At 60.9% G+C, this 54971-nt stretch carries 60 protein-coding genes, 1 tRNA gene and 1 riboswitch (1 of these 62 cut by a window edge); of the genes, 22 read left to right on the top strand and 39 right to left on the bottom strand.

The genetic code is table 11. The features are described 5' to 3' along the window. A protein-coding gene (gene cobU / locus HAD_RS15910) for a bifunctional adenosylcobinamide kinase/adenosylcobinamide-phosphate guanylyltransferase (protein WP_035573423.1) crosses the window boundary here: on the top strand, positions 1-207 show its 3' portion. Its footprint begins 303 nt before the window's first position; the window shows 207 of its 510 coding nt (coding positions 304-510); its start codon lies off the left edge, out of view; its stop codon occupies positions 205-207. Here cobU and cobD read toward each other — a convergent pair. The 14 genes from cobD to HAD_RS15840 form a co-directional block, all read right to left on the bottom strand. Further along, positions 197-1189, bottom strand: a complete 993-nt coding sequence (gene cobD / locus HAD_RS15905; protein WP_051596382.1) for a threonine-phosphate decarboxylase CobD — start codon at positions 1187-1189, stop codon at positions 197-199. The genes cobU and cobD overlap by 11 nt on opposite strands. After that, a complete protein-coding gene (cbiB, locus tag HAD_RS15900) occupies positions 1186-2136 on the bottom strand; it encodes an adenosylcobinamide-phosphate synthase CbiB (protein ID WP_035573422.1) in 951 nt (316 codons plus the stop codon). The genes cobD and cbiB overlap by 4 nt, the downstream gene beginning before the upstream one ends. Beyond that, positions 2133-3620, bottom strand: coding sequence for a cobyric acid synthase (locus HAD_RS15895; RefSeq protein WP_035573421.1), 1488 nt, complete (start codon positions 3618-3620; stop codon positions 2133-2135). Before HAD_RS15895 ends, cbiB begins: the two co-directional genes overlap by 4 nt. Next, positions 3617-4378: an ABC transporter ATP-binding protein gene (locus HAD_RS15890; RefSeq protein ID WP_035573420.1), complete on the bottom strand. Its 762-nt coding sequence runs from the start codon at positions 4376-4378 to the stop codon at positions 3617-3619. Before HAD_RS15890 ends, HAD_RS15895 begins: the two co-directional genes overlap by 4 nt. Next, positions 4371-5360, bottom strand: a complete 990-nt coding sequence (locus HAD_RS15885; protein ID WP_035573419.1) for a FecCD family ABC transporter permease — start codon at positions 5358-5360, stop codon at positions 4371-4373. The genes HAD_RS15890 and HAD_RS15885 overlap by 8 nt, the downstream gene beginning before the upstream one ends. Beyond that, entirely contained in the window at positions 5357-6205 is an 849-nt protein-coding gene (locus HAD_RS15880) for an ABC transporter substrate-binding protein (protein WP_035573417.1), read from the bottom strand. The genes HAD_RS15885 and HAD_RS15880 overlap by 4 nt, the downstream gene beginning before the upstream one ends. Positions 6206-6213: 8 nt before the next feature. Beyond that, positions 6214-8061 (bottom strand): TonB-dependent receptor plug domain-containing protein, encoded by a 1848-nt coding sequence (locus HAD_RS15875; RefSeq protein WP_035573416.1) that lies wholly within the window; start codon positions 8059-8061, stop codon positions 6214-6216. 166 nt (positions 8062-8227) lie between these two features. Then, a riboswitch (cobalamin riboswitch) is annotated at positions 8228-8414 on the bottom strand. Positions 8415-8469: 55 nt separating this feature from the next. Next, positions 8470-9072, bottom strand: a complete 603-nt coding sequence (cobO, locus tag HAD_RS15870) for a cob(I)yrinic acid a,c-diamide adenosyltransferase (protein ID WP_035573415.1) — start codon at positions 9070-9072, stop codon at positions 8470-8472. Between the two features lie 13 nt (positions 9073-9085). Then, entirely contained in the window at positions 9086-9604 is a 519-nt protein-coding gene (cobC, locus tag HAD_RS15865; protein ID WP_084332015.1) for an alpha-ribazole phosphatase, read from the bottom strand. Then, entirely contained in the window at positions 9595-10353 is a 759-nt protein-coding gene (gene cobS, locus HAD_RS15860) for an adenosylcobinamide-GDP ribazoletransferase (protein ID WP_035573414.1), read from the bottom strand. The genes cobC and cobS overlap by 10 nt, the downstream gene beginning before the upstream one ends. Continuing rightward, positions 10350-11363 (bottom strand): nicotinate-nucleotide--dimethylbenzimidazole phosphoribosyltransferase, encoded by a 1014-nt coding sequence (cobT, locus tag HAD_RS15855; RefSeq protein ID WP_035573413.1) that lies wholly within the window; start codon positions 11361-11363, stop codon positions 10350-10352. Before cobT ends, cobS begins: the two co-directional genes overlap by 4 nt. A 187-nt stretch (positions 11364-11550) precedes the next feature. Then, a tRNA-Met gene (locus HAD_RS15850) sits at positions 11551-11627 on the bottom strand. Positions 11628-11871: 244 nt separating this feature from the next. Continuing rightward, positions 11872-12840: a thioredoxin-disulfide reductase gene (gene trxB / locus HAD_RS15845; RefSeq protein ID WP_199285855.1), complete on the bottom strand. Its 969-nt coding sequence runs from the start codon at positions 12838-12840 to the stop codon at positions 11872-11874. A 107-nt stretch (positions 12841-12947) separates the two neighbouring features. Continuing rightward, positions 12948-13799 (bottom strand): cation diffusion facilitator family transporter, encoded by an 852-nt coding sequence (locus tag HAD_RS15840; protein WP_084332028.1) that lies wholly within the window; start codon positions 13797-13799, stop codon positions 12948-12950. Positions 13800-14039: 240 nt separating this feature from the next. Here HAD_RS15840 and HAD_RS18210 point away from each other — a divergent pair, with 240 nt between their 5' ends. Next, on the top strand, positions 14040-14759 hold the full coding sequence (locus HAD_RS18210) for a VOC family protein (RefSeq protein WP_051596378.1): 720 nt from the start codon (positions 14040-14042) through the stop codon (positions 14757-14759). On the opposite strand, the gene HAD_RS15830 is transcribed toward HAD_RS18210, so the two are convergent. Next, the gene (locus HAD_RS15830) at positions 14756-16666 is read right to left on the bottom strand and encodes a gamma-glutamyltransferase family protein (protein ID WP_084332014.1); all 1911 of its coding nucleotides are present in this window, start codon (positions 16664-16666) and stop codon (positions 14756-14758) included. The two genes, HAD_RS18210 and HAD_RS15830, sit on opposite strands and share 4 nt — an antisense overlap. Positions 16667-16800: 134 nt before the next feature. After that, a complete protein-coding gene (locus tag HAD_RS15825; RefSeq protein ID WP_035573409.1) occupies positions 16801-17184 on the bottom strand; it encodes a VOC family protein in 384 nt (127 codons plus the stop codon). 101 nt (positions 17185-17285) lie between these two features. On the opposite strand from HAD_RS15825, the gene soxR reads away from it, so the two are divergent. Together soxR and HAD_RS15815 are read left to right on the top strand one after the other, a co-directional pair. Continuing rightward, positions 17286-17735: a redox-sensitive transcriptional activator SoxR gene (gene soxR / locus HAD_RS15820; protein WP_035573407.1), complete on the top strand. Its 450-nt coding sequence runs from the start codon at positions 17286-17288 to the stop codon at positions 17733-17735. After that, positions 17732-18190 (top strand): GIY-YIG nuclease family protein, encoded by a 459-nt coding sequence (locus tag HAD_RS15815; RefSeq protein WP_084332013.1) that lies wholly within the window; start codon positions 17732-17734, stop codon positions 18188-18190. The genes soxR and HAD_RS15815 overlap by 4 nt, the downstream gene beginning before the upstream one ends. Positions 18191-18205: 15 nt before the next feature. Here the strand turns inward: HAD_RS15815 and HAD_RS18700 are convergent, their stop codons facing one another. After that, the gene (locus HAD_RS18700; protein ID WP_162177528.1) at positions 18206-18703 is read right to left on the bottom strand and encodes a TIGR02301 family protein; all 498 of its coding nucleotides are present in this window, start codon (positions 18701-18703) and stop codon (positions 18206-18208) included. Here HAD_RS18700 and HAD_RS15805 point away from each other — a divergent pair. Then, on the top strand, positions 18677-19579 hold the full coding sequence (locus tag HAD_RS15805; RefSeq protein WP_162177527.1) for a D-2-hydroxyacid dehydrogenase: 903 nt from the start codon (positions 18677-18679) through the stop codon (positions 19577-19579). The genes HAD_RS18700 and HAD_RS15805 overlap by 27 nt on opposite strands. Positions 19580-19596: 17 nt before the next feature. Here HAD_RS15805 and HAD_RS15800 read toward each other — a convergent pair whose 3' ends face one another. After that, positions 19597-20580: an NAD(P)H-dependent flavin oxidoreductase gene (locus HAD_RS15800; protein ID WP_035573405.1), complete on the bottom strand. Its 984-nt coding sequence runs from the start codon at positions 20578-20580 to the stop codon at positions 19597-19599. Positions 20581-20994: 414 nt separating this feature from the next. On the opposite strand from HAD_RS15800, the gene HAD_RS15795 reads away from it, so the two are divergent. Beyond that, positions 20995-21309, top strand: a complete 315-nt coding sequence (locus HAD_RS15795; protein WP_035573404.1) for a hypothetical protein — start codon at positions 20995-20997, stop codon at positions 21307-21309. Positions 21310-21387: 78 nt separating this feature from the next. Here the strand turns inward: HAD_RS15795 and HAD_RS15790 are convergent, their stop codons facing one another. From HAD_RS15790 to HAD_RS15780, 3 genes are all read right to left on the bottom strand, one after another. Beyond that, positions 21388-22173, bottom strand: coding sequence for an SDR family NAD(P)-dependent oxidoreductase (locus HAD_RS15790; RefSeq protein ID WP_035573403.1), 786 nt, complete (start codon positions 22171-22173; stop codon positions 21388-21390). A gap of 67 nt (positions 22174-22240) precedes the next feature. Next, positions 22241-22681 (bottom strand): NUDIX hydrolase, encoded by a 441-nt coding sequence (locus HAD_RS15785; RefSeq protein ID WP_035573401.1) that lies wholly within the window; start codon positions 22679-22681, stop codon positions 22241-22243. Continuing rightward, positions 22678-23949, bottom strand: coding sequence for a class I SAM-dependent RNA methyltransferase (locus tag HAD_RS15780; RefSeq protein WP_035573399.1), 1272 nt, complete (start codon positions 23947-23949; stop codon positions 22678-22680). Before HAD_RS15780 ends, HAD_RS15785 begins: the two co-directional genes overlap by 4 nt. A 73-nt stretch (positions 23950-24022) precedes the next feature. On the opposite strand from HAD_RS15780, the gene HAD_RS15775 reads away from it, so the two are divergent. Further along, complete coding sequence (locus HAD_RS15775; RefSeq protein WP_035573396.1) at positions 24023-25027, top strand: patatin-like phospholipase family protein; 1005 nt, start codon at positions 24023-24025, stop codon at positions 25025-25027. Here the strand turns inward: HAD_RS15775 and rsmD are convergent. Continuing rightward, positions 25024-25584: a 16S rRNA (guanine(966)-N(2))-methyltransferase RsmD gene (rsmD, locus tag HAD_RS15770; protein WP_035573395.1), complete on the bottom strand. Its 561-nt coding sequence runs from the start codon at positions 25582-25584 to the stop codon at positions 25024-25026. The two genes, HAD_RS15775 and rsmD, sit on opposite strands and share 4 nt — an antisense overlap. A gap of 51 nt (positions 25585-25635) precedes the next feature. On the opposite strand from rsmD, the gene HAD_RS15765 reads away from it, so the two are divergent. Both HAD_RS15765 and HAD_RS15760 read left to right on the top strand, forming a co-directional pair. Next, on the top strand, positions 25636-26097 hold the full coding sequence (locus tag HAD_RS15765) for a nucleoside deaminase (RefSeq protein WP_035573394.1): 462 nt from the start codon (positions 25636-25638) through the stop codon (positions 26095-26097). 101 nt (positions 26098-26198) lie between these two features. Further along, positions 26199-26876 (top strand): crotonase/enoyl-CoA hydratase family protein, encoded by a 678-nt coding sequence (locus HAD_RS15760; RefSeq protein ID WP_035573751.1) that lies wholly within the window; start codon positions 26199-26201, stop codon positions 26874-26876. Here HAD_RS15760 and HAD_RS15755 read toward each other — a convergent pair. Beyond that, the gene (locus HAD_RS15755) at positions 26873-27805 is read right to left on the bottom strand and encodes a LysR family transcriptional regulator (RefSeq protein ID WP_035573750.1); all 933 of its coding nucleotides are present in this window, start codon (positions 27803-27805) and stop codon (positions 26873-26875) included. The two genes, HAD_RS15760 and HAD_RS15755, sit on opposite strands and share 4 nt — an antisense overlap. 119 nt (positions 27806-27924) lie before the next feature. Then, the gene (locus HAD_RS15750; protein ID WP_035573392.1) at positions 27925-28671 is read right to left on the bottom strand and encodes a sulfite exporter TauE/SafE family protein; all 747 of its coding nucleotides are present in this window, start codon (positions 28669-28671) and stop codon (positions 27925-27927) included. A gap of 151 nt (positions 28672-28822) precedes the next feature. Between HAD_RS15750 and HAD_RS15745 the strand changes: the two genes are divergently transcribed. Then, entirely contained in the window at positions 28823-30124 is a 1302-nt protein-coding gene (locus tag HAD_RS15745) for an acyl-CoA dehydrogenase family protein (protein ID WP_156942310.1), read from the top strand. A 52-nt stretch (positions 30125-30176) separates the two neighbouring features. Here HAD_RS15745 and HAD_RS15740 read toward each other — a convergent pair whose 3' ends face one another. The 4 genes from HAD_RS15740 to HAD_RS18695 all read right to left on the bottom strand — a co-directional run bounded on the left by HAD_RS15740 (position 30177) and on the right by HAD_RS18695 (position 34926). After that, the gene (locus HAD_RS15740) at positions 30177-30782 is read right to left on the bottom strand and encodes a 2-hydroxychromene-2-carboxylate isomerase (protein ID WP_035573391.1); all 606 of its coding nucleotides are present in this window, start codon (positions 30780-30782) and stop codon (positions 30177-30179) included. Positions 30783-30842: 60 nt separating this feature from the next. Next, complete coding sequence (locus HAD_RS15735) at positions 30843-33032, bottom strand: carbohydrate binding family 9 domain-containing protein (protein WP_162177526.1); 2190 nt, start codon at positions 33030-33032, stop codon at positions 30843-30845. 263 nt (positions 33033-33295) lie between these two features. Next, positions 33296-34525 carry a Na+/H+ antiporter NhaA gene (gene nhaA / locus HAD_RS15730; protein WP_422119985.1) on the bottom strand — a complete coding sequence of 410 codons (1230 nt, stop codon included), beginning with the start codon at positions 34523-34525 and terminating at the stop codon, positions 33296-33298. 191 nt (positions 34526-34716) lie between these two features. After that, positions 34717-34926, bottom strand: a complete 210-nt coding sequence (locus tag HAD_RS18695; RefSeq protein WP_035573386.1) for a hypothetical protein — start codon at positions 34924-34926, stop codon at positions 34717-34719. Between the two features lie 319 nt (positions 34927-35245). On the opposite strand from HAD_RS18695, the gene HAD_RS18690 reads away from it, so the two are divergent. Next, a complete protein-coding gene (locus HAD_RS18690) occupies positions 35246-36178 on the top strand; it encodes a LysR substrate-binding domain-containing protein (RefSeq protein ID WP_035573385.1) in 933 nt (310 codons plus the stop codon). A 494-nt stretch (positions 36179-36672) separates the two neighbouring features. On the opposite strand, the gene HAD_RS15715 is transcribed toward HAD_RS18690, so the two are convergent. Both HAD_RS15715 and HAD_RS15710 read right to left on the bottom strand, forming a co-directional pair. Next, the gene (locus HAD_RS15715; protein ID WP_035573384.1) at positions 36673-37677 is read right to left on the bottom strand and encodes a hypothetical protein; all 1005 of its coding nucleotides are present in this window, start codon (positions 37675-37677) and stop codon (positions 36673-36675) included. 87 nt (positions 37678-37764) lie between these two features. Then, positions 37765-38121 (bottom strand): VOC family protein, encoded by a 357-nt coding sequence (locus HAD_RS15710; protein ID WP_035573383.1) that lies wholly within the window; start codon positions 38119-38121, stop codon positions 37765-37767. Between the two features lie 138 nt (positions 38122-38259). Between HAD_RS15710 and HAD_RS15705 the strand changes: the two genes are divergently transcribed. Continuing rightward, positions 38260-38958 (top strand): helix-turn-helix transcriptional regulator, encoded by a 699-nt coding sequence (locus tag HAD_RS15705; protein WP_035573382.1) that lies wholly within the window; start codon positions 38260-38262, stop codon positions 38956-38958. 114 nt (positions 38959-39072) lie between these two features. Here the strand turns inward: HAD_RS15705 and HAD_RS15700 are convergent, their stop codons facing one another. Together HAD_RS15700 and ttcA are read right to left on the bottom strand one after the other, a co-directional pair. Then, a complete protein-coding gene (locus HAD_RS15700; protein WP_206741291.1) occupies positions 39073-39834 on the bottom strand; it encodes a hypothetical protein in 762 nt (253 codons plus the stop codon). Between the two features lie 157 nt (positions 39835-39991). Then, positions 39992-40903, bottom strand: a complete 912-nt coding sequence (gene ttcA, locus HAD_RS15695; RefSeq protein ID WP_241765390.1) for a tRNA 2-thiocytidine(32) synthetase TtcA — start codon at positions 40901-40903, stop codon at positions 39992-39994. Between the two features lie 95 nt (positions 40904-40998). On the opposite strand from ttcA, the gene HAD_RS15690 reads away from it, so the two are divergent. Continuing rightward, positions 40999-41781, top strand: coding sequence for a transglutaminase-like domain-containing protein (locus HAD_RS15690; protein WP_035573379.1), 783 nt, complete (start codon positions 40999-41001; stop codon positions 41779-41781). On the opposite strand, the gene HAD_RS15685 is transcribed toward HAD_RS15690, so the two are convergent. The 4 genes from HAD_RS15685 to rnhB all read right to left on the bottom strand — a co-directional run bounded on the left by HAD_RS15685 (position 41778) and on the right by rnhB (position 44544). After that, positions 41778-42200 (bottom strand): GIY-YIG nuclease family protein, encoded by a 423-nt coding sequence (locus HAD_RS15685; protein WP_051596373.1) that lies wholly within the window; start codon positions 42198-42200, stop codon positions 41778-41780. The two genes, HAD_RS15690 and HAD_RS15685, sit on opposite strands and share 4 nt — an antisense overlap. 53 nt (positions 42201-42253) lie before the next feature. Further along, positions 42254-42616 carry a nuclear transport factor 2 family protein gene (locus tag HAD_RS15680; protein WP_035573378.1) on the bottom strand — a complete coding sequence of 121 codons (363 nt, stop codon included), beginning with the start codon at positions 42614-42616 and terminating at the stop codon, positions 42254-42256. Further along, on the bottom strand, positions 42613-43860 hold the full coding sequence (locus tag HAD_RS15675; RefSeq protein ID WP_035573377.1) for an FAD-dependent oxidoreductase: 1248 nt from the start codon (positions 43858-43860) through the stop codon (positions 42613-42615). The genes HAD_RS15680 and HAD_RS15675 overlap by 4 nt, the downstream gene beginning before the upstream one ends. Positions 43861-43959: 99 nt before the next feature. Then, positions 43960-44544, bottom strand: a complete 585-nt coding sequence (gene rnhB, locus HAD_RS15670; protein ID WP_035573374.1) for a ribonuclease HII — start codon at positions 44542-44544, stop codon at positions 43960-43962. Positions 44545-44634: 90 nt separating this feature from the next. Between rnhB and HAD_RS15665 the strand changes: the two genes are divergently transcribed. Both HAD_RS15665 and HAD_RS15660 read left to right on the top strand, forming a co-directional pair. Continuing rightward, complete coding sequence (locus HAD_RS15665) at positions 44635-45411, top strand: TerC family protein (RefSeq protein ID WP_035573373.1); 777 nt, start codon at positions 44635-44637, stop codon at positions 45409-45411. A gap of 1 nt (position 45412) precedes the next feature. Continuing rightward, complete coding sequence (locus HAD_RS15660; protein ID WP_035573372.1) at positions 45413-46384, top strand: quinone oxidoreductase family protein; 972 nt, start codon at positions 45413-45415, stop codon at positions 46382-46384. 2 nt (positions 46385-46386) lie between these two features. Here HAD_RS15660 and HAD_RS15655 read toward each other — a convergent pair whose 3' ends face one another. Beyond that, a complete protein-coding gene (locus tag HAD_RS15655) occupies positions 46387-47193 on the bottom strand; it encodes a hypothetical protein (RefSeq protein WP_051596372.1) in 807 nt (268 codons plus the stop codon). 167 nt (positions 47194-47360) lie between these two features. On the opposite strand from HAD_RS15655, the gene HAD_RS15650 reads away from it, so the two are divergent. Next, positions 47361-48719: an amidase family protein gene (locus HAD_RS15650; RefSeq protein ID WP_035573371.1), complete on the top strand. Its 1359-nt coding sequence runs from the start codon at positions 47361-47363 to the stop codon at positions 48717-48719. On the opposite strand, the gene HAD_RS18205 is transcribed toward HAD_RS15650, so the two are convergent. Continuing rightward, complete coding sequence (locus tag HAD_RS18205; RefSeq protein WP_051596371.1) at positions 48716-49618, bottom strand: M23 family metallopeptidase; 903 nt, start codon at positions 49616-49618, stop codon at positions 48716-48718. The two genes, HAD_RS15650 and HAD_RS18205, sit on opposite strands and share 4 nt — an antisense overlap. 7 nt (positions 49619-49625) lie before the next feature. Continuing rightward, complete coding sequence (locus HAD_RS15640; RefSeq protein WP_035573739.1) at positions 49626-49838, bottom strand: DUF2093 domain-containing protein; 213 nt, start codon at positions 49836-49838, stop codon at positions 49626-49628. 250 nt (positions 49839-50088) lie between these two features. Between HAD_RS15640 and HAD_RS15635 the strand changes: the two genes are divergently transcribed. The 6 genes from HAD_RS15635 (at position 50089) to recA (ending at position 54808) form a co-directional block, all read left to right on the top strand. Further along, complete coding sequence (locus HAD_RS15635) at positions 50089-50328, top strand: RNA-binding protein (RefSeq protein WP_035573369.1); 240 nt, start codon at positions 50089-50091, stop codon at positions 50326-50328. Positions 50329-50401: 73 nt separating this feature from the next. Beyond that, a complete protein-coding gene (locus tag HAD_RS15630) occupies positions 50402-50947 on the top strand; it encodes a hypothetical protein (RefSeq protein ID WP_035573366.1) in 546 nt (181 codons plus the stop codon). 44 nt (positions 50948-50991) lie between these two features. After that, positions 50992-52053, top strand: coding sequence for an ImmA/IrrE family metallo-endopeptidase (locus HAD_RS18200; RefSeq protein ID WP_162177525.1), 1062 nt, complete (start codon positions 50992-50994; stop codon positions 52051-52053). 44 nt (positions 52054-52097) lie between these two features. Next, positions 52098-52976, top strand: a complete 879-nt coding sequence (locus tag HAD_RS15620; protein WP_035573365.1) for a transposase — start codon at positions 52098-52100, stop codon at positions 52974-52976. Between the two features lie 188 nt (positions 52977-53164). Next, the gene (locus tag HAD_RS18635; protein WP_156942309.1) at positions 53165-53437 is read left to right on the top strand and encodes a hypothetical protein; all 273 of its coding nucleotides are present in this window, start codon (positions 53165-53167) and stop codon (positions 53435-53437) included. A 273-nt stretch (positions 53438-53710) separates the two neighbouring features. Continuing rightward, complete coding sequence (recA, locus tag HAD_RS15610; protein WP_035573363.1) at positions 53711-54808, top strand: recombinase RecA; 1098 nt, start codon at positions 53711-53713, stop codon at positions 54806-54808. Positions 54809-54971 lie beyond the last annotated feature (163 nt).

The following is a 54971-nucleotide window of genomic DNA, read 5'->3' as shown; positions in this document are numbered from 1 at the left end:
GAAACCGCCAGGCTTTGCGAGTGCCTTCAGCGGCTGGATCAGGACGTCATACTTGTCTCGAATGAAGTTGGATTAGGGCTGGTGCCCGAAACACCCCTCGGCCGTCGGTTCCGTGATGCGCAGGGACGACTGAACCAGCGAATGGCTGAAGCGAGTGATATTGTCGAGTTTGTTGCGGCGGGCCTTCCCATCCGGCTCAAGGGGTAAGGGCGTCTGCAAGACGCTGTTCGCTTTCCGGATCTGCTGGCAGACCGATGCGAAGCATGTGATCTGACCACTCAAACCGGCGAACGTAGATGCCCTTTTGTGCCAGCCGCCGCCAAAGCGACGCAGCATCTTGGGTTTGCACAATTCGGAAAAGATCGCACCCTCCGACGACGCGAAGGCCCGCAGCTCTCAGTGTATCATCCAGATGTGCGCGTGCCTCCTTGAGCCTGTCGCGCGTTTTTTCCTGCCAGGACCGATCACGATAGGCGCGTGCCCCGATCGCCAGCGCAGGCCCGGATACGGGCCACACACCGAGCTGTTCCGACAGCGATGTGAGGATCGGAGGCGGCGCGATCAAGGCGCCGAGGCGGACACCCGCAAGGCCGAAGAACTTCCCGAAGGAGCGTAGAATGATCAGATTACTCCGGCCGCCATGAGCCGCGACACTCAGTTCCGGATAAAGATCTGCATACGCCTCATCGACAATCAGCCAACCGCCGCGAGCGGCGAGTTTCTCCGCCGCCGTCATCAGCCTGTCCGGATCAAAACGCCTGCCGTCGGGATTGTTTGGATTGCACAGGACGACGGCGTCCGCCGTGCCTGCCATGTCCAGAGGCGCGTCCGTTTCAACAATTTCACAGCCGGCGGACTTCCACGCGCGGGCATGATCGCCATAGGTCGGTGACAGGATCGCCACGCGCTCAGGCGAGATGACGCCCGGCAACAAACGGATGAGCAACTCGCTTCCTGGAGACAGCAGCAAGCTTTCGAGGGGCGCGCCGAAGGCCTGGGACATCGCCGTTCGGCATCGCTCGTATGCGGCCTGCGTCGGCAAGTGATGATACGCCGCTTCCGGAATTGCGCCTACTGGGTACGGCCAGGGATTGATCCCGGTCGAAAGGTCGATCCAAGGGGTCGGTGCATCCGGAAACGCTTCACGCATCCGGTCCAGCGCGCCACCATGAAGGAGATCGAGAGTCATGTTGCCACCTGCAGCAGAACTACGACGAACAATAGTAGGCCGCATATCGCCATCGCTTTGAGGTATAGGCTCAGCGCCCGGCGAATGTCCTGTGCAGAAGGGTCGGATGCTCCGGAATTGAGCCAGGGGTCGTCTGTTTGCTGCTTGCCATAGACCCGCGGACCGGAGAGACGTATGCCAAGCGCTGCGGCCATCGCGGCCTCCGGCCAGCCGGCATTGGGCGAACGGTGTCGGCCCGCATCCCGTACCATTATGCCAAAAGCGGAAAGGCGTGTTGAGGCGCACGCGAAGACGAGGCCGGTGAGGCGGGCCGGGATCAAGTTCGCAACGTCGTCCAGCCGGGCTGCAAATCCGCCGAACGCGGCATAGCTTGTATTCCGATGGCCGATCATGGAATCCAGCGTGTTGATGGCCTTGTAGGCAACAAGGCCGGGCAGGCCGAGAAGCGTGCCCCAGAAGAGTGGTGCGATGACGCCGTCGGACGTGTTCTCAGCAAGGCTCTCGATTGAAGCACGCGCTATCCCGGCTTCGTCCAGTTGTGCCGGGTCCCTTCCGACAATCAGGGAGACAGACTGCCGGGCGGCATCAATGTCTCCATACGCAAGCGGACGTGCCACGTCAGCGACATGTTTGTAGAGGCTGCGCGAGGCAAGCAGTATGGAAGCAATAAAGGCTTCGAGAAGGAAACCTCCGGGCGTGTCCGGAAGTCTTTCAGCGAGAAGCCATGCCGATGCGGTTGCGAGTGAAACGGCGAACAGGCTGGCGACCATTCCCGCGATGTAGCGAGTGGTATGCGGCCACCCATCCTGATTGAAGGCCTTCACTAACCACCGGACGAGAATGCCAAACCAGACCACCGGGTGCCGAATTAGTCTGAAAAGCCAGTTTGGCCAGCCGAATGCAATTTCAATTGCCCAAGCCGCCAGCATCAGTGCGGCAGGGCTCATCTGTGCGCGGGCTGCCAGCCGGGCGGCTGTGCACCCTCCAACAGCGCGTCGATGTTTACCTTCGCTTCAACGCCGTCCGCCAGTCTGTCGAGGGCCCGCTCGACAGTGTTGCTGTAAATGGAATGAGTGTCGGCTGTCCCGCCGGCTCGGGTGAGCCAGGCGCTTCTGAAAGCATCATTAGCGAAGGCGCCATGCAGGTAGGTTCCTTCGATCCGGCCGTTGGCGCTTCGGGCGCCGTCAGGCTCATTGGCGAAGTTGAACATGGGGCGGGCCGTATCCTCGCCGGTCGTCCGCCCGGTATGAATTTCGTATCCCAACACGGTCATGGTGCTTATCGCGCAGTCGCCGGATACGGGCGCGACTTTCTTGTCCGCCTGCATGAGTGTTTCGACGTTGAGCAGGCCCAGGCCCTGCGCCTCTCCGGGGACACCATCTACTCCCACTGGATCGACGACGCGGCTGCCAAGCATCTGATAGCCCCCGCAAATGCCAAGTACACGCCCACCTGATCGCGCATGCGCAATGATGTCATGATCCCAACCCTGCTGGCGGAGAAAGGCGAGATCGCCAAGGGTGGACTTGGTGCCGAACAGAATGATGACATCCGTATCGCGGGGAATATGCTGGCCCGGTGAAATCCAGCGGAAGTCCACACCGGGCTCGTGTTTCAACGGATCGGCATCGTCAAAATTTGCCATGCGTGACAGCATCGGCGCCGAAATCTTCAGTGCACCGCCGGTTGAGCGGTCCGGTCTCGACAGGACAACGGCATCTTCGGCGGGCAGCTCAGTGCTCACCGGCAGCCACGGGATGACGCCATGGCAAGGCCATCCCGTGCGCTGTTCAATCGCCCTGACGCCATCCTCGAACAGCGCCGGATCGCCCCGGAACTTGTTGATAAGAAAGCCGGTGATCATGGCCTGATCCTCTGGATCGAGCACGGACTGCGTGCCGACGAGGCTGGCGATCACGCCGCCCCGGTCGATATCGCCGATCAGGCAGACGGGGACACCCGCCCGGCGGGCAAATCCCATATTGGCGATATCCCGGTCGCGGAGATTTATTTCCGAGGGACTGCCGGCGCCTTCCACGATGACGAGGTCGTGGGAAGCTGTCAGGCGGCTGAAGCTCTCGATTACCTTGTCCATGAGCTCGCCGCGATGCGCCATGTAGTGGGCAGCGTCCATGGCCGTGACCGCCTTTCCCTGTACGACCAGTTGCGCACGCCGGTCGGTTTCGGGCTTGAGAAGGACGGGATTAAAATCCGTGTGTGGTTCCAGCCCGCAGGCCAGGGCCTGAAGCGCCTGTGCGCGGCCGATTTCTCCGCCGTCAGGACAGGCGGCGGCATTGTTCGACATATTCTGGGGCTTGAAGGGGGCGACACTCAGGCCGCGTCGCTTGGCGATCCGGCAGAGCGCGGCCGTAAGTACGGACTTTCCGACGTCGGACCCCGTTCCCTGCAGCATCAGAGCTTTTGCCGTCATAGAGTGCCTTCGATTTCTATCGTTCGGCCATCCACGCGCGCGCGTACTCCGTAGATGTCTGCAAGGCGTTCCGGCGTGAGCGTTTGCTCCGGTGGACCATCCGCCACAATCCGCGACTGTTTCATCCAGACGATGCGCGTCGCATAGCGCGCAGCCAATGTGATGTCGTGCAACACAACGAGCGCGCCGCCGCCCCCTTCGACGAACTGGCGGACAATATCCATGGTACTGAACTGATGGCGCGGGTCGAGCGCGGCGACGGGTTCATCCGCGACGAGCAATGGGGCCTCGGCGGCAAAGGCGCGGGCGCAGTGGACCCGGGCCAGCTCTCCGCCCGATAGCGTATCGGTGTTCCGGTTGCCCAGGTCAGTCAGGCCGCAGCGCTCGATGGCTGTGTCGACGGCTTCTGCGTCTTTCAGGCTGAGCTTGCCGGGGGCCGCACCATAGGCAAATCGTCCGAGGGCAACGACATCACGAACTGTATTCGGCCAGGCCAATGGGCGCTGCTGCGGGAGATAGGCCACGCGCCGGGCCCGTTGCATGGGGGAGAGTTTTTCACTGTCCATCCCATCAAGCGTAGCCAGGCCAGCGGATCGCTTCTCCAGGCCCAGCGCCGCCCGCAACAGGCTGGTCTTGCCTGCGCCGTTCGGACCGAGCAATGCAACCAGTTCACCCGGCACCAGCCGCAAATTCGCGTCGCGAACAAGCAAGGCGGCGTCGGCGGTTACGCAGAGATCTTGTGTAAGGAGTTCAGCCATTGAGCGCACGCCTCTGAATCGCGATCCAGACGAAGGCCGGCGCACCGATCAGTGCTGCAACAACGCCGAGTTTGAGTTCGTTCGATGTTGGCAGGATGCGGACACCAATGTCTGCGATCACCAGGATCAGCCCGGCAAGCAGGGCGGACGGTATAAGAGAGCGGGCCGGGTCGTGCCTGACGAACGGCCGGATAATGTGCGGCGCGACGATGCCGACGAAGCCGATGGCGCCTGCGAGGGCGACTGATCCGCCTGTTGCCAGACCTGCACCGAGCACGGTGAGAATACGCTGGCTTTGCAGATTGAGCCCGACGCCGCTCGCCGCCTCCTCGCCCAGTGTCAGGGCCGAGAGGCCCCGCCGGGACGACAGCAGAATTGCGGCGCCGATAATAAGGAAAGGCGCTGCCAGCCCCACTTCCTCAAAACTGCGATTGGCAACCGAGCCGAGCATCCAGTTGATCATGTCAGACAGGGAGAACGGGTTGGGTGCAAGATTCATCAGCAGGCTCATGGCTGCGCCGGAAAAACTCGACAAACCCACACCGATCAGGATCAGTGTGACGACGGACCGGGTGCGGATGGCGGCGAGTGCAATGAGCGCCGTCGCGGCGAGAGCCCCGGCAATCGCCGAGATGGGCAGTACCCAGGGGGAAATCGCAGCCAGCCCATAATAGAGCGAAAACGTTGCGAACAGAGATGCCGATGCCGACACCCCAAGCACACCCGGCTCCGCAAGCGGGTTCCTGAGCAGACCCTGCAAGGCGGCTCCACTGATACCCAGCGCGGCGCCGCTGACGAATGCCGCGACCGCGCGGGGCAGGCGGATCTGCCAGATGACGAGACGGTCACCGGCATCGGCGCCTCCGAAGAATGCTGCAAGGACGCGGTCGGCCGGCAAGGGGGTCGATCCGAGCAGGCAGGCGACAAAGATCGCCAGCACCGAAGCGGCAATCAGGCCTGGTACCAATAGACGGCCGCTCATGAGTCACCGCCTTCCGCCAGCGCTTCGATAGCGTCGATGATGAACCAGCCGCCGCAGGCTGTCCACGCGCCCTCGAGGGGGACAACTGTCTGGTCCTGCATCTGGCGTTTCGCAACAGGATGATTCATGGGACTCCAGGAATCGGGATGGTTGGTTTTCTGCTTAAAAAATGCCGCTGCGACGACATCCGGCTGCTCATAGGCGAAGCGTTCCAGTGGTATGGATCGCCAGCCCGGTGTGTCCTCGAAGTTTTCGAAACCCGCGGCGATGAGCATTTCATGGACCATGGAGCCAGGGCCCGTGGTGGCACCGGCGGGCGTCATGTAGAGCGCGGTCTTGCCGTCCGCCCGCTTGTGGACCCTGGCAAGACGCTCCCGGAATTCCGATATCAGCTGGCGGCCCTTTTCGCTTTGCCCAAGGCCATCGGCCATTTGTTGGATAAGGCTTGGAATTGAACCGACCTCTTCACCGTCGACATTGGACGTCCAGCCGACCGTGAGCACGGGGATGCCGGCACGCTTGAAAAATGCTTCGGCGTTCGGTCCGCCGCCATAGGCGCGTACGACTAGGTCTGGTTTCAGGATGAGCACATCTTCCGCAACAGGACGAACCGTCGGCACGCCAACCGCTTCGTCCCGCATATAGGAAAAATCCTTCACGGCATCGGGAGAGATGGCAAGGATCTGATCACGATCGGCAAATTTCAGGACATATTGGTCAGCGCAGTAGTCGAGACTGACGATCCGCATCGGGCGGGCGGTCTCTGACTTGTGCGGCATGGGAGGATTGCCGCAGCCAGAAAGCCCGATGACAAGGAGGAAACAGAAGATCGTCAGTCTCGACATGGCCGTTCCTAGTAGCGCAGCCTGATTCCGACGGAGCCTGACAGACCCGGCGTGCCATAGCCGAGAATCTGTTGGTACTCTTCATCGAACAGGTTTTCGATACGGCCGTAGAGTTCGACGCTGTCGGTCAGGTCGTAACTGCCCGTCAGGTCGACACGCGTCCAGCTGTCCAGCGTCGTGCCGTCTGTATTGGCTTCGTCTCCATTGAATCGAACGAGGACGGCGCCCGAGAACGGCCCTTCTGGATCATATGACATGGTCACATCGCCAGAGTTTTCCGGCAGACGGGCCAGCTCGTTGCCGTCACCGTCTTCTGCGTCGATATAGGCATAGTTCGCTGCGACGCCGAGCCAGTCTGTGAGCTGGTAGGAGCCGTAGAGTTCAACACCCTGCGATTTCACTTTCGCGATATTGTCGTAGCCGGCCGTATAGGAGAAATCGATCATGTTCTCCGTGTCCTGGTCGAAATAGGTGATCCCTGCTTTCGCCCGGCCGTCCTCGGAGGTCCAGTCTGCACCGATATCGAAAGCTTCTGAGCTTTCCGGCTTAAGATCCGCGTTCGGTTCAGTCAGACCACAGAATGTGCAGATGTAAGTCGACTGGAAGATGCTCGGGGCCTTGAAGCCTTGTCCCCAGCTGGCCCGCACGACGAGTTGTTCGACCGGATTGTAGGCGGCCGCCACACGACCGGTCGTTTCCGAGCCGAATGTGTCGTGATCATCAACACGGATGCCGCCCGTCAGAGTCAGTTTTTCGACAGGCTTGAACTCATAGAGACCGAACAGACCGTCTATGGACGATTCTGCATCATTCGCGGTTGTTTCTTCCCGCTCTGCGCCGAAGGCCAGCTTGTTCATATCGTTGACGGTGAACGTACCCTGATAACGATAGATCTGGCGGTCACCTTCGGCGAAATAGCTTTGAGTCCCATTCGTGAAGTTCTCGCGGGTGATGTCGGAATAGCCGACCATCAGGAGATTCTCGAAGCGATCATCGAATAGTGGCACCTTCAGCGAGACGTTACCCGAGAGGGTCTCATTCTGGGTACGTTCGTCACCGTCAGCTACGCTGCCCTGTGCACCGCCGGAATAGCTATCATATTCAGACTCGGCGTCGTTCCAAAGCAGGGTGGCTTCCAATCGTGCCTCGGCCGGCAGATTCAGCCCGCCTTTGGCGGAGAGTGTCGTTGAATCATACCCGTCCTCCTCGCCATTCCCGTTGGCTTCATCGGCCTTGGAGATACCATCCGTGGAGATGCCGCTGGCTGACAGGCGGAAATCGCCGGTCTCGTTCGCATTGCCGATGGAGGCGCCGCCGCGCAGGGTGTTGAAGGAGCCATATTCTGCATATGCACTGCCTCCAAGCTTGTCTTCAGGTTGCTTTGTGGTGATGGAGACCACACCGCCGATGGCATCTGAGCCCCAGAGAGTCGATTGCGGACCTTTGAGCACCTCGATCCGCTCGATGTCGGATGTGTCGAGATAAGCGAAGTTGAAGCTGCCGTCCGTGGTCGATGGATCTCCAACTGGTACGCCGTCGATCAGGACCAGGGTCTGGCCGGATGAGGCGCCGCGAATCCGCACGCTCGCTGCGCCGCCATAACTGCCATTCTGGTTGATGGTAACGCCGGGCGCGGAGGCAACTGCATCCAGGGCAAAATCGAAGTCGAGCTTTTTGAGATCTTCCGCTGTGATGATGCTGACACTGGAACCGATTTCGGTTTGGGTCTGATCGAGGCGTGAACCTTCAACGGTAATCGCTTCGAGTCTGCTTTCTTCAATATTTGAGTTCTGCGCGATGCCTGGCATGGCGAAGCAGAGTGTAACTGCGCCGAGCAGAGTCGTTTTATACGACATGGGTATTCCCCTCAGGAGCACCCCGCCGCCCGAAAGACAGGTGCCAATAACGACAAATGCTGGCCACACGGTACGAACCATGCGGGCGGCCAGGCCGATTTTCGAATGTCGTTACAAAAGGAGAGGCATCAGCCTTCCCGCCCGCTGAGAACTATTCCCGGCCTCCGGACGAACGACGCGATGGCAGGTCTCCTGGCTCACCGATCAATGCTTCAGGCCGCCTTCCCAGACCCCGAAGGGTCCAGTGGCTTAATGGCCATCAGCTCCTGGCTGACAGTTGCGGGTACAGCGCCGGATTCACACCGGCTTCCCTCGAGGCCCTTGTGAAGGGCACCATCTGGAGCGTTAGTTGTTGCAGTTGCGAAAGCCTGTCAATAGGCGTTGCGCCGGGTGACGCGAAGGCAGCGGTTAGAAATCAATTCCGCGCTGCGCCTTGATGCCGGCTTTGAAGGGGTGTTTCACCTCAGTCATTTCGCTGACGAGATCAGCGTATTCGCAAAGTTCCGGTTTCGCATCGCGGCCTGTCAGAATAACACTCGTCCGCTCCGATCGGGCTTTTAGTGCGTCGATGACGGTTTGAATGTCCAGGTAGTCGTAACGCAACGCGATATTGATTTCGTCGAGAACGACAAGGTCGTACTCTCCGCTTTCCATCATTTCACGCGCACGATTGAATGCCGATTCCGCTGCGGCAATATCGCGGGCGCGATCCTGCGTGTCCCATGTGAAACCCTCGCCCATCGTATGCCAGTCGACCTGGTCGGAGAATTTCGTGAAGAACTGGCGTTCGCCTGTGACCCATTTGCCTTTAATGAATTGAACGATACCGACCTTATGACCCCACCCCAGCGCGCGGATGATCACACCGAACGCCGAACTCGACTTGCCCTTGCCATTGCCGGTGTGGACAAGCACGAGTCCCCGGCCGGGATCGCGTGCTTCAGACGTTTTCTTCTTCTGCTCAGTCTGCAGCGCTTTCATCTTTTCGGTGTGGGATTGCGGGGTGGTCATTGCCGTGTCCTTTCTACTGATCCAGCGTCACATAGCGGCCAAAGCCAATGGACGTTTCGTGGCTTTCAGCCGTGTCATCCTGTGCCAGCGCAACCTTGATGACGCCGGCATGAGTGACAACCAGGCTGTCTCCGTCAAGTTGTTTTAGGCTTGAAAGCGCGATCCCAACACGTGCGCGCAGCATCGCGACACTCTCCCCACCATGAGGGCGGGCGTGGAGAAAGTCCGCCGCCCAGGCATCGATTTCAGCCCGGGGAATGGTGTCCCATGCCTGACTCTCCCAGCGCCCGAAATCCATTTCCCGAAAGCGATGATCCTCTGTCAGCGGACGATTCAGGTCGGCTGCGATTTGCTCGGCCAGATGGCGGCAACGGGTCAATGGGCTGGTAACGATTCGCTTGAATTCCGGGAGGGTCTTGATGAGTGTAGCATACTCATCGGCGAAACTCGCGGTGAGCGGGAGGTCGGTCATGCCGTAGCAAATGCCAGGTGCAACGGCGGGCTGCGTATGACGCAACAGTATTACAGCCATGCAAGTAATCCGAGATAAAAGCCCGTCTCACTGGCCTGCTGGACGGCGCCGAGCGTATCGCCGGTATATCCGCCAAGCTTGGGCTCGAAAAACAGGCGCATGCAAACATGGCCAATGGCGAGCCCGATCAATCCAAAACCCATTGTGGAGATTGGCAGGAAGAGTTGCCAGACAAGAATTATTCCGAGCCCCGTCAGGCAAACGATAGCCAGCCCTTTTGCGGTCAGTCCTTTCGCGACGGGCTTTCCGGTGCCGTCGGTGCGCACATAGCGGCTGGTCATGATGACCAGAACGGCCGAAAGACGAGACAAGCCATGCCCTGCCAACAAGGCGCCAATGACCAGTATGCCGGACATTGAGCTCAGCGCCGCTGCTTTCAGTAGAAGGACAATAATCAGAGCTGCGGTGCCGTAAGTGCCGATCCGGCTGTCCTTCATGATGGCGAGAGATTTCTCGGGCGTAATCCCGCCGCCGATCCCGTCGAACGTGTCGGCCAGCCCGTCCTCATGGAACGCGCCTGTCAGCAGCAAACCTGCGCCAAGTGTGAGCAGCACAGCGATGACCGCAGGAAAGATCAGTGCGGCCAGCCAATAGACACCTGCGCACACGCCACCAATGATCAAACCCACCAGAGGGTAATAGGCGGGTGACGCTTCAAAACGCTCTGGCGTATACCCAACCTGGCCGGGCAGCGGGATCCGCGTCAGGAATTGAATGGCCAGCAGTAATTTTATGATTTCGCTCTTCATGCGGGGCCGCTGACCCCCGCGCTGTCGAAACTTGCCATCTCGCGAAGCATGGCTGCTGCTGCCTTCACCAATGGCCAGGCGAGCAGGGCGCCGGTGCCTTCTCCCAGCCGCATGTCCAGGTCGAGCAAAGGTTCTGCACCGAGGGCTTCAAGAACCTTCGTATGACCCGCCTCAGCGGAACGGTGTGCGTAGATGAAGTTCTGCTCACAGCCTGGCGAGAGATCGCGCGCACATAGAGCGGCGACGGTCGCGATGAAGCCATCGACGATGACGATCTTGCCCGCCTCGGCTGCGCTGGTCATGGCGCCGGCCATGGTCGCGATTTCAAACCCACCATATTCAATCAGCGCATCGGTGGCGGTGAGTCTGTCGGGGGTCCGCAGTGCTGCGTTTTCCAGCAATGCCCGTTTGCGTGACACGCCGTCTGGCTCCAGCCCCGTTCCTCGTCCGACCAGGTCGCCAACAGGCGCTCCGAGTAGCTTGGCGGCAATCAAGCTCGCTGACGACGTATTCCCGATGCCCATTTCACCAAAGCAGGCGGCATGATGCTCGCCTTCCAAGCCGATCATCCGGCCGTTCGCAAGGGCTGCCTGACATTGACCTGCATCCATTGCCGGCCGCTCAATTGCATTCTCCGTTCCTGCGGCGATGCGGCAGGAACGTAAGGCCGGGGCCCTGATCGGCTCGCCTGCCACACCGCAATCGATCACCTGAACATCGACTCCAAGTGTCCGCGCAAACACATTTGCTGCGGCGCCGCCGGACAGGAAGTTCAGGACCATCTGACGCGTGACGTCCTGGGGATAGGCCGAGACTCCGTGGCAAGCCATGCCGTGGTCGCCAGCAAATATCGTCAGGCGACACGTCTCTGCGACCGGCTTGAGGGCGTGTTGGATACGCGCGATCCGAGCCGCGAGCTGTTCAATCCTGCCGAGCGCACCGACGGGTTTGGTTTTGGAATCAATTGCCGTTTGCAAGGCACGCAGAAAATCAGCCTGAGTCGTGGTCATGGCACCGCTTTACAGATTTTGACTGCCAAAGCGATACCGGGTTTTCTTTCATCTGCGCAAAAGGTGCAGGACCGCAGCGACTTTCATCAACGGTGTTTGTACGGCGCGACGAAAAAAGTGCCTTCCCATCTGTGGTCAGGCAATTGCAGTCAAAAAATTAAATGAAATCAATGCCAAAATTGGCAGGTGGTGGTTCGGGGGAGACTTGAACTCCCGACCTCGCGATTATGAGTCGCGCGCTCTAACCAGCTGAGCTACCGAACCGTTCGCTGAAACGAAGGGGCCTCATACACGCGGGCGGGCCAGCCTGCAAGCGGGCGATCTGCACCTCATTGCATCGCTGCATCCCAATGACTGCAGCGAAAGTGCGCCAAGCATCCTCCCACTCGGTGCGATGATGCGTTCAGGTCCTGGATTCCTCTGCGTCAACGTGCGCGACGGTGGGCCCGGAATGAGAACAGGCAGGACCGGCGGCCCTGCCTGCTGGAATTCAGAAGTGGGCCAAGGCCTATTCCGCCGCGACGGTCTCTGCGGCGGCTTCCTGCTCGGAGAGGAAGCGTTCGGCGTCCAGCGCGGCCATGCAGCCCATGCCCGCGGCGGTCACGGCCTGACGATAGGTCTCGTCGGTGACATCGCCGGCGGCGAACACGCCGGGGATTTCGGTCTGGGGCGTGCCGGGCTTTGTGATGAGATAGCCATTGTCCTTCATGGCCAGCTTGCCTTTGAACAGCTCCGTCGACGGGGCGTGGCCGATGGCGATGAAGACGCCATGGACGGGGATGAGCTTTTCTTCGCCGGTCGTTACACTCTTGATCTTCGCACCGGTCACGCCGAGCGGATTTTCATCCCCGACGACTTCTTCCAGCACGTGATCCCAGATCACTTCGACTTTCGGATTTTTCAATAGGCGTTCCTGCAGGATCTTCTCGGCGCGGAAGCTGTCGCGGCGATGTACGACGGTGACCTTGGAGGCGAAGTTCGTCAGGAACAGCGCTTCTTCCACAGCGGTGTTGCCACCGCCAACGACCAAGACGTCACGGCCGCGATAGAAGAAGCCGTCACAGGTGGCACAGGCGGAGACGCCAAAGCCCTTGAACTTCTCTTCCGTCGGAATGCCCAGCCATTTGGCCTGGGCGCCGGTGCTGATCACGACCGAATCGGCGGTGTAGACGGTGCCGCTTTCGCCGATCGCCTTGAACGGGCGGCTGTCGAAGTCGACTTCGGCGATGTGGTCGTTCTCGACTTTCGCGCCCATGGCTTCGGCATGTTCCTGCATCTTCACCATCAGGTCCGGGCCCTGGATCTCGGTAAAGCCGGGATAGTTTTCCACTTCCGTGGTGATGGTCAGCTGGCCGCCGGGCTGTATGCCGGTCACCACCAGCACATCGCGCAAGGCGCGGGCGCCATAAACGGCGGCTGTCCAGCCTGCGGGGCCGGAGCCGAGGATCAGGATTTCAGCGTGTTTTGTCTCAGCCATGTCGGTACTCCGGATGTGCCTGATGGAATCGGCTTTTGCACATAAGGCGGGTGTATCGAGGCTTAAAGGCCCCGGCCGCTCATATCAATGTGACGGGCGCCGGAAACTCAGCAGGGCTCCGAAACCACTTCCACCGTGGCATGGGAGATATCGAACCGTTCCGCGAGGCGGGCTTTCACCTTGCGCCGCAGGGTTTCGGTGCAAGCGCCATGAACGGCCGTGACTTCCAACGTGATCAGTGGCTTCGATTCGGTCAGGGCCCAGGCATGGATGTGTGCGACGTTCGAGACCTGAGCGACATGTTCTTCAAGGTCGTTCCGGATGTCTTCCGGCGACAGGCCTTCGGGCGTGCCCTCCAGCAGAATGTGACCGGACTGACGGGCGATCCGGACACCGGCGACGAGCACGAGCAGGGCCACCAGAACGGAGAGAATCGGATCCGCCGGGATCCAGCCCGTGGTGAGGATGATAATCGCCGCCGCGATGGCCGCGACAGAGCCGAGCAGGTCTCCGATAACATGCCACAGCGCGCCCTGCAGGTTCAGGTCATGCTGGTCACCGCCATGCAGTACCCAGGCGGCGAGCACGTTTACGACCAGGCCGCCGACGGCGACCCACAACATGATGCCGCCGAGAACCGGGGCCGGGTCCAGCAGGCGGTGGACCGCTTCCCAGACAATCCAGCAGGAGAGGGCGACGAGCGCGATGCCGTTCGTGAAGGCGGCGAGCACTTTCATGCGCCCGAACCCGTAAGAACGGCTTGGGTCTGCGGGGCGTTCCGCCAGCTTGTATCCCACCCATGCCAGGATGAGCGACGCGGCATCGGTCAGCATGTGTGCGGCATCGGCCAGCAGGGCCAGGGAGCCGGAAATAAGACCGCCGGTAACTTCCGCCATCATGAACGAGGCGGTCAGGACAGCCGCGATAGCGACTCGCCGGCGCGAATCCGCGGTCGTCATGTCTGCATGGTCATGGGAGTGCCCATGCCCGTGCTCATGATCATGCCCATGATCGTGGGCTTTATCTGGTAGGTTGGTGTTCAGGTCGCAGGTCATATGCCTGAGGTGGAATCCTTTCGTGGCAAGGTCAATTCGAGTGTAATAGCGTTGCGTTGTGGCCTGCCCGGATTTTCTGCGCTGCCGTTACGGCATTTGTGCTAGATTGCCCGGAAACAGAACAGAAAAATCCGGAGGAAATCCATGAGCCCACCGCGCCTGCGCCAGCTTGTGATTGCTGCTAACAGTCTCGACACGGCGGACACATTGAAGAGCGTCCTCAGCCTCGGGGAACCGTTCCCTGACCCCGGTGTGGCCGAGTTCGGCCTGGTGAATGCCGTGTTCGCGATTGGCGATCAGTTCCTGGAAGTCGTCGTGCCAACCAAAGACAAGGCGCCTGCCCGGCGTTTCATCGACCGGGGCGGTGAGGGCGGCTATATGGCGATCTTTCAGACCGACGACATGGAGGCCTTGCGCGCGCGGGTCGACGGGCTGGGTATTCGGCGCGTGTGGAGTATCGACCTGCCGGATATTTCTGCCAGCCACCTCCACCCGGCCGATATCGGCGGTGCGATTGTTTCGGTGGATGAGCCACGGCCGGCCGGCAGCTGGCGCTGGGGCGGGCCTGGCTGGCGCGAGAGATCTGCCCCCGGACGATTTACCCATGCAGTTCTGGAGACGCCCGATCCGGATGCGTTGGCGCAGAAATGGGGGCTCACCTTTGGCCTGACTGCAGACAGGCAGCGTTTGTTCCTAGCCGATTCTGTCATCTATTTTACTGAAGGGCCGGCCGACCGGATGACCGAATTTGGTATCGACATTCCGGATGCGGACAAAGTAATGGCTCGGGCAGTGGAAAAGGACCTGCCTGTGGAAGGCAGGTCCATCTCGATTGCGGGCATTACCCTGAAGCTGGACGGTTAGTATCCGTCGGCGACGCCGTCCTTGCGCATTTCCGTGGCGGCGATGTAGGCGCCCGTTTCAAAGTCACGCATGACGGCCTGATAGCCGCCTGCATTCGCCCCGCAGCATTCGACGTCCACGCCACGGGCTTCCAGTTCGGCGCGGGTTGCCGGAGGGATGCCGCTTTCCAGAAACACCTTGCCGGTATCCGCTTCGCAGGCCGGGTCTTCCAGGTTGTCGGTGGGCTCGCAGCCGCCGACATGTTCCCATCTGGCGGCATCGCCGGCTTCCTGCAGGCCCATGTCAAAATCGACGAGGTTCAGGATCACTTGCACATGGCCCTGTGGCTGCATGCCGCCACCCATGAGGCCGAAGCTGAGCCAGGGTTCGAACGGGCAGGCCTGTTCGATCGGGACCGCCCGAACCTGGCAGCCCGGCATGTCCTTCTTGAACGCAAATGCAGGAATGATCGTATGGAAGGGGCGCTTGCCCGGCTCCCAGACATTCGGATGGGCCGGGTCGAGGCTGAACAGCTGTCCGCGATCCTGGAACATGAAGCCCATTCCGTCGGCGACAAGGCCCGAGCCCATGCCACGATAGTTCGACTGGATCAGTGACACCATCATCCCGTTTTCGTCGGCCACTGTGAGGTAGGTCGTGTCGCCGTCCTCAAGCGCCTTGTCGGCGGTGGGGAAGTCCAGACCGGCTTTGACATTCGGCATGGGTTTGGACAGGTCGATAAGCCCGGCGCGCCGGGCATTATACCCGTCCGCGATGAAGACTTCCGGGTCGATCCCGGAAAACTCGGGATCGGCATATCCCTTGGCGCGGTCGGCAAAGGCCAGACGCTTGGCTTCCACCTGCGCCATGATGGAATCTGCCGAGCCAAAGCCCATTGAACGCAGATCGTATTTTTCGAGCATCTGCAACATCTGGAGCGCGGCGATGCCCTGGGTGTTGGGCGGCAGTTCGCAGACCTTGTAGTCGGCGCGATAGGTTGCGCAGACCGGGTCGACCCAGTCGCCTGTATGGCTGGCAAAGTCCTCATAACGCAGGAAACCGCCGATGCGCTTGAAGTAGGCGTCCATCCGCTCGGCCAGGTCGCCTTTGTAGAAGGCATCGCGGCCGCCTTCTGCGATCTTGGACAGCGTGTCGGCCAAGTCCGGATTGCGGAAAATCGTGCCTTCGTGCGGGGGCGGGGAAAAATAGGTTTCCTTCGCGTTCTCGTACTCCTCCAGCATGCCGCTTTCAAATGCTGGTTTGTAGCGTTTGGGACCGAAGTTCCAATAATAGGAGATGACTTCGGGGATCGGCGCGCCTTCGCGGGCATAGGTAATTGCGGGGGTCAAATCGTCGGCAATCGGCAGCTTGCCGAACTTGTCATGCAGTGCGAACCAGCCATCCACCGTACCCGGAACAGTCACGGATGCCGTGCCGAATGGCGGGATCTCCTTACCGTCCATGAAGGCATCGGCCTTTGCCTGAATGTCTTCAAGGGTTGCCCCCTTCGGACTGCGACCGGATCCGTTATAGCCGTAAAGTTGTTGCGTTTCCGGGTCCCAGACGATGGCAAACAGGTCTCCGCCAATCCCATTCCCCGTCGGCTCAACCAGGCCCAGCATGGCATTCGCTGCGATGGCGGCATCAACCGCGGAGCCGCCACGCTTCAGGACGTCGAGCGCCGTCTGCGTGGCCAGCGGGTGGGCGGTTGCGGCGGCAGCGTGCGGGGCGACGACCGCCGAGCGCACACCTATGCTGCGGCCTGTGGGCATACGGTCACCGGGACCGGGCGGAGTCTGCTCCTGCACGGTCACGGTTTCCGTCACGACGATCTCTTTTTCCGCCTCGCCTGAGTCAGGGGGCGAGGTCGCGCATGCGCTAAGTCCAACCGCCAGCGTCGCAGCTGCAAGTATCCGGGGCGCCTTCATGTCTCTTACCTCTCATGTTTGAGAGCGATAGTAGCGACCTTCGCCGGCTTTTCGAGTCCCGCGCCGGACGGACATAAGAGTCCCTGGGCTGCCAGCCGCCGTTGAAGGCTTCAATGTAGCTGTGCATCAATCCCTCAAGCATAGCTGACGACCTCCCATTCGATGCCATCATGGTCGTGGAAGTAGAACCGGCTGCCGGGATCATAGGTCTGGTGGCTGTGCGTTTTCAGGCCGGACTTCAGGATCCGTTGTTCGGCGGCGTCCAGATCGTCCACCAGGATGCCGAAATGGTTCACCGCGCCGGTGCGGTAATAGCTTTCCTGCTCCGGCCGGTCCTGCTTCGGAAGGGCGTACAGGGCGATGTACTCGTCATCGGTGCCGACATGGACAGTGTAGCCGTCATATTTTGACGGGCCTTCCCAGCGCACATGCCAGCCGAACAGGTCCACCAGCATGGCGGCGGTTTTCTTCGGGTCGGAGACCGTCACATTTACATGTTCAAACAGGGCGGGTTTCATTTCCTGGTTTCCTTTATTCCAATCTGTTGCGTTCTGATTTGACGACCCTAATTCCTCAACCTAACTTGAGGTCAAGCATATTTGGGAAGGAAAAAATCCTTATGAAACAGGGGCTCTCTATCGGAGATGTCGCGCGTCGCACCGGGCTTTCGGTTTCAGCGATCCGATTTTACGAATCCCGCGGTCTGGTGAAGCCTGACCGCCGGCCCTCCGGCCAGCGGGAGTTTGCCCGCGCCGACATACGCCGTTTGTCCTTCATTCTGGTCGCCCAGCAGATGGGTCTGACCATCGAGGAGATCCGGGATGTCCTCGGTCAATTGCCAGAGCACCGGGCGCCCACCAAGGCCGACTGGACGCGTATCAGTCAGCGCTTTCGCCAACGCCTCGACGATCACATCGCCATGGTGGAGCGGCTGCGCGACCGGCTGGACGGCTGCATTGGCTGCGGCTGTCTCAGCCTGAAGACCTGCAAGCTCTACAATCCCGACGACCGCGCGCGAAGCGCCGGTGCAGGACCCCGCTTCGTGATGACGGGAGAGAAGGTAGGATGAAAGGCACCACAGCCTTCGAGGCCGCGCGGGGCATCCTAGATGCAGCCGCACTCGAGGGACACTGGGTCATTCCCGGTGCATTGGGCGGGCTGGAAGGCAAAAAGGGCGCCTACGTCTTGCTGGTGCTGTTGGACAAGGCGCTTCCGGTCGGGGCAGGCCGGCAGAAAACGGGTCACTTGTCGCCGGGCATGTATGCCTACGCCGGCAGCGCCTACGGACCAGGCGGTCTCGCGGCACGCATCAGGCGCCACTTCAGGGCAGACAAGAAAGTTCACTGGCACATTGACCGGCTAACCCTGGAGGCGAGCGGCCTTGCCGCTTTCATCGTGGAGCATGGTGATGAGTGCCAACTCGCCCGGACCCTGCTGGAAACAGGCTGCGCGGAAGTTGCGCTGGAAGGGTTCGGCAGCACGGACTGTCTGACCTGCAGCAGTCATTTGATGACAATCGCCTGACCGGCCAGTTCGGGCCTAATCCGGCTTTTTCGGGAAATAGTGCATCGCCATGCGTGCAGTAATTTCCTGGCCTTCGCGGGCAAAGCGCGCTTCGGCTTCCACCGCGCGGTTGTCGCATTTCAGATAGTCGCGGGTGGTATCCTGGTAGGAAGTGTTGAACTGCGCCACCAGGCTGGAGCGCAAATTGCCGCGATTCGGCGCCTCATAGCTCAGCATGTCGGACATGTATTGCCGCCAGTACTGGTCATCCCTGCCATTGCAGCGCACCCGGATCGCGTGGGCGGAGCCCAGCACCCCAGCCAGATCAGAGGCATCGCGGAAATAGTCCGGTCCGCGCATCGGCAGGCTGGATTGCGCAGCGCTTGCGCCGCAGACCATCAGGGCGCTAAGCAGGACGACATGAAAACGTGCCTTGTTCATGAAAAGACTTTTGCCCGCATCCAGCCTCGGCTCAAGGATGTAGAACACAAACTTGATGTCCTCATTATGACCGATGAAGGGCGCTTCTATCATGCCGGTAGCCGGGTGGTGACTGACAAGGTCGAACCGGAGATTGTCTTTGGCAGCCTCGACTGCTTCTTCGGCCCTGCTGCCAGGACATTTGTTCAGACTGTGATGGCCTCTGATCGGCTGGACTGGTTTCAGTCTCCGGCCGCCGGTGTGGACAATGCGGCGCTGAAAGCCATTGGCAAGGCGTCGAAGCAATACACCACCAATCACACACAGGCCGAATCCATGGCCGAGTGGGCCCTTTGGGCCGCGCTGGATTTCCTGCGAGAAGGTCCGCAGCATCGGGCCCAGCAGGACGCGGCGGAGTGGAAGCGGGTCCGGTCGCGAGAGATTGCCGGCAGCCGCTGGCTGATCGTTGGCTATGGGTCAATTGGTGAGGCGGTGGGCAATCGGGTGACCGCGCTTGGCGGGCATGTGACAGGCTTGCGCCGTTCGCCGGGACCGGCACCGGGGGCACAGGAGATTCTGCCGTCCAGCGTATTGCCGGATGCGCTTCCGGACGCGGATGTCGTGCTGCTTTGCGTGCCGCATACGGCGGAGACCGAAGGCATGGCCGGGGCGGACTTCTTCTCGAAAATGAAGCCCGATGCCCTGTTCATGAATCTTGGCCGGGGCGCCCTGGTGGACGAAGACGCGCTGGTCGATGCCCTGGATAAAGGCCGTCCGGCGTACGCGGCTCTGGACGTGACAGGCGTAGAGCCGCTGCCGGCGGAAAGCCCGCTCTGGCATCATCCGAAAATCATGATCACGCCGCACGATTCTTCCCAGACGAATGGAACGATCCTTCGTGCCGATGGAACGTTCGTGGACAATCTCCACCGTTACCTGAACGGCGAGCCGCTCAGGAACCTCGTCGACCGGAAGGCCTTCGAGGACTGAGCGGCGGGGTCGTCCGTTTACGCCGTTTCTTTCGTCTTCATGCCGGCCATGCGGTCGATGGACGCTTCGGCGTCCCGCATGATGTCGGCGACAATCGCGGCGACGGGTTTCACCTCATGAACGCCGCCGGCCGACTGGCCCATGGCGAAGCAGGAACTATCGGGGTTGAGCTTGGCTTCGTCCGTGATGCCCCCAATGCCGCCGATGACTCCGGTCTGCGTGGAATGGATCGCCTGGTGCGGGAAAGGCTGGATATCCTGCGGGCGGCGTTCCCAGTCATTGATGTAGTCATTGGTCCGACAGCGCATCGGCTTGCCGGAATAGCAGCGCGTACGAGTCGTATCGGTGTCGCCTGCGCCGACGACGGCATCCTTGTACATGTTGGCCGCATGCGCTTCCTCGGAGGCGATGAAGCGCGTTCCCATCCACACGCCCTGCGCCCCGAGGGCGAGGGCGGCAGCCAGGCCGCGTCCGTCATAGATACCACCGGCCGCGATGACCGGGATTTTCACGGCTTCGACGGCTTGTGCCACCAGCGGCAGTGTGCCGACGAGGCCTGTGTGCCCGCCGCCTTCGCCGCCCTGCAGGATCACCGCGTCACAGCCGGCCTGTTCGGCCTTGATGGCGTGCTTCACCGCACCGCCGACCACCATGACTTTCACATTGGCTTTTTTCAGACGTTCCATGATCGGCAATGGCACGCCGAGGCCGGCAACGAAGGAGTCGGCCCCGCCATTGATGATGACGTCGACCGATTCTTCGAGGCTTTCCGGGCTGGCGGCGAGCAGGTCAACGCCGAACGGCCGGTCGGTCAGTTCGCGCACGCGTTTCATCTGTCCGGCGATGAAATCCGGTGAGGTGCCGGCCATGCCGAGCACGCCGTAGCCACCTGCATTGCACATGGCGGCACAGACTTCGGCATAGGAGACGCCGCCCATGCCGGCGAGCATGATGGGGTGCTGGACGTTCAACATCTCTGTCAGGCGGGTTTTCAGGGCCATTTTGGGCTTCCTCTCTCTGAATAGTTATGAGCCAAGGCTTACGGCCCGGTCGCAACGTCAACGCAATAGCTGGCGCCACCCTGCCGTGTCTCTGCCCCATTCCCGCCGCGTTCTGCCGTCAGGATAAGCGATGGACTGGCAGAATCGCCGGTCCGGCGTCACATGCGGAGGCCAAATGGACCGGCTCCTTATACCGGGCCGACTTCGTGAAGGACGCGGCAACCGGCCGACGGGCTTGCCCGGGAACAGGTCCGGTTGCCCAACTTCTGCCCTTTCCCGGGGGCTCTGGGAAAGGGGGCTTGGTTTGAAGAGGTTGCAAGGTGCGCCTGGTAACTTTTTGAATTGAGCTATCCGTTTGGCTTGGCGGATGCTATGACGCCGTCCGGTCGAAAGACCATTAACAGGGGTAAGATCATGAAGAATATCATCACTTTGGGCGTTGCAGCCCTCGCTCTCGCAGCCTGCGCACCGGCGGAAGCTCCGGCTGAAGATGCACCGGTTGTTGAAGAAACCACAGTCATCGAAGAATCGGCATCCGACGCCGCTGATGCTGCCGTTGATGCGGCTAATGAAGCTGCCGATGCAGCTGCTGACGCTGCCGATGCGGCAGAAGAAGCTGCTGGTGAAGCCATGGACGCAGCTGAAGAAGCCGCTGCCGACGCTTCCGAAGCTGTCGAGGACGCAGCCGACGCTGCTGCCGAAGAGATGACGGACGAAGACCCGCAATAAGCGGAATAGATTCTCCGGAATTGGAAAGGGCCGCTCCAGCAGGAGCGGCCCTTTTGATTCGTGTCCGGAATTTCTGGATCAGAACTTCTGGTAGCCGCCGTCGACCAACAGAGTATCGCCTGAGTGGAATTTCGAAGCGTCAGAGGCCAGATACACGGCGATGCCGCCGAAATCTTCCGGCTCGCCCCAGCGGCGGATCGGCACGCGGGAGATCACCTTGGTCTGGAACGCTTCAGCGCCCTGTGCCCCTTCCGTCATATCGGTCGCGATCCAGCCAGGCAGGATCGAATTCGCCCGGATCTGGTAACGGCCATATTCCGTGGCGATGGCGTTCATCATGGCGATCAGGCCGCCCTTGGTGTGGCCGTAGGCCTGGTTGCGCGCCGCGCCGGACAGGGCCGCAAGTGACGCCGTGCCGATCAGGCTGCCGCCGAGGTCACCAGCTTTCGCGCGGGTCACCATCGACTTCGCCGCCTCGCGCAGGGTGAGGAAGGCGCCTTCGGAGTTGATCCGCTGGTTGAAGCGCCAGGTTTCCAGGGTCATTTCGTGGAAATTCGGGGCACCGCGGCCGACGCCGGCATTGGCGATGCAGGTGTCGATGCGACCGAATTCTTCCTCGGCTTCCTTCATCGCTTTGACGACTTCAGCTTCTTCGCCCACGTCCACCTTCCAGGCTTTCACTTTGCCGGTGCCGAGGGCGTCGGCCTTTTTCACGGCGGCGTCATTGTCGGCTTCCTTGCGGCCCCAGATGACGACATCGGCGTTCGAAGCGGCCAGCGCCTCAACCATGCCGAGGCCAATGCCCTTGTTGCCGCCGGTTACGACGCAGACCTTTCCTGAAAGGTCGAATGGGGCGTAGGTCATGGCTTCCTCCTGAAAGACTTTGGTTCGTTGGTTTGGCGCCACAAAAGAGAGGTGACGCGGGGGCCGGTCAAGAGGCAGATTGATCTGCCGAGACCAGGGTGCGGGCCGCGTCGATGATGCGGCGGGTTTCTTCCCAGATTTCCAGGTTTTCCAGCCGGGCCGGGCTGATCCACTCGGCATGGGCAGCATCATCGCCCGCCATTACCGTACCGGAAACCCAGACAGCGGCGTAGTCGAACAGCACGAAATGCCGGGTCACATCGCCGGTGGTGCGGGAGGTGAAGATGCCGTCCACCACGTCCACGAGGCCCACCAGGCGGGCGGTGAGGCCGGTTTCCTCCTTCAGTTCGCGCAGCGCAGCATCGCTGGCGCGTTCACCGAACTCAATCTTGCCGCCGGGCAGCGACCAGCTGCCGGCCATCGGCTTCGTGCCCCGCCGGATCAGGGCGACGTCTTCGCCGCGAAAGCAAACTGTGCCGACGGCGGGAACGGGCTTCAATTCGGTCATGCTGCGCCTCCCAGTTCCAGCAGGACCACCGTCTCGACATGAGACGACCAGAGGAACTGATCCACCGGCTGCACAAGCATGATCCGATATCCTGCATCGACCAGCACGCGCAGGTCGCGCGCCAGCGTACCGGGATCACAGGAAACGTAGGCGACACGCCGCACGCCGCTATGGGCAATCTCCGACACCTGCTTGGTTGCGCCATGCCGGGGCGGATTAAGCACGATGCCCTGGAAACGGGATAAAGTGACGGCCGGGACGGGATTGCGAAACAGGTCTCGCACTTCGGCCGTGACCGGCTTCAGGCCGGGGGCCGCGCGGGCGGACGCTTCCAGCGCCTCGATCGCCGCCGCATCGCCTTCAGCGGCATGGACGCGGGACTCTTCGGCGAGACGCAGGGAAAATGTTCCGCAGCCGGAGAAAAGGTCTGCGACTTCCAGCGCGAATTTCAGGTGTTGGCGGACGAGGCTGGCCATGAAGGCTTCCGCCTCGGGACTCGCCTGCAGGAATCCGCCCGGTGCGGGGCGGAGGAATGCCTTTCCGACCTGGATTTCCGGCGTCGCTTGCTGCAGCGGAACGTCGTCACCGATCGAGACGCGCAGGAAGCCGGCGGCAAGCGCTTTAGCGCCGGCCATCATCACATCATGCGGCGCGGCGAATGTGGCGGTGTTCGTAACGTGCAGGTCCAGACCGTTGGGCATGGCGGAGACCTTCAGGACCATCTCGCCCTTCAACGGTGCCAGCGGAGCTGCCAGCTCTTTCAGGGCACTGAGTTTTCGCGTAATTTCAGGCGAGGCGACCGGGCATGTGCTGATATCGACAATGTCGTGGCTGCGCCGCGAATGGAAACCAAGTTGCACGCCTGCCTTCGTCCGCCGGGCCGCCAGCGACATGCGGCGGCGCGTGCCGGGCGGCGTGACCCAGGTGTCTTCCACATGAGGCTCCAGTCCGCGTGACTTCAATGCATTGATCACGAGAGACTGTTTGAAGTTGCGGTATGGTCCGTCGGAAAGGTGCTGCAGGCTACAGCTGCCGCAACGGTCGAAATGCGGACAGACCGGGATCATGCGGTCCGGCGAGGGCGTCACGATCTCCAGCAGGCGCGCCTGGTCGCCATCGAATGCGATGCGAACTTCCTCACCGGGCAGGGTGCGCGGCACGGAAATCCATGTGCCATCGATTCGCACCTGGCCGTCGCCTTTCGACCCCAGGCGTTCGATGACCACAGTGCTGGCGCCGCGAGCATCCGCGTCTGGAATAGCAGGCATACCGGGTCTCCCCACTGGTTGTGTCCCGATTCACGGGTTAGCACCGCAGGACAGTCGCGAACAGGAGGCTTGAATGGCGAAACCGGTGCAAATGCCTTTAAGTCTTGCCTTGCAGGGCGGTGGTGCCCACGGCGCCTACACATGGGGCGTCCTCGACCGGCTGGCGGAAGAGAATCGCTTCGATATCCAGGCCATCACGGCGACCTCTGCGGGGGCAATGAATGCGGTGGCCTTTGCCGGCGGTTATGGCGCGGGCGGGCTAGACGGCGCGCGGCAGGCCCTGGAGGCGCTGTGGCAGGCGGTGTCGCACAGCGGCAGGCCGGCGCGGGCCTATGGCGTGCCCGGCCAGGCCGCCTTTGCATATGCCTCCGCGCTGCAGAGCTGGGCCAGTCCCTATGACTTCAATCCGCTGAAACTGAACCCGTTGCGGGATGCCGTGGAAAGCGTGATCGACTTCGAGGCGGTCCACGCCTCCGGCCTGCAGCTGTTCCTAAGTGCGACGGATGTGGAATCTGGCCATGTGAAAGTGTTTGCGGGTGATGAGGTCACCCTTGATGCGGTGCTCGCCTCGGCCTGCCTGCCGCAGACCTTTCAGGCGGTGGAGATCGATGGCCATGCCTATTGGGATGGCGGCTATATGGGCAATCCCAGCATCTTCCCGCTGATCTATGCCGGCGCGCCGACCGATGTGCTGCTGGTAACGCTGAACCCGATCGAGCGGCCCGGCGTGCCGAAGCGGGCAGGCGAGATCCAGGAACGCGTCAACGAGATCAGCTTCAACGCCGCCCTGATCGGTGAGCTGCGCGCGATCGCCTTTGTCCAGCGCCTGCTGGATGACGGCATGCTGAAAGCGCCGATGCTGAAGAAATATCGCCGCCTGAACGTGCACACGATCCGTGGCGGGGCCGACCTCGTGGACCACAGCCTGCACACCAAGTTCGACACCAGCTGGCGTTTCCTCACCAGCCTGCGTGACATGGGGCGTGCCGCGGCGGACGCCTGGTTGACGGGCGATGCAGACCTGGTCGGGACGAAGACGTCGAATTGCGACCTTCGGGAGGAGTTCCTGAAAGGCTAGGCTGGTGTGAGAAACCACACCCGCGCGGCGCCATAGTCGCGCGTATCCAGAGTTTCCCAGCCTTCCGGTGCGATCAGTTCGTCCGAGGCTGTCTCGACCACCGCGATGGCGTCGTCGGCCAGCCATTTGCCCTCAACAAGGCCGGCTAGCGCCGGAGCGACGAGGTCCTTGTGATAGGGCGGATCGAGGAAGGCGAGCGTGAACGGGCTGCCGACGCCCGCCGGCTTCTCGCCCAGATCGGTGGCGGAGCGCCGGTGGATCCGCGTGTTCCCATAAAGACCCAGCGTCTCGATATTGTCGCGGATCGCGCCGCGCGCTGAATGGTCGGTTTCCACGAACAGGCAGAAGGCTGCGCCCCGGCTGACCGCTTCCAGGCCGAGCGCGCCGGAACCTGCGAACAGGTCGATCACGCGCGCACCCTCGATCTCCGGCGCCCAGGGCGCATGGGCCAGCATGTTGAACACGCTTTCGCGCGCCCGGTCGGCCGTCGGCCGCGTGCCCTGTCCCTTTGGCGCAGCAATCGCGCGCCCCTTGTGCTGTCCGGCAATGATGCGCATTCGGTATTGTTCCGGGTTTACTTCCGGCCCGTCTAGGGCGATCTCATCTTCATGACAATTCTTGCTGATCCGATGGACCGCGCGCTGGAACTGGCGTGCGAGGCTGCTGCGGCAGGCGAGGTGCCTGTGGGGGCGGTGATCGTCGATCCGGAAACGGGCGAGATTGTCGCCGAAGGCGCCAATGCGCCGATCAGCGGCCATGACCCGACGGCGCATGCGGAGATCGTCGCCCTGCGCCGCGCCGCGGAGAAGCTCGGAAACTACCGCCTCACAGGTCTGACGATGTACGTCACGCTGGAGCCGTGCGCGATGTGTGCAGGCGCGATCAGCCTGGCCCGGATCGGCAAGCTGGTCTTCGGCGCCTGCGACCCGAAGGGCGGTGCGGTGATCCATGGCGCCCGTTTCTTCGAACAGCCGACCTGCCACTGGCGGCCGGACGTCGAGCAGGATGAGGCGCGCGGCGAGGCAGCAAGCCAGCTGCTGAAGGCCTTCTTCAAGGCCCGGCGAAAGTAGTTGGGGGGCTAGCTGAAACCCCACCTTTCACGCCTGACGCGCCGGAAATGCTTGCTTTCCTTGAGGGCACGCGATGCCTTGTGCCGCAAAAGGAGACCCACATGACAGCGACCGTCAAAACTGAAAATGACATCTCCGTCGTCACCATGGATGACGGCAAGGCCAACGCGATCAGTCTCGACATGCTGGAGGCGGTGAATGCCTGCCTCGATGAAGCGGAGAAGGATGGCAAAGTGCTGGTGCTGACCGGGCGTGAGGGAAAATTCTCCGCAGGGTTCGACCTGAAATTCCTCGCCACATCCGACGGGGAAGGCGTGCGTAAACTGGTCACCGGCGGCGGCCAGCTGGCGATGCGCCTGTTTACCTCCAAGATGCCTGTCGTCATTGCGTCGACCGGGCATTCCATCGCCATGGGTGCCTTCATCCTGTTGGGCGGCGACACGCGGATTGGCACGCGCGGCGCGTTTAAGATCGGCGCGAACGAGACGGTCAATGGCATGACGCTGCCAGGCTTTGGTACGGAACTGCCGCGGGCGCGGCTGAACCCGATGTATCTGACCGAAGCGCTGGTGCAGGCTCGCCTGTATACGCCGGACGAGGCCGTGCCGGTCGGTTGGCTGGACAAGGTGGTCGAAGCAGACGCGCTGATGGATACCGCGATGGAAACGGCGACGGCGCTGAAGGCCATCGCCAATGGGGCCTATTACCGCAACAAGATGCTGGTCCGGAAACCGGCGATCGATGCGATCATGCCGACGCTGGAACAGTCGACCATCTAGGACGCCGCAGCAGACTCTGCGTGATCCTGGGATTTTTCCAGGTCCCGGGAGATGTCCCGGATCAGGCCGCGCAGCCATGTCAGCGCCGGATCCCCGGCATTCTCCCGGTGCCAGTACAGGGTGGATTCGGGCGATGGAAAGTCAAAGGGCAGGTCCAGCAGGGCCAGGCCTGCGGTTTCGGCAATCTGACGTGGTGCCACCAGGGCAAACCCTGTCTGGCGCACAATCTCCAGTGCCGGCATATAATTCGGCAAGCGCTGAGCCGGCGTGATCCGGCGTCCGAATGTACGAGCCAGTTCCTCGATCAGGCTACGGCCTTCCCGCCGGCTGGACACGGCAATGTGGCGCAGATCGAAGAAGCTGTCTGGCGTCAGAGCCTGATCTGCCTGCGGATGATCCGGCGACAGGACACAGACATAGGGTGTCGACAGGAGTACCTCGCGTTCCATGTCCATGCCGAGCAGGTCAGAGACGTCGATGGCGAGATCCAGCCGTCCGGAGGCAAGTTCGGCTGCCACGGCCGACCGGTGCAGCTGGCTCCACAGGATGCGCACGCCCGGCGCCACCTGTTCAAGCCGTGCGGCGAGCGCCGGGGCTATCAGGAAGGCGCCGGCATCGCGGGCAGACAGGTTGAACACGCGGGTCGAGCGCGACGGTTCAAAGACGGAGCGCGGCTCAAGCCCGGATCGCAACTTGTCGAGCGCTTCCCGCACGGCGGGCATCAAGGCTTCCGCCATGGCCGTCGGCTTCACGCCGCGGCCTTCGCGGACAAATAACGGATCCTCGAAATGAACCCTCAACCGGGACAGGGCGTTGCTGACCGCAGGCTGGGTGATGCGCAGGATTTCACTGGCGCGTGTCAGGCTGCGCTCATCATAGACAGCCTCCAGTACCGGCAACAGGTTCAGGTCGATCGTGCGCAGGTTCATGGGGAACTCCAAAACATCACCACCAGTGATGATTGATCTTCATATAATAAAGTTCCCGAATAGTCTAATGTAGGGCATTGTCACGCTGTCGACAGTGGAGTGACCCGATGCGCGCGGCGCTAAAGCCAGCCTGCAGCCCTGAGCAGCATCACCGCGCCAATCGCGGTGACCAGGTATTTCATGCCGCGCTTGAAATTCACGTCGCTCATCCGGTCGAGCACCTTGCCGCCAAGCGTCGTGCCCAGCATGGACAAGGGCGCTGCTGCCAGGATCAGCCACCAGGGCGGCAGGGCCTGAAACCCGGCGGCGGCGATCACCGGCGTGCTCCAGAAGATGATTTTCACGAAATGCGCCAGCACCTGCGTCACCGCCTTGGTGGCCACGATGGCATGGCGCGTCATGTCGGTGCGCACGAAGAACTGGTCGAGCAGGGGCCCGGAGACGCCGGCAATCGTGTTCAGCGACTGCACGATGAACCCCGCGCCTTCGGCCTGGAAGCGTTTCTGAATGTTGAGGTCCAGCACCGCCTTCGGCAGCCAGACCAGCATGGCCACGCACCCCAGCAGCACATACACAACCTGCTTGTCTGGCCGCCAGCTGAGCGCGAACAGCAGGCCGACTGCCAGGACAGAGCCGAGCGCGTAGCGGCGGAAGATGTGCCAGTCGATATGTGCGCGCCAAAGAAAAGCGCGGTAGCCATTGGAGATCATCTGCACGGCGCCATGGATCATCATGGCGGTCGCAACGGGGACCAGGGCGGTCAGCACGCCCATGAAGATGATGCCGCCAGCCATGCCGAAAATGCCGGAAATGAAGCTGGTCACCAGCACGGTGACAAGAATGATGGCGGCAGCAATCGGGCTCATGCCTGCGATCTAGAGCCGTTTTCGATTCGACGCAAAACGCGCGCCTTGCGGGCCGTTCCGTCAAGAAAGATTGCAAAGAAAGAATTTGCGGCCGGGTGGCCGCACAGACTACCAATGGATCAACGAAACAGAGTGAAGGAGGATAGCCATCATGGCTGATACCCAACAATCCATGGACGCAATGGCAGAGATGAACGACCTGCGCATGTCGGAGGAGGCGCGTCCTCTTTACGAGCATGTGAAGCGGTTCATCGCCGAAACTGTCGAGCCGATGTATGAGGAATTTGAACGCCTCGGCGAAGGCAAGACCGACATCTGGTCTTACGCACCAGGCCAGCTCGAAGCCCTCGAAAAGGCCAAGGACGCGGCCAAGAAGGAAGGCCTCTGGAACTTCTTCCTGCCGGATGCCGAAACCGGCGAAGGCCTGAAGAACCTCGACTATGCCTATATCGCAGCGGAACTGGGCAAGGTGCCGCTCGCTTCGGAAACGATGAACTGTTCGGCGCCGGACACCGGCAACATGGAAGTGCTCGAGCGCGTCGGCACGCCGGCCCAGAAGGAACAATGGCTGAAGCCGCTCCTGGAAGGCAAGATCCGCTCCGCCTTCGCCATGACCGAACCGGCCCTGCCGTCGTCGGACGCAAAGAACGTCTCCATGAGTGCCGTTCTGGAAGGCGATGAGTGGGTGCTCAATGGAGAGAAATACTACATCTCCGGCGCCGGTGACCCGCGCTGCAAGATCATGATCTGCATGGTGAAAACCAATGACGGTCCGGACGTGAACCGCCGCCAGTCTCAGATCCTGGTGCCGCTGCCGCATCCGGGCGTGACGATCGTCGGCCCGATGCACGTGTTCGGCGACCCCGACGCGCCGCACGGCCACATGCATATCCGCTTCGAGAATGTCCGTGTTCCGAAGGACAACATGCTGCTCGGTGAAGGCCGCGGCTTCGAAATCTCGCAGCTTCGCCTCGGCCCGGGCCGTATCCACCACTGCATGCGCTCCATCGGTGCAGCAGAGAAGGCGCTCGACCTGATGGTTGTCCGTGGCATGACGCGTCAGGCGTTCGGCCGTGACCTGATCAAGCTGGGTGGCAACCTCGAAAAGGTCTCCCGCGCCCGGATCGAGATCGAATCCATGCGCATGATGGTCCTCAAGGCAGCCAAGGCGATGGACGTTCTGGGTAACAAGGAAGCCCGCGTCTGGATCTCCATGGTCAAGGCCATGGTGCCGGAGCGTGTCTGCGACATCATTGATGACGCCATCCAGATCCACGGCGCCACGGGTGTGTCGCAGTGGACGCCGCTGGCACGCCTCTATGCCAACCAGCGCACGCTGCGCCTGGCTGACGGCCCGGATGAGGTGCACCACATGGTGGTCGGCCGCGCCGAGACCCGCAAGTACACGGGCGAAGAGGAAGATCCGGCGATGGCTGCTGTCTGGCGGAAATAAGCCATCCTGCAGAACAAACGATCAGCGCGGCTCCGAAAGGGGCCGCGCTTTTCTATGCGGCTGCAGCGTCCAGTGCGTCCGCCAGACGGTCGTCGCCCCAGTAGAGCTCTCCATCGACCATAAAGCTCGGTGCGCCGAATATGCCGCGCCGGAAGGCTTCGTCCACATTCGACTTGAGGCGGTCCTTGTTCGCCTGCGTCTGGGCGCGGGATAGTACATCTCCCGTCGCGCCAGCCTCCCGGGCAAGGCGCTGCAGCAGGACGGGGTCGGCAATATCGTGGCCAGCGGCGAATTCTGCGGAATAGACGCCACGCGCGAATTCCTCGCCCCAGCCTTCATCCAGTCCGATCAGCGCGATGCGGGCTGCTGCAAGACCATTCTGCGGGAACGCGCCCGGCCCTGTCGCTGGCAGGCGTTGAAAGGGAAGGCCATAGCGCTCCGCCCGCCGGGCCATGTCACGCCACATATATTCGCCTTTCGCCTTGTGGATGTTGAAGGGGGAGGTATCCCAGCCCTGTGCGGCGAAAACCGGCCCCAACAGGAATGGCCGCCAGCGAACGGTCACACCGCGTGCGCCAGCGGCGTCTTCGATACGCATTGCCGTAAGATAGGAATAGGTCGATCCGAATTCGAACCAGAATTCGAGCATGTGTGCCATCTGCAGCCCCGCTTGTCTGTGCAGGCAGGCTAGAACCCCGCCGGCTCGCGGAAAAGGGGGCTAGAACCGGAACGTGTTTCCGAAGCGCAGGATGGCGCTCGTCTGGACGGAGCGGAAGTTGCGGCGGAAATCGTCCCCTTCGATATAAGCGCCATGGCCAAGGGCGAAGAACACTTCGGTCTGAGGGCGCAGTTCCCAGTTCACCCGGCCGAAGAAGGACAGGCTGTTACTGATATTATCATACTGTGTCTGCGTGGTGACCGAGAGGTCTGTCGAAACGTTGAAGACCGTTTCCAGGGATCCGATTTGTACACTGACATCCCCGGCCGGAACGGAAATGTCTTCCCTTTGGTAGCGGACTTTCAGGTCGACATGCGGGTTCGGGCGGAAATTGCCCTGGAAGTCATACCGCTTCGACTCGCCGTCGTAAAAGTCCTTGAACTCAATCTCCGACGTCGTGCCCCAGGGGCGCACATAGGATGACTGGACACGGAATTTCACGCCATTGTTGTCATAGACACCGACCGGCACGACCAACCCGCCGGGCAGGACAAAGGGCGTGTTGATATGCTCTTCATTCTGGCTCGCGGTGAAGGTCAGGTCGTCGGTCCAGATCGTGTTGGCGTTCAGAACGAAGGAATTGATCGTGGTTTCCGCATTGCCGTCGAGGTCGGTGATGTATTCATGGCTGGTGCCGAATTGCCACCAGCGCAGATAATTGCCCGATTGGCGGAAACGCCGGTGCCATTCGCCGGTGAAGGTGCGGGTACCGGGCCGGTTCACGAAGCCGAGGGCGGGGGCGAAATCCTCGCCGATCTGCCGCGCCTCGACGCTCCAGGCCCATTTGTCGTTCGGATAGTCGAACTTTGCCCCGAAGGAATCGTCATCCTCCAGTGTGGAGGAGAAGGTGCGCTGGTAGAAAACATCTGCCTGCATCCGTCCACCGCCGAAGAGGGACGGAACGCGATAGCTGAAATCGGCCCCGGCGAGCGTATTGTCTGAGAGACCCGTCGGGTCGCCATTCGTGGCGATGAAACCAACGCGGGACTGGTCCAGCACATCGACCGTCGCCCGCGCCACGGAGAGGTTCTGCGAGCCGATATTGCCGATGGCGCCGGTCTGAGCCGACAGGATGCCGACTTCCACACCATTGATTTCACCGCTCAGCTTCAGGCCTGCATCCACTTTCACGGACTGGCCGTTCACGATGCCGATGCGGCGGGAGAAGAAAGGCTGGCCGTTCGGTGCGCCGGCAAAGGTCTGTCCGGCAAATTCGAACAGGGCGGCGTCCTGCAGGAAGAAATCCCGTGTTTCCGGGAAAAACAGCGAGAAGCGGCCCGTATTGATCTGCCGGTCGTCCAGTGGGGTGTCGGAGAAATCTGTGTTCAGCGTCACAAGGCCGGTCAGAGAGGGCGTGAACTTGTAGGAGATGTTGGCGCTCGGCTCGATCGACAGATCATCGTCGCGGGGCTGGCTCCAGCGGCGGTTCCCGGCGAGGCCTGCCTGCAGTTGGACGTCGAACCCCTTGCCTTTGTTGATGTCGTCTATGCCCTCGATATAGCCTGGCCGGGCGAAGCCGAACTTGTTGACCGACTGGTCGATCCCGGCCCAGCGGATTTCCTCGTTCGCGTGGGCATGTTCACGCGTCATCATCAGACCCCAGCCGTCTGAGGCGGGATCGAAGCTGAGCGACCGGAAGGGCAGGGCAATCTCCGCCGTCCAGCCGTCTTCGGTCAGCACGCTGTCGGCATCCCAGATGATGTTCCAGGCATCGACGGGGGCCTGTCCGTAGCGGATCAGGCGTTCGGTGCGCGCGCCGAGGGCGTTGATGTCGAACCCAAAGCCCGACGTGCCGGTGTTGAACGGGTCGATATAGAAGCGGAACATGTCGTCCCGCCAGATCTCTCCATCGCGTTCCAGCACAGAGGCGAGGATCGCATCCGGCATGTCGTCATGGGCGTAGATGCCGACATAGAGATTGTTTTCGTCATAGGCGAAATAGACGCGTGTCTCGACGCTGGGGGGGCCGACCTTGGGCTCCACCTGGTAGAACTCGGAAACTTCCGCGGCCTTCGACCACATCGCTTCGTCGAGTTTTCCATCGATGACGGGCGCTTCGCTTGTCTCGATCCGCACGGGGCGAACCGTCGGCTGGTAGGTGGTGAAATTGCGGACGGGCGGGTCTTCGTCGGCCATGGCCAGTCCTGCGCCGGACATGGCAATGCAGGCGCCCAACATCCATCGATGCACGTTGATTTCCTCCCGGCACTTTAACCCGACCGTCTTTGACGTATCGTTCTCTCGCTGCCTGTCGAATAGGTAGCGTTGCCGGGTAGGGCCAGCGCTTCTTTCAGTGTCGCCCCACATTTCCAAGGCTGCCTGAAATTCAGGCAGCCTTGGTCAGAAAGCCATGTCCGGGGCGTCTTTGCCTGCGTGCCGGGGAGGGGTGTGGAGGTTCAGGCAGTCGGCCGGATATGCCCTCGAGATGACAGGGATTTACCAGACGCGCACAATCACTTCTGCAACTGCATCGAGGTGGCTGGCATATTGCGCAGCTCTTGCGTCTCATCCGAGCGGCTCGCGAAGCGCAGCACGGCAAAGCCCAACAATCCGGACGCAACTGACCCCATCAAGACACCCAGGCGTACCTGGTCCAGTTCGGCGGCCGTGCTGAAGGCGAGACTGCCGATGAACAGGCTCATGGTAAAGCCGACTCCCGTGAGGCAGGCCACGCCATAGACCTGAAGCCAGCTGACGCCGGAGGGGAGCCGGGCCACACCCGTTTTCACCGCCGCGTAAGTCAGACCGAACACACCAACCTGCTTGCCGAAGAACAGGCCGAGCGCAATTCCGAGGGGGACCGCCCCCGTCAGGGCGTCCAGATCGACACCGCGAAGGTCCACACCGGCATTTGCGAAGGCGAAGACAGGCAGGATCAGGAAAGCGACCCACGGATGGAGACCGTGCTCCAGCTTGTGAAGCGGCGATTGCCCGGTTTCCCTGCGAGGCGAAAGCGGGATGGCAAGCGCCGTCAGCACGCCGGCAAGGGTCGCATGTACGCCGGACTTCAGGACACAAACCCAGATGAACACGCCAACCAGGACATAAGGTGCGATACGCTTCACCCCCATCCGGTTCATGACAAGCAGGCCGGTGAATCCGATCGCTGCCAGGCCGAGCGCCTGAACCGAGAGTTGCTCTGTGTAGAACAGGGCGATGATCAGGATCGCGCCGAGGTCATCAATGATGGCGATGGCAAGCAGCAGGATTTTCAGCGCGACAGGCGCGCGCGTGCCAAGCAGCGCAAGAATTCCGAGCGCAAAGGCGATGTCGGTCGCCGCGGGAATTGCCCAGCCGCGGAGGGTTTCCGGGGACGACAGGTTGAGCATGACATAAATGATCGCCGGCCCGGCCATGCCGCCAATGGCTGCCAGCGCCGGCAGCACCGCCTTGTCGAATGACGACAATTCGCCTTCCAGGACCTCCCGCTTGATCTCAAGGCCGACCAACAGGAAGAAGACGGCCATCAGCCCGTCATTGATCCAGAGAAGCAACGGCTTCGCGATCTCCAGCGCGCCGACCTGCACGACCACGGGCGTGGAAAGAAGACCGCCATACCAAAGGCTGAAGACCGTATTGTTCGCCGCAATCGCCAGCGCAGCCGCCATCATCAGGATAAGGCCGGCAGCACTTTCAAGCCTGAGAAAATCCTGGATACGGGCGACAACTTTCGTCATTGGCAAATGTCCTTGTTAGCGGTGTGGCAGTCGGTTGGTGATTGAAAAGAATACGATCCCGCCGCCAGGGTCCCCTGCCTGAAGGCTGAGGGGGTGGGGAGGGTATCAGGCAGGCAATGCCTGCCGGCGGGATCGTTGCGGCCAGGAAGTGTGTTCCTGTCAGGGGGCGGGTCCTGGCCGTATTTCGTGAGGGGGTATTAGTCGTCGAACATGTCGAAGCGGCTCCTGCGGTGCCGTGGGCGGCCGCCTTCGCTTTCCCATCGGCCGATGGCTTCGGCATCCTCGCGGGTGAGAATTCGAGCCGGAGCCAACTCGCCTTTGCGGGGGCGGTCTCTGCGCCCCCGAGGCTCTGCGAAATCGGCCATTTCCCCGAGAAAGTCCGTAATCAGATCTTTGAGGAGAGACATTGTCTTTGCGCTTCCCTTTGTGCTGATTGGAGCTCAGGCGGCGCGCCGTATACGGCGCCGGCGCCGGCGGTACTGGGTTGGTGTTTCCGCGGTGCTCTTACCGTGCCCGTCCGCTTTCGGACGAGTGTCAGCGGTATCCATGAACCGGCCGCCACGGCCCGGACTTGCCGGGCCGGTTTGGCTCCCCGTCCAGAGGTCGTCGGTCAGTCGATACATTTCATTTGCCTCCTTTTGGCTCTTGCGATGTCCCCGATATGAGGCCATATGCGCGATAGCTCAAATCGAATGTTTCTTCTCTTGTGATAGGTTTTTCCGAACTATGAGACCGACCCTTCGCCAACTCCAATACATTGTCGCCGTCGCGGAATCAGGCAGGTTCCGCGATGCCGCAACGCAATTGGGCGTGAGCCAGCCGAGCCTGTCCGAACAGATTTCGGATGCAGAAGCTCAACTCGGTGTGACACTGATCGAAAGAGCCAGGACCGGCGCGGTGCTGACCCCGGCTGGTGTGGAAATCGTCCGCCGCGCACGGATTATTCTGACGCATGTGGAAGATCTGAAGACGGTGGCGCGGCAGTCCGCGGGCGATTTGGCGGGGCGCTACAGGCTGGGAACCCTGCCGACGATTGGCCCTTATTTGTTGCCGAGCGCAGTGCGGGAGCTTCACCAGCTGTACCCGGATCTCAGAATGGGCGTCCGGGAAGAGCGGACGATCGACCTTGACGAAAAACTCAATGATGGCCGGCTCGACATGATCATCTCGACCGCCGAGGATCATCTCAATTCAGAGTCCATGCAGCTCTTCGATGAACAGCTCTATGTCTGCACAGCATCGGACGATCCGATTGGCCAAGGTGATGGTCCGTTGAAGATTTCAGCCCTCAAAGGGCGTGAAGTGCTCAGTCTGGGATATGGTCACCGCCTCAGTACGGTGGTGCAGAAACTGGCAGAAGCCGCAGGCGCCCATGTGTCGACAGAATATGAGGGCACGTCACTGGACGCGATCCGCCAGATGGCCGGCATGGGGGCAGGCATTGCCATTGTCCCCAGCCTCTATGCCGTGATGGAGGCAAACAAGGATCCTCACCAGATCGTCCGTCCGATCGATCATCCCCTGGCACGCCGCCAGATCAGCCTGGTCTGGCGGGCCGCGTCCCCGCTTGAACACAACATCCAGAAACTCGGATTGGTGTTCAGGGACGTGGCGGCCGACCTTTTGGCGCAGGGAAAGGCCGTGAAAGGAAAAACCTAATCGCCGTTCAGTTTCAATCGATTTTACTTATCGGGCCGTTGAGGCCACCTTCCGGTTACAGACAAAAAAGGAAGGAGCCGAAAGATTGGCCTACGGTGGTGTTCAAGTCATACCAGTTCGACCAGTTTCCACACGCAGCCGCACATCCCCGGCCAGCGAAGATGGCCTGCGGAACGCGGAGTTTGAATGCCGATGGCCGGGAGATCCGGAAAAACTACGCGAGGCGATTTTGGCGCGTGTAGACTGGGGCCCCTTTGATATCTCCTGCCGCAAACACCCCCGGCGTGAAGACGGGTGCCTGTGTACGGTTCACTATTCGGGACCCAACCGGGAGCGCCCCCACCTCATGGCCAGCTTCTGGCATGTGATGGAGCAGTTTTCATTCTACCGTGGCCGGGTGCGCGCGCCCGCAAGTCCGGACGCATAGGCGTTCAGACGGCGCCTCCGCCGGTGCCCCCAGGGCATCCTTGTTGAGTCTCTTCAGGCTGAGCTGATCAACTCGGTTGGTTCGCTTTTTCAAGCAGGCTTCCCAGTCGCTCCTTGTGCGTTGTATAATGGCCCTTGCCGCCCTTGGATTTGAACGAGGTCCAGTTCGGTTCCATCTCTTCGTACAGTTTGGCTATGATGGCCTGGCTGCCCTCCGGCCACTGACTGACGGGCAGGTCCTCCAGAAGATATGCAGCATTTGCCGCCATGAATTTATTGGCAGAACAAAGGCCCCAGACCGTAAAGTCCAAACGATCCTGAGCCGCTTTCAATATATGCTCTTCCTGCCATATCACGCGGTCCAGGATTTGCGTGACGATCTCGTCATAGTCCTGTGTGCGTGCGCCTTCAGACAGCGACAGCCCCGACGGCATGTGATCTCGTGCCCAAGTGATGAATGTCTCGCGCTGCGGATCGCTCATCCCGATCAGCCAGTGGGCGCTGTCCAGCGCTTCTACGGGTTGAACCTCCGCGAAACTGAAAAAGAGATCGAACTCATCCTCTCCATAGAACCAGTTCGCCATGGAGATGAGTTCACTGAATTCTGAACGGGACTTGTCTTTCAGCGCGTCGTAAATGGCGTCCCTGTACGCGGGGCGGTCAAAGAGGGTCGTGAGAGATATGATCGTCTGGTTCAACCGGGTGAGGTGTGTGGGGCCGTGTCCATCAGGGTCCCAGTCGTAGAAGTTCTCCACGATCTCGGAGACATGGTAGAGGTCGCCCAAACTCAGTTCCGTTTCGGCGATGTGATCTGCAAGGACCGGGAGTGCGTCCAGGGCTTCCTTGTAGGTGTCATTTTCTGTCCAGAAGATTTCGTGGCTGATGAGCCCATAGGCATGCGTCAGGTTGAGGACAATTTCCCGTCCGGGATACCCCGCGCAAAGCGTTTCATAGAGCTTTCCCTCATAGAGAATGCCCAGATAGGTATCGATATTGTCGGCGACCGGATAGGCGAACTGTCCGTAGTCGGTAATACGCCTGGCCAGCGGATGTGTGGAATGTTCAGATGGCATGTGTCCTCGCCCCGGTCTGTATTCCGGTTAACCGGTTTTTGCGCGCGCAGCAAACAGGGCGCGTTTCATCTCCCACCGCGGCCCATCTCAGTCAGAAAAGCACAGCTTGTTTCCATCAATGTCTCTCACATAAGCAGAAAGACGTGGCCCTCGCTGGCCCGGCGCGCCTTCGCAGGTGCCGCCAAGTTCAATGGCCCGTTCATGGAACTGCCTGACGGCTTCCGCGGTCCCGACACTGAAGCCGACCATGGTTCCATTTCCATTGGTGGCTTGCCTTCCGTCAAAGGGCAGGGCTGCCGCAAATGCAAAATCCTCGCCCAGCCAGTAGGTCATCCTGTCTGACGGGGAGACGCGGTTCAGGCCTGACCGCTCGAAGAGGGCATCGTAAAACTCAATGGAAGCGTTCATGTCGTTTGTACCGACAACGAAATAGTTCATTCGCATGAAGGGATCTCCTGTTCGCCGGGGGCATGGCATATCCGGCCTGGTTTTCTTGGATGTCCGCACTTTATTGAAAAGTATGACATTTTATGTCCTATTTCTTCCATGGCGCGGGCGAATACGATCAGCAGGCTAAGGCGGATGGAATTGCTGGCGGTCCGGCTCAAGCAGAACGCGCATTGCACGGTCGGGGATCTGGCGCGTGAGCTCGGTGTCAGCGAGCGAACGATCTCGCGGGATCTTTCCCTCATGCGAGACCAGGGCATGCAGATCGATGCCGATCGCGGCCGGGGCGGAGGCGTCCGCCTGGACCGAAACTGGGGCGTTGGCCGGATGAACCTGTCCTATGCCGAAGCAGTCGACCTTCTGATCAGCCTTGCCGTCACAGAGCAAATGAACTCGCCCATGTTCCTGGCGAACCTCGACTCGATCAGGCGGCAATTGGTGGCCTCCTTTTCGCCGGCAAAGCGCGAAATGGTAGACCGCCTGAAATCCCGTATCCTCGTGGGCGTCACCGCGTCGACCTATGTGCAGGCAGGGACGTCGCCTCCACCAAAGCCGATCGTTCAGGCCTTGCATCAGGCATTCACGGATCAGGAAACGCTGGCGATACGATACCAGAGAGAGGATGGTGAGACGTCCAGCCGGGAAATCGAACCGCACTACCTCCTGCTGAAATACCCTGTCTGGTATGTTGTCGCGCAGGACCATCTGCGGAATGCATCGCGCACATTTCGGTGCGACCGGATACTGGCGGCCTCAAGAACGGGCACCCATTTCCGCCTTCTGCCCAAGGAAGCGTTCCAGCTGACTCCGGACGGTGACGAACTGGTTATGTGATCGCAGTTTGGCCTCACAGCGGGCGGGACCAGGCTTCGGACCTGAAAGGCCTTTGCTGACATGTGGAGGGCCCCTTTTGCTATGTAAGCCTGACGCCCGTGATGAATTATCAGCCTACTGTGCTTGTCTGAGGTTCTCGATGATCTGGGCGTCCACCCAGAAAATATTGGCCTTTGGTTCGCTCAGATTGATCGTGTGAAAGAAGAAGTATTTCCCGTCGGGCGTGACGCTTCCATACGCATCCTCGAATTCGGTGTTTATCTCGTCCCCCATATTGATAGCGGGTCCCCAGGAGCCATCGTCCTGGCGAAAACTGATGTACAAATCTGAATCGCCATAACCATCGTCGCGTTCGCTGTCCCAGATCAGGTAGCTTTCGTCGGAGGCAATGAAGGGGTGGGCAGTAAAGGTTCCCGAGTTGACTTCCTCACTGAAGGCCTGTGGTGCCTGGCGTTCGCCGTCCACCAAACGGGAATACCTGATAGTGCCGACCTCATGTCGTTCATCGAAAACGTAGGTGCCATCTGCTGAAGCTGTCAGGCGCATGACCGGAATATCTTCGAAGGGGGACCCGAGGCTTTTCTGTTCCGACCAACCGGAGTCTGTGCGCTCTCGATACTCGTTCCCGAGATACATCGTCTTTCCATCGACAGAGATAAAGACTTCGCCGGTGCGCGGTCCCACAATCGATTCCTGCCAGTCGCCATCCTTGTATTGGAAGCTGTAGATTTTGGGGACGTCGCCTGATACCTGCCTGACAAAATAGAATTCTGTCATGCCGGGGGCGAAGACGCCCTCGATTTCCAGATTGTCCGTTGAGACAAGCCCCGGCGCAAAAAGTTCGGGCGTAGGTCCCGGAGGCGTCTGACCGATCAAGTCAGCGCCGATGTCATGAGAGTTGCCTTGTGCGTGGCTCCCGCTGCTCAAGACCGAGAAAGTGAACACACAAGCAAGAAGCCTTGGGATTCGCATTATCGGATAACCTCTCTACGCGTTTGAAATGCCGACCGTATTTCTGCTTCATCTGGACTTTTCAGAACGGGACGTTCGGGTCGTCTTCGCCTTCGCCGCCGGGGGCGAGGCCCAGGAAGTCGAAGATCTTCGGGTCATGGAGGTGGCTGGGCCGGACAGTGGCGAGGGCGTGGGCCATGACCTGCCGGACGCCGGGCTTCTTGCGTTCCCAATCTGTCAGCATTTGTTTCATGGCGACGCGCTGCAGGCCGTCCTGGCTGCCGCACAGATTGCACGGGATGATCGGGAAGTTCATTGCATTGGAGAACTTCTCAAGATCGTCCTCCGCAGCTGTAATCAGAGGGCGGAGCACCATGACATCGCCCTCATCATTCAGCAGCTTTGGCGGCATCGCGGCGAGACGTCCGCCATGGATGAGGTTCATCATGAACGTCTCCAGCGCGTCGTCGCGGTGGTGACCCAGAACGATGGCGTCGCAGCCTTCCTCCCGCGCGATGCGGTAGAGGATGCCCCTGCGCAGGCGCGAACACATGGAGCAGAAGGTCCGTCCCTCCGGCACTTTCTCTGTGACGATGGAATAGGTGTCCTCGGTCACGATGCGATAGGGCGCGCCGATCTTTTCCAGCCAGTCCGGCAGGATGTGTTTCGGAAAGCCCGGCTGGCCCTGGTCGAGATTGCAGGCGATCAGATCCACGGGCAGGGCGCCCTGGTATTGCAGGTCCATCAGCACCGCCAGCAGGCCATACGAGTCCTTGCCGCCCGACAGGCAGACCAGCCATTTCGGCCGGGGAATCTCGCCGCTCTCGACGGCGCGCCGGTCAACCATGCCATACGCGTCGATCGCCTGGAGGGCGCCGCGCACCAGCCGCTTGCGCAGTTTCTTGAAGCTCACCGAATCCGGGGCGTCGGTGAACAGCGGCGGGGCGCCGGTGAAAGTGGAAACATCATCTGCCATGGCGTGCAGCTTTGCCATGGCTGGGCGCTAACACACAAGCCCGGGAAGACGGCGGCCCCGGCCTGTGCCATGAGGCGGTCTATCAGACGTGTTTCCAATTTTCGGAGGCTTTCATGAAGCTGCACGTGTCGTCAGACCTGCATTATTCTTTCCAGCCTGGGACAGGGGCCGTTGTTTCGGTTCATGCCGCGACCTCACCGGACCAGACCGTCATATCGGAAAGCCTTGAGATCGACCCGCTGCCAGAGCTGGTCTTCGATCCGGCGGACGCCCGTGGCGAGCGCCGCTTCCGGGGAGAATTCTCCGGTGATGTGCGCATCCGGTACGAAGCGGTTGTCGACAATGGTGCGCGATCTCTCCTGCCATCCGCGGCGACCCGGCACGCCTGGCCGGACCTTCCGACCGAAGCGCTCGTCTTCCTGTTGCCCAGCCGCTATTGTTCGTCGGACCGGTTCATCTCATTCGCGGAGAAAACGTTCGGAACGATCCCGGAGGGCGGCGCCATGGTGCAGGCGGTGCTGAGCTGGCTTTACGAAAATATCGAATATGCCTTTGGCATCAGCAGCTCCGACACGACAGCCGAGCACACATTTGTGGAGCGCAAAGGCGTTTGCCGCGATTTTACCCATCTTGGCATCACGCTCTGCCGCGCCCTCAACATTCCGGCCCGCGCGGTCAGCGCCTATGCGATGGGGCTGGAGCCGCAGGATTTCCATGCGGTGTTCGAAGTGTATCTTGAGAATGCCTGGTGGCTGGTTGATCCGACCGGGCTGGTGCCGGTCGAAAATCTGGTCCGGATCGGTGTCGGGCGCGATGCGGCGGACATCGCTTTTCTGTCCACCACGTCACCCTGCAGTCTGATCTGGCAGACTGTGAAGGTCTTGCCTGCGGTCTAGGTGAGGAATGGAATCCGGAACCAGCGCTTGATCTTCCACCAGCGGCGCAGGCGCTTGTTGTTCGGCGCGTCATCGGCGCCGCGTGGAATGAGGATATCATTCATGCGCGGCTGGTAATTGCGGATCAGGTCTTCCTCGATCCGCGCCCGGTCTGCCGGTTTCTTGACGATCATGATGTGACGTTCGGTGGCGCCGCGTTTCCACCAGGCTTCCCACCAGCGTTCATGCCCGATCAGGCGCGAGCGGAAATTGGTCGCCTTGCCGATGTAGAGCGGCTGCAGGAAGAATACGAACCGGCGGCGCACGAATATATAGATCCCGCCCTCATCCGGCAGGCCCTTGCGCGTCAGCGTAATATTGAACCGGTACGGCCGGCCGGACTCACCCCACCAGGTTTGCCAGCCAAACAGAAACAGCATGGTATCCCTCCACGTCGATTCCGCGAAGCTCGGCTGAGACGGTTAATGGGCGGTTAACCCTCGGGAATCTCGTGAACGTAGACTTCGTTGAGTTTGATCAGGCCCTGCTCGATGATCACGAGGTCGAAGCCCCTCAGCAGGCCGTCCGTTCCGTCTTTGCCCACCTTGCAATACCAGCGGCCGCAATACCCGCCGGGAATCGGCCAGGTTTCGTCCGGCGTGTAAGTCATCGGCGGTGTCGCGCCGAACAGGCCGGTCAGGTAGGTGCTGAGCGCGTCGCGGCCGTTCAGGCCTGCGGCGGTCTGCGGATCCTTGTAGACGGTGTCCGGCGCATAGAAGGCCACCAGACGGTCGACATCCTTGCTCGTCCAGGCATCCAGCCAGTCGGCGTTGAATTTTTCGATATCGATACTCATGCCGGTTCCTTCTGAGGCTGCCCCAACACGCGGGCGCGGTGCGCGTCGGTAAAGAACTCCTCCGGCACGCTTTCCGGACCGGCCATGATCGCAATGCCGTGCAGGCCGAGGGTCGGGTCCTCCGCCTTGCGGGTATGGTAGGACAGGCGCCGGGCCTTGGCGGTTTCCCCGAATTCCATATCGAGGGTGGCCTGGAGCTGGCCTGCAAAGCGCAGCCGCCGCATCCGTTCCGCACGCTCTTCGGCATAAGCGGCAAAATCCGGTCCGTCGCCTTCCGGCGTGTCCTTCAGGATATCTGACACGATCCGCACATCGCGATAGGTGATCGACAGGCCGAGGCCATTGATCGGGTCGTTCCAGCCTGCCGCGTCGCCGATCAGCACACAGCCCGGCGCGAACGGTTCGACCGTCCAGCTGTCATTGTTGAAGTAGGAATAGAGCGGGCCCGCCGGTGTGCCCTCGGCGAGCGCAGCATTGGGCGGGGCGCACGCCATGCGGAAGGCCTCAAGGAACCGCGCGGGGCCGTCTTCCCCGGCGAAGCGGCCTTTTTCCTCCAGCGGATAGCCGCCATAGATGCGCACGCGGCCATCGCCCTGCGGGAAGGCAAGAAAGCCGAAATTGCCTTCGGTTCCGATGGCCTGCCGCTTCGGGTCCCAGCCTTCGACCTGTTCGACCAGCAGGCCTGCAAACCAGTGATGCGGCCGGTCCTGGTGCAGCTTCACCCCGGCGGCGGCGCGCACCATGGATTGCCGCCCCTCTGCGCCGACGATCAGACGGGCTTCGACGGTGTGCTGCCGGTCACCCCGCGTGAAAGTCACCGAGGATGTCTCGCCAAGCGTCACCGACTCCACATTGACCGGCCGCAGACAGGTCGCGCCTGCTGCCGCCGCTGCGTCGTAGAGCGTCTGGCAGTGATGGGGATGGCCGATGCAAAGCGGACCCGGAATATCCGGGATCAGCATGTTCAGTGGCAGCGGGGCCGCCTCGCACATGTCCGGCGGCAGGCTTTCATCATAGGTGACGTGCTCCGACAGATGATGCCCGCCAGCCGCCACCAGCGTATCATAGAGGTCGATGCGTTTCGTCTCCACAACGCCCCAGGGGGCGATCCATTCGCCGCGGACACGATCTTCGTAATGCTCTGATTTTTCCAGTACCAGCACGCTGCGTCCAGCGCGCGCCATGACGGTGGCCAGCGCACTGCCTCCGATTCCACCGCCTACAATGACGAGATCATAGATCATCGGTTATCCTCCATGAGGCCTCTTGCGGGCCTTCACGGTCAGGATGCATTGATGAGGCGGGGCTGGCAAACCCTGACGCGAGGGTGGTCTGACGGCGCGTCAGGCGGACAGGCTGGCTGCCTTGACGGGGGCAAAGCTCATCCTGTGGCACGGCGCCGGGCCGAGACGGGTGAGGGCTTCGGCATGTATGGCGGTGCCGTATCCCTTGTGCCGGGCGAGGCCATAGCCGGGATAGGCCGCGTCCAGCTCCAGCATCAGGGCGTCCCGCACCGTTTTGGCGAGGATCGAGGCAGCCGAGATGGCAGGTTCTTTCAAATCGCCCTTCACGATGGCGCGGGCCTCGCAGGCCAGGCCGCCGGGCAGGGCGTTGCCGTCGATCAGCGCCAGGTCGGGCGCATGCTGCAGCCCCTCCACCGCGCGCCGCATGGCGAGGAAGGTCGCCTCGCGGATGTTCAGCCGGTCGATTTCCTCGACGCTGGCATGGGCGACGCACCAGGCCATGGCGCGTTCGCGGATGAGCGGCGCGAGGGCTTCGCGTTTGGCTTCGGAGAGTTTCTTGGAGTCCGTCAGGCCCTCAATCGGGTTCGCCGGATCGAGGATCACCGCGGCGGCCGTCACCGGGCCAGCCCAGGGGCCGCGGCCAGCTTCATCGACGCCGCATGTCAGGGTTCCGAACAGGTCCATGGCCGGAACAGACCGCGAGTCGGGCTTGCGCTCTACTGCGCAGCACGGTTCAACTGCGGCAGACGGCGGCCATCCCAGGGAGACACTTCCATGACCGAACTTTTTTCTTCGCCCGCCTTCTGGGGCAGCCTGGCGACGCTGACCTTCCTGGAAATCGTGCTCGGGATCGACAATCTGCTGTTCGTGTCCATCGCGACCGGCAAGCTGAAGGGAGACCAGAAGCAAACGGCCACCCGCATCGGCGTCTGGGGCGCGATGGTGCTGCGGATCGCCATGCTGGGCCTGATCTTCTGGATCCTGCAGCTCGACAAGTCGCCCCTGTTCCACCTGCCGCATGCGCTTGCCGTGTTCGTGGCGAACGGCAGTACAGAGGTCATGCACCATGTCGAAGAGGTGACGCTGAAGGACCTCATCCTGTTCGGCGGCGGCCTGTTCCTGCTGTGGAAAGGCACGCAGGAAATCCACTCCGCCGTCGAGGGCACCGGTCACGAAGAAACGACAGCGCCGGGCAGCTTCAGCAGCGTGGTTATTCAGCTGTTCGTGATCAATATCGTCTTCTCGCTGGACAGTGTGATCACGGCCATCGGCATGACGGACCTGCTGGCGGTGATGATCGGGGCCGTCGTCCTGTCGACCTTCGTTATGGCCGTTGCGGCTACCCCTCTGGCAAACTTCATCGCAGATCACCCAACCACCAAGATGCTGGCGCTGGCCTTTATCCTTCTTGTCGGGGTGGCGCTTGTGGCCGACGGACTCGGCTTCCATATTCCCAGAGGGTATCTCTACTTCGCCATTGCGTTCTCGCTGGTCGTGGAACTGCTCAACATCCAGGCGCGGAAACAGGCGCCGAAAACGAAAGGACACTGACATGCACGACGCTTACCGGATCATCATGCACGAAACCGGCGGCACGGATGTGCTGAAGGTGGAACATTTCGAACCGCGCCAGCCGGGCCCCGGCGAAGCGCTGGTAAAACAGGCCGCGTCCGGCCTGAACTTCATCGACACCTATTACCGGACCGGGCTTTATCCGGTGAAGCTGCCTTTCGTGCAGGGCTCCGAAGGGGCCGGCACGGTGGAAGCGGTGGGCGAGGGCGTCACCAATGTGAAGCCGGGTGACCGGGTCGCCTATCTCGGCAGCGGAACCTACGCCACGCACTTCACCGGTCCGGCAGGGCTTATGGTGAAACTGCCGAAAGGCATTTCCGAAGAAGACGGCGCCGCTGTGCTGCTGAAAGGCCTGACGGCCTGGATGCTTCTGTTCGAGATCCGCCCGGTGACGGACCGTGACACGGTGCTGATCTGGGCACCTGTGGGCGGCGTAGGCAGCGTGCTGACGCCATGGGCGGCCAGCCTTGGCGCCCGCGTGATCGCTGTGACCTCGACGCCGGAGAAAGCCGAAAAGGCCGAAGAATTCGGCGCCAGCGATACGATTGTCGGCTATGAGGATGTCGCCAAAAAAGTTCGTGATCTGACAGGTGGCGAAGGCGTTGATGTGGCCCTCGACAGCGTGGGTAAGCGCAGTTTCGAGGCGTCCCTCTCCAGCTTGAAGAAGCGCGGCTGGATGATCTCTTACGGCAATGCCTCAGGCGCCGCAGACCCGATGCCGCCCGGCCGGCTCGCAGCGGGGGGATCGCTTATCCTGACCCGACCGTCCCTGTTCAGCTTCATCGACACACCAGAAGGCATGGCCCGCGGCGCGCGCCACCTGTTCGCTGCCATGAAGGCCGGCACGTTCGGCGCCGACATCGGCCAGCGCTTCTACATGAAAGAAGCCGGCAAGGCCCACGAGGCTCTCGAAAGCGGTACGACAACCGGCGCGACGGTATTGATTCCGTAAAATCAGTTGCCGGACGTTCGCAATACCGTCCGGTTCTCATCGATGAAGATTTCGGCGCCCGCACGGCGCCTACCCGCCAGCATGCGGCGGGTGATCCGTTCGTAATACTGAATGAAGCGGCGGACCCAGTCGCGCCGCTCGTCCGGTATGGTTTCACCGCGCGCGGCCCATAGCCCGGCTTCCTGTTGCAGGCGCCAGCCGAGAACGCAGTCGAAATCCGGCGGCACGATGTGGCAGAAGCCGTCTGCCGCATCCCACAAATCGCCATAGGGTCCGGCCAGCGCGATTTCCTGATGGCGCCGCCAGTCTCCGGTCCGGTCTTCTGCCTCGACCGGATTGATCGGCGCGTCCCTGGCGGACCTGGCGTCCGGCAGAGCCCCCATCAGCCAGCCTTCGATCACGATGGCGGCGGGTCGGCCCTGGACGTTGCGCCAGTCCGACACCGGCGCGCGGTCGTCCTTCAACTTGTCGAACACCGGTAACAGGGCTTCTGTCTCTCCGATCGCCGCGCGCAATGTGGATACCGTCTTGGCCAGCAAGGTCAGGTCATGCGTACCGGGTGGGCCGCGGGTCATGAACAGGGGGCTGATGCGGCGGGCGAGCTCCATCCGTTCGGCATGGGTGAGGTAGAAGTCGTCGATGCTGGCTCCGGCCACAGGCTGGGACATGGTCCCGATGGCTGCCGCAAGGGCGGTCGATTTGCCGGAGCCCTGAGGCCCGGACAGGAGGAGCAAGGGCACGTGCCCGTCCGGCGCGCTTGCAATCGCGCCTTCGATCCACGCGCGGACAGCTCCGGCAATTGTGTTCACGTCGCAGCCCCCTTCCGCCTGTCCCCGTTATTGGCTCGATTGTATTGGCCAAGTCATTTTTTGGCATGGCGTCGAACGCAGGCCATGCTAGAAACACTGAGAACCAATCGCAAAACAAGAGCCTTCTGCGCGCGCCGCCGTTCAGTCAAGGGCCGGGAGGACACGTCATGGCTGACACGAACACGAATCTGGAATCTGCCACCGCGCTGGACACAGCTGCGCTCGTTCGAGGCGGAAAGGTCAGCGCCGTGGAGGCTTGCGAAGCGGCCATCCAGCGGATCGAGGCGAAGAACGGCCCGCTGAACGCGGTCGTCGTGAAGGATTATGACCGCGCTCGCAAAGCGGCCAAGGTCATTGATGAGAGCCGGACAACGGACGATCCCCGGCCTTTCCTCGGCGTGCCAATGACGGTGAAAGAGGCCCATGACGTCGCCGGCCTGCCGACGACCTGGGGTTTTGAAATGTTCTCGAATTTCCATCCGCAGGAAGATTCCCCGCCCGTCGCCCGCCTGAAGGCGGCCGGGGCGGTGATCCTCGGCAAGACGAATGTCCCCGTGGCGCTGGCCGATTGGCAGAGCGTGAATCCGGTCTATGGCCGCACGGTGAACCCCTATGATCACAGCCGCACGCCGGGCGGGTCGTCTGGCGGGTCTGCCGCGGCGCTTGCGTCGGGCATGGTGCCGCTGGAGTTTGGGTCCGACATTGGTGGTTCGATCCGGTTCCCATCCAATTTCTGCGGCGTGTGGGGACACAAGCCGACCTGGGGCATCGTACCGCTGAAAGGGCATAATCCACCGGGTACGGATGGGGTGGACGTGCCACTGGCCGTTGTCGGACCCATGGCCCGAAGCGCCGCAGACCTGTCCGCGGCGCTGGATGTCGTGGCCGGGCCCGTGACGGCCGGCTGGAAACTGGATCTGCCTGCCGCCCGTCACGCGGCACTGAAGGATTTCCGCGTGCTCGTCCTCAACACAGACGACCTGCCACCCGTGGACGATGACGTCGCCGGCCCGATTGAGGCGCTCGCCGGTGCATTGGAAAAACAGGGCGCGCAGGTCGTCCGCAAAGTACCTGGCCTGCCGGACTTTGCCAGCATCCACGAAAACTACCTGCGCCTGCTGAATACGGCGATCACGCGAGGTACGCCGGAGGCTCGGCCGGTTGACGCACATGTCTACATGAACCTGCTGGATGCCCAACTGAACCTCCAGCGCCAATGGGCAAACATTTTCCGTGACATCGATGTCGTGCTGTCACCGACCTTCAGCACGGCGGCCTTTCCGTACACGGATGAGCCGGACTGGGGCAAGCGCACGCTGACCGTGAACGGGCAGGCGATCCCTTACGCTTCTCAGCTGATGTGGGCAGGGCTTGCGACCTTCCCCGGCCTGCCGTCCACCGCTGTGCCGCTAGCGCGTACCCCGGACGGCCTGCCGACAGGCATGCAGGTGCTCGGCAATCTCTATGAAGACCGCACGACACTGCAATTTGCAGAATTGCTTCAGGCTGAAGGGCTCTCGGCCTAGTCGGTCACGGGAAGCTTCAGCAGCAGGGCCGGGTCGATATAGAAATCGCCGCTCCGGTTGCTGGCTTCGGGATTGCGCCACTTCACCGCCCAGTGCAGGTGCGGCCCGGTCGTACGGCCGGTATTGCCGGACTTTGCCAGCAGGTCGCCGCGCGCGACGGTGTCGCCCGCTTTCACGTCCACTTCCGACAAATGCATGAACACTGAGACGAGCCCGTGCCCGTGGTCGAGGAAGATCGCACCGCCTTCATAGTAAAGGTCAGGGTCGGCGAGGATCACGGTGCCTTCGGCCGGGGCAACAATGGGCGTGCCCACAGGCGCGGCCATGTCATATCCCCGATGGACAGAGACAGACTCACAGGGTTCGCCGGTCACCTTGCTGACGCCGATATATTTCCGCGTCGGCCCGAAGGGTGAGGAGGCCGGCACATCTGCGGGCTTGATAAAGCCGGTCAGCGCGCCGGGGCCGTCATTGAATGTGGCGAAGGCGTCCCGCTTCTTCACCCAGGACCGGCCAGCATGGGCCTTCTGTTCTTCGCTGCGTGCATCGACCTTGTCGCAATCGAAGCCCTCGATCGTGCGGAAATCGTCGTGCCGTTTTTCAATCACCAAGTCACCAAAGGCGCCGGTGTCCGACGACCAGCCGATGACCGATGGCGCATCGGTGGCAAGACCGAACTGCGCACTGCCCGACGCATCCGCCGTCAGTTTGCGGCCCGCAACCGTGAACACCGTGCCCGGGATGCCATGACAGATGACAAGCCCGCCCTGTTTCAGCGCGCCGTCGCAATGTTCCTGGGTGGGGGGCGATGGGGCAATGGCTGTTTCCGCGCCCGCCATTGGTGCCGAAAGGCAGGTGCCGGTGCACATCACCACCATCAGGAGGATGTCACGCATCATGCGTGCGTCAGTCCTTTGCCGGAACCATGCGGGACGAGGCGGCGTCTGCGTCCCAATAGGCTTCCTGCCGGTCGACGCTCCAGTAACGCAAGGCCTGGACCGGGATTTTCCGGCTGGTGACAGCGCAGACAACATAGTCGCCGGGGGCGAGCACTTCGATGTCTGCATCGAGATAACGAAGGCGGGCTTCGCCGGCGGGTTGGCTGGATCGTGTAAGCATGGGGATCACCATGCCTGAAAGGCGGCTTGAAGAAAAGAGCAGCCTGCAGAAAGTTGGTACTGTATCAGTTTGAAATTTCAGCAATTTGCCAGTGATTTCCGACTCCTGTATGCTTAGCGGTAAGCAAAAGGAGGGCATATGCTCAAACTTATGAAAAAGATCTGGCTCAACATCTGGCCGCCCGCCCGCAAAGCGGAGCGAGACAGAAGGCAGTTCTATGAGAACAAGTCAGATATGGGGATTTTCTGAAATGCCTAAAGGACCCAAAGGCGAAAAGCGCCCTGCTGACGTGATCGGCAACGCCATCAAGATCGCCAGGATCGCTACTGGCGAGGAGACGGATGACAAGGACGAAGCCCTGTCATCCGCTGCCGCTGAGATGGGCCGCAAGGGCGGCAAAGCCCGCGCGAAGAAGCTGACACCAGAGCAGCGGGCTGAGATTGCGAAGAAGGCTGCTGAAAAACGGTGGAATAAACAGCGCGAAGAATAATTTTCGGAATATTTTTCTTGTTTTTTGGTCGAAATCCTGCCACTGTTTTCAGACTTTCAGTGGAGAATCGGCCATGAGTGAGTGGACCCAAGAGCAGGTGATGGCTGAGCTGGACCCGTACTTCGATGAGATCGACGCGATCTGTCGCGGAGGGCTTACGCGGTATCAACAGTATCCTGCGGATATTCGTATTGAGCATGATGCGCGTGCGGCCGCCTCGTGCATTTACACCCACATGGTGACAATCGCCGAGGAACAGCTGACCCCCGCGCAAGGGGTAAACTTCAAGAGCATCCGTGGCCTGAAAGTGTGGATAATCGGGGAAAAAGCGACAATCCGGTTCAAGAAGATGGATGAAGAGGGACGGAGCCGAAATTACCCGACCAAACAGATCCGCGCCTTTGACCGCCAGATGCCGCTGCCCGGAATCCCCCACCCAGCCCTTAACCTGGTCGTAGGATATTTGCCGAATGCTCTGGGAACGGAAGTCGAGCGGGTTCAGGTAGCGCGGCCATCAGGAAAGTCTGTCGATTGGTGTGCAGCAATTTTGCCCGTCGAAGACCGTGCGGTCGGCCAGCCACGCTGGGTGGATGTGACGGTTCAGGCGCGCCTCGGCTAATACTTTTTTTCAACTGGTGAACTATGACTCGGTTTAACCACCACATGCTGACTCTTGCCCGTGACTCGCGAGGGCTGACACAGGCTCAGCTCGCCGAAGCAATGAGTGTGGGGCAAGGCACGCTTTCGAAATATGAAACGGGGGTGCTTGAGGCTCCAGAAGAGTTCGCCCACGATGCTGGGCGTGCGCTGGGTTATCCGCCAAGCTTCTTTTTCCAGCCAGGGCGTCCTTACGGATTTCCGCCGTTTCATTATCGCCGGCGCAAGAAGCTTTCGGCGAAAGCGCTGGGTAAAATCGTTGCCGAAATGAACATTCGGCGGATGCATATAGAGAAGCTGAGTCGGTCGTTTCCGTTCAGCACGAACCGCTTCATTCCAGAGATTGACCGCGATGAATACCAAGGACGCACAAAGAAGAGAGTGACGATCGACGATCTCGCGCAAATGCTGCGAGAAACGTGGATGCTGCCGTCCGGCCCAATAGAAAACGTTGTGGACCTGATTGAAGAAAATGGCGGCATCGTTGTCCCCTGTGACTTCGGAACAGATCTATTGGACGCAATGAGTCAAAGGACCGACGGGCTGCCGGTCTTGTTCTTTGTGAACACGGCATCACCCATGGATCGACTGCGTCACACATTGTGCCACGAGCTGGCTCATATGGTTTTACATACGACCGACTTCAAAGAAGACGGCGAGATGGAATGCGAAGCGGATGAGTTTGCTGGCGCATTCTTGGTTCCACCTGACGATTTGCGAAGGCAGTTAAGACGTTTTGACCTGCCGCATCTCGCAAATATGAAAGCGTACTGGAAGGTTTCAATGGCGGCAATCGCCACCAACGCCCAGCGGCACAACTTCATTACACAATATCAGTACAAGAACTTCTTCATCGAAATGAGCAAGTTGGGGTATCGTAAGCGAGAACCCAATGAGCCCCCCCGCGAGCATCCAAAGATGCTCCGCCAGATGATTGAGTTTCATCGCAAGACGCTCGACTATAGCGATGCGGATTTTTCCAATCTTCTTTGCATCACGCCGGAAGAGTTTCAGTCTTTGTACTCATTCGAACCCCAACCGAAGCCGCATCTTCGGTTGGTTAATTGAATAAAATGCTTGACGGTAAGCATAAAAGTTCATACCTAAAAGGCATGGCAAACGTCCTGCCCCCCGAAAAGCGTGCGCTGATCCTTCAGATGATGGTGGAGGGCTCCTCCATGCGCTCCATCAGCCGCGTGGCTGGTGTCAGCATCAACACGGTTGCCAAACTGCTGGTGGACGCTGGCGAGGCCTGCCTGAAAGCCCACGACGATCTTGTGAAGGACGTCCACGCCAAGCGTGTCGAGTGCGATGAAATCTGGTCGTTCGTTCACACGAAGGAACGCAACAAGGGCAAGGCCAAAGACTTCAAGCCAGAGCATGGCGACGTATGGACGTGGACGGCAATTGAAGCCGACACCAAGCTGATCATTTCCTATCTTGCTGGCACCCGCACCATGATCAGCGCTGAGGCATTTCTGACGGACCTGGCTTCACGTCTCGCGGATCGCGTTCAGATCGATACGGACGGTCATGCGGCCTACGTGCCGACTATCCGTAAAGTCTTTGAAGGCAAGATTGATCATGCCGTTATCACGAAGGTCTACGCCAACGTGAAAGCAGAAGGGCAGAAGCGCTATGCCCCGCTTGAGTGCGTCGGCGTGAAGAAGAAAGCCGAATGCGGTACTCCTGATATGCGCAAGGCTTCAACCTCCTACGTGGAGCGCCAGAACCTCTCTATGCGGATGGGCATGCGCCGCTTCACGCGCCTGACGAATGGCCACTCAAAGAAGTATGAGCAGCACCTGTACGCGCTGGCGCTCTACTTCATGCACTACAATTTTTGCCGCAAGCATCAGTCACTCGGCATGACTCCTGCGATGGCTGCGGGCCTTACGGACACCCAGCACGATATGGCGTGGATCGTCGAAAAGATCGAAGAGAACGCTCCGCCGCCGAAAAAACGCGGCCCGTACAAAAAGAAAGCCTGATCTGTCCACAGGCTTGTTTATGGACTCTAAAAGCGAAAACTGCGTCACTTATAGTTGAGCCCGTACTGATTCGTGGTCAGGACGGGCTCGTATCTATAACCCCGGAAGGGGCTTGGTGTGCACAGGTCATTCGTGAATTGTAACGCCTGACGCGTCAAGCCCCTTCCAAATAGGAAAGGGCCGATCTCATGGCCATCTACATTGTCGCATACGATCTGAACAATGAGGTTCAGCGACCAAATATCATTCAGGAAATAGACAAGACAAACTGGGCAAGACTCAGTGAGTCTAGCTATGCAATCGAAACTTCTGAAACCGTGTCTCAGGTGCACGCAAGGTTCAGGAAATATTTGGATGATGACGACCAGTTTTACGTCATCACACTTTCGCGGCCTTGGACTGGTCAGGGGCCACGGAATGTAAATCAGTGGCTTGCGCAGCGTCTCGGACCAGCCGGATAAGCGCTCCGTCCATATCTGCCAAAACTGACGCTTCTTCCTGCGTCTGCGGAATAAGAACGTATTTTTCGTCCTGAAGTTTTACTCTCATTTCACTCTCCATACTGAGGCCCGGCACCATGCTGGGCCTTGGTTTCTTGGGGAATTTTCAAACTGATACAGTACCAGAAAGTTTCCTGTTTGTTCCGCGGAACAAATGTGGTACACCCAATTCAGATGAGGCGACCGGGGGGCCTTGCCAAAAACACCCCTATAGTGGACCTAAGGAGACGACTCATGGCCAAACCAGCGCTGCAACTCGTGGACAAGGAAACCGGCGTGGACAAGCAAAAAGCTCTCGAAACGGCGCTTGGCAATATTGAACGGTCCTTCGGCAAGGGCTCGGTCATGCGTCTGGGCGACAAGAAAGCCATGGATGTCGAGGCCGTTTCGACGGGTTCGCTCGGGCTGGATATCGCGCTCGGCATTGGCGGCCTGCCGAAAGGCCGCATCATTGAGATCTACGGCCCGGAAAGCTCCGGCAAGACGACCCTGGCGCTGCACAGCGTGGCCGAAGCCCAGAAGAATGGCGGCGTGTGCGCCTTTATCGACGCGGAACACGCGCTGGACCCAATCTATGCTGGCAAGCTGGGCGTGGACCTGGACGACCTCCTGATTTCCCAGCCCGACACGGGCGAGCAGGCGCTTGAAATCGCCGATACGCTGGTGCGTTCCGGCGCGGTGGACCTTCTGGTCATCGACTCCGTGGCCGCGCTGACGCCGCGGGCCGAACTGGAAGGTGAAATGGGCGACTCGCTGCCCGGCCTGCAGGCTCGTCTGATGAGCCAGGCCCTGCGCAAGCTGACCGGATCGATCTCCAAGTCGAAATGCATGGTGATCTTCATCAACCAGATCCGCATGAAAATCGGCGTCATGTTCGGCAGCCCGGAAACCACGACGGGCGGCAACGCCCTGAAATTCTATGCGTCCGTCCGTCTCGACATCCGCCGCATCGGCGCGATCAAGGACCGGGACGAGGTCATCGGCAATCAGACCCGCGTCAAAGTGGTGAAGAACAAGGTGGCCCCGCCTTTCCGGCAGGTCGAATTCGATATCCTCTATGGCGAAGGCATCTCCAAGACCGGCGAACTGATCGATCTCGGCGTGAAAGCCGACGTGATCGAGAAATCCGGCTCCTGGTATTCCTATAATGGAGAGCGGATCGGCCAGGGCCGTGAGAAAACCCGTACCTTCCTGAAGGAAAACCCGGCCATTGCGGACGAGATCGAGGATGCCGTCCGCCGCAATGCGGGCCTGCTCGCCGACGAATTGCTCTCGGCCGGCATGGATAATTCCGAAAAAGACGACGACACACCGGATGCTGCCGAGGGCTGATCGGGGCTGACCGGCCCCCTCTCTCTCGCGTTTTCCCTGCAGAAAACGTCCTTTCAGGGCCGGTTTCCACTCTCTCGTCCGGCAAACTGGCCCCTTTGTGGTGCGCTAATCTTGGCGCGCGGCAAAGGGGCCTTTATATCGCGCGTAAAGGCCCGGCGCCGGA

The sequence above is a fragment of the Hyphomonas adhaerens MHS-3 genome (genome assembly GCF_000685235.1).
In the GTDB taxonomy this organism is placed as follows: Bacteria; Pseudomonadota; Alphaproteobacteria; order Caulobacterales; family Hyphomonadaceae; genus Hyphomonas; species Hyphomonas adhaerens.
The sequence above is the reverse complement of the archived record's forward strand: the minus strand, read 5'-3'. Positions and strand labels throughout refer to the sequence as shown.

Bases quoted from the DNA above. Each gene is read 5' to 3' on its own strand.
- cobD (WP_051596382.1), bottom strand. From the start codon at position 1,189: ATGACTCTCGATCTCCTTCATGGTGGCGCGCTGGACCGGATGCGTGAA.
- cbiB (WP_035573422.1), bottom strand. From the start codon at position 2,136: ATGAGCCCTGCCGCACTGATGCTGGCGGCTTGGGCAATTGAAATTGCA.
- HAD_RS15895 (WP_035573421.1), bottom strand. From the start codon at position 3,620: ATGACGGCAAAAGCTCTGATGCTGCAGGGAACGGGGTCCGACGTCGGA.
- HAD_RS15890 (WP_035573420.1), bottom strand. From the start codon at position 4,378: ATGGCTGAACTCCTTACACAAGATCTCTGCGTAACCGCCGACGCCGCC.
- HAD_RS15885 (WP_035573419.1), bottom strand. From the start codon at position 5,360: ATGAGCGGCCGTCTATTGGTACCAGGCCTGATTGCCGCTTCGGTGCTG.
- HAD_RS15880 (WP_035573417.1), bottom strand. From the start codon at position 6,205: ATGTCGAGACTGACGATCTTCTGTTTCCTCCTTGTCATCGGGCTTTCT.
- HAD_RS15875 (WP_035573416.1), bottom strand. From the start codon at position 8,061: ATGTCGTATAAAACGACTCTGCTCGGCGCAGTTACACTCTGCTTCGCC.
- cobO (WP_035573415.1), bottom strand. From the start codon at position 9,072: ATGACCACCCCGCAATCCCACACCGAAAAGATGAAAGCGCTGCAGACT.
- cobC (WP_084332015.1), bottom strand. From the start codon at position 9,604: ATGGCTGTAATACTGTTGCGTCATACGCAGCCCGCCGTTGCACCTGGC.
- cobS (WP_035573414.1), bottom strand. From the start codon at position 10,353: ATGAAGAGCGAAATCATAAAATTACTGCTGGCCATTCAATTCCTGACG.
- cobT (WP_035573413.1), bottom strand. From the start codon at position 11,363: ATGACCACGACTCAGGCTGATTTTCTGCGTGCCTTGCAAACGGCAATT.
- trxB (WP_199285855.1), bottom strand. From the start codon at position 12,840: ATGGCTGAGACAAAACACGCTGAAATCCTGATCCTCGGCTCCGGCCCC.
- HAD_RS15840 (WP_084332028.1), bottom strand. From the start codon at position 13,799: ATGACGACCGCGGATTCGCGCCGGCGAGTCGCTATCGCGGCTGTCCTG.
- HAD_RS18210 (WP_051596378.1), top strand. From the start codon at position 14,040: ATGAGCCCACCGCGCCTGCGCCAGCTTGTGATTGCTGCTAACAGTCTC.
- HAD_RS15830 (WP_084332014.1), bottom strand. From the start codon at position 16,666: ATGAAGGCGCCCCGGATACTTGCAGCTGCGACGCTGGCGGTTGGACTT.
- HAD_RS15825 (WP_035573409.1), bottom strand. From the start codon at position 17,184: ATGAAACCCGCCCTGTTTGAACATGTAAATGTGACGGTCTCCGACCCG.
- soxR (WP_035573407.1), top strand. From the start codon at position 17,286: ATGAAACAGGGGCTCTCTATCGGAGATGTCGCGCGTCGCACCGGGCTT.
- HAD_RS15815 (WP_084332013.1), top strand. From the start codon at position 17,732: ATGAAAGGCACCACAGCCTTCGAGGCCGCGCGGGGCATCCTAGATGCA.
- HAD_RS15805 (WP_162177527.1), top strand. From the start codon at position 18,677: ATGACCGATGAAGGGCGCTTCTATCATGCCGGTAGCCGGGTGGTGACT.
- HAD_RS18700 (WP_162177528.1), bottom strand. From the start codon at position 18,703: ATGATAGAAGCGCCCTTCATCGGTCATAATGAGGACATCAAGTTTGTG.
- HAD_RS15800 (WP_035573405.1), bottom strand. From the start codon at position 20,580: ATGGCCCTGAAAACCCGCCTGACAGAGATGTTGAACGTCCAGCACCCC.
- HAD_RS15795 (WP_035573404.1), top strand. From the start codon at position 20,995: ATGAAGAATATCATCACTTTGGGCGTTGCAGCCCTCGCTCTCGCAGCC.
- HAD_RS15790 (WP_035573403.1), bottom strand. From the start codon at position 22,173: ATGACCTACGCCCCATTCGACCTTTCAGGAAAGGTCTGCGTCGTAACC.
- HAD_RS15785 (WP_035573401.1), bottom strand. From the start codon at position 22,681: ATGACCGAATTGAAGCCCGTTCCCGCCGTCGGCACAGTTTGCTTTCGC.
- HAD_RS15780 (WP_035573399.1), bottom strand. From the start codon at position 23,949: ATGCCTGCTATTCCAGACGCGGATGCTCGCGGCGCCAGCACTGTGGTC.
- HAD_RS15775 (WP_035573396.1), top strand. From the start codon at position 24,023: ATGGCGAAACCGGTGCAAATGCCTTTAAGTCTTGCCTTGCAGGGCGGT.
- rsmD (WP_035573395.1), bottom strand. From the start codon at position 25,584: ATGCGCATCATTGCCGGACAGCACAAGGGGCGCGCGATTGCTGCGCCA.
- HAD_RS15765 (WP_035573394.1), top strand. From the start codon at position 25,636: ATGACAATTCTTGCTGATCCGATGGACCGCGCGCTGGAACTGGCGTGC.
- HAD_RS15760 (WP_035573751.1), top strand. From the start codon at position 26,199: ATGACAGCGACCGTCAAAACTGAAAATGACATCTCCGTCGTCACCATG.
- HAD_RS15755 (WP_035573750.1), bottom strand. From the start codon at position 27,805: ATGAACCTGCGCACGATCGACCTGAACCTGTTGCCGGTACTGGAGGCT.
- HAD_RS15750 (WP_035573392.1), bottom strand. From the start codon at position 28,671: ATGAGCCCGATTGCTGCCGCCATCATTCTTGTCACCGTGCTGGTGACC.
- HAD_RS15745 (WP_156942310.1), top strand. From the start codon at position 28,823: ATGGCTGATACCCAACAATCCATGGACGCAATGGCAGAGATGAACGAC.
- HAD_RS15740 (WP_035573391.1), bottom strand. From the start codon at position 30,782: ATGGCACACATGCTCGAATTCTGGTTCGAATTCGGATCGACCTATTCC.
- HAD_RS18695 (WP_035573386.1), bottom strand. From the start codon at position 34,926: ATGTCTCTCCTCAAAGATCTGATTACGGACTTTCTCGGGGAAATGGCC.
- HAD_RS18690 (WP_035573385.1), top strand. From the start codon at position 35,246: ATGAGACCGACCCTTCGCCAACTCCAATACATTGTCGCCGTCGCGGAA.
- HAD_RS15715 (WP_035573384.1), bottom strand. From the start codon at position 37,677: ATGCCATCTGAACATTCCACACATCCGCTGGCCAGGCGTATTACCGAC.
- HAD_RS15710 (WP_035573383.1), bottom strand. From the start codon at position 38,121: ATGCGAATGAACTATTTCGTTGTCGGTACAAACGACATGAACGCTTCC.
- HAD_RS15705 (WP_035573382.1), top strand. From the start codon at position 38,260: ATGGAATTGCTGGCGGTCCGGCTCAAGCAGAACGCGCATTGCACGGTC.
- ttcA (WP_241765390.1), bottom strand. From the start codon at position 40,903: ATGGCAAAGCTGCACGCCATGGCAGATGATGTTTCCACTTTCACCGGC.
- HAD_RS15690 (WP_035573379.1), top strand. From the start codon at position 40,999: ATGAAGCTGCACGTGTCGTCAGACCTGCATTATTCTTTCCAGCCTGGG.
- HAD_RS15685 (WP_051596373.1), bottom strand. From the start codon at position 42,200: ATGCTGTTTCTGTTTGGCTGGCAAACCTGGTGGGGTGAGTCCGGCCGG.
- HAD_RS15680 (WP_035573378.1), bottom strand. From the start codon at position 42,616: ATGAGTATCGATATCGAAAAATTCAACGCCGACTGGCTGGATGCCTGG.
- HAD_RS15675 (WP_035573377.1), bottom strand. From the start codon at position 43,860: ATGATCTATGATCTCGTCATTGTAGGCGGTGGAATCGGAGGCAGTGCG.
- rnhB (WP_035573374.1), bottom strand. From the start codon at position 44,544: ATGGACCTGTTCGGAACCCTGACATGCGGCGTCGATGAAGCTGGCCGC.
- HAD_RS15665 (WP_035573373.1), top strand. From the start codon at position 44,635: ATGACCGAACTTTTTTCTTCGCCCGCCTTCTGGGGCAGCCTGGCGACG.
- HAD_RS15660 (WP_035573372.1), top strand. From the start codon at position 45,413: ATGCACGACGCTTACCGGATCATCATGCACGAAACCGGCGGCACGGAT.
- HAD_RS15650 (WP_035573371.1), top strand. From the start codon at position 47,361: ATGGCTGACACGAACACGAATCTGGAATCTGCCACCGCGCTGGACACA.
- HAD_RS18205 (WP_051596371.1), bottom strand. From the start codon at position 49,618: ATGATGCGTGACATCCTCCTGATGGTGGTGATGTGCACCGGCACCTGC.
- HAD_RS15640 (WP_035573739.1), bottom strand. From the start codon at position 49,838: ATGCTTACACGATCCAGCCAACCCGCCGGCGAAGCCCGCCTTCGTTAT.
- HAD_RS15635 (WP_035573369.1), top strand. From the start codon at position 50,089: ATGCCTAAAGGACCCAAAGGCGAAAAGCGCCCTGCTGACGTGATCGGC.
- HAD_RS15630 (WP_035573366.1), top strand. From the start codon at position 50,402: ATGAGTGAGTGGACCCAAGAGCAGGTGATGGCTGAGCTGGACCCGTAC.
- HAD_RS18200 (WP_162177525.1), top strand. From the start codon at position 50,992: ATGCTGACTCTTGCCCGTGACTCGCGAGGGCTGACACAGGCTCAGCTC.
- HAD_RS15620 (WP_035573365.1), top strand. From the start codon at position 52,098: ATGGCAAACGTCCTGCCCCCCGAAAAGCGTGCGCTGATCCTTCAGATG.
- HAD_RS18635 (WP_156942309.1), top strand. From the start codon at position 53,165: ATGGCCATCTACATTGTCGCATACGATCTGAACAATGAGGTTCAGCGA.
- recA (WP_035573363.1), top strand. From the start codon at position 53,711: ATGGCCAAACCAGCGCTGCAACTCGTGGACAAGGAAACCGGCGTGGAC.